At 66.3% G+C, this 55,396-nt stretch carries 54 protein-coding genes and 1 pseudogene (1 of these 55 cut by a window edge); 34 read left to right on the plus strand and 21 right to left on the minus strand.

The annotated features are described in order from the left end of the window. Positions 1–67 precede the first annotated feature (67 nt). The 9 genes from U1H99_RS08120 (at position 68) to U1H99_RS08145 (ending at position 6,220) form a co-directional block, all read left to right on the plus strand. Positions 68–1,228, plus strand: a complete 1,161-nt coding sequence (locus U1H99_RS08120) for an IS30 family transposase (RefSeq protein ID WP_323141227.1) — start codon at positions 68–70, stop codon at positions 1,226–1,228. A gap of 82 nt (positions 1,229–1,310) precedes the next feature. Next, positions 1,311–1,694, plus strand: a complete 384-nt coding sequence (locus U1H99_RS30105) for a pentapeptide repeat-containing protein (protein WP_375341590.1) — start codon at positions 1,311–1,313, stop codon at positions 1,692–1,694. A 96-nt stretch (positions 1,695–1,790) separates the two neighbouring features. Further along, positions 1,791–2,348 carry a T6SS immunity protein Tdi1 domain-containing protein gene (locus U1H99_RS08125; protein ID WP_323141228.1) on the plus strand — a complete coding sequence of 186 codons (558 nt, stop codon included), beginning with the start codon at positions 1,791–1,793 and terminating at the stop codon, positions 2,346–2,348. Between the two features lie 129 nt (positions 2,349–2,477). After that, positions 2,478–2,867, plus strand: coding sequence for a lysozyme inhibitor LprI family protein (locus tag U1H99_RS30110; RefSeq protein ID WP_375341601.1), 390 nt, complete (start codon positions 2,478–2,480; stop codon positions 2,865–2,867). Positions 2,868–3,033: 166 nt separating this feature from the next. Beyond that, positions 3,034–3,495: a hypothetical protein gene (locus tag U1H99_RS08130; protein ID WP_323141229.1), complete on the plus strand. Its 462-nt coding sequence runs from the start codon at positions 3,034–3,036 to the stop codon at positions 3,493–3,495. 292 nt (positions 3,496–3,787) lie between these two features. Beyond that, positions 3,788–4,129, plus strand: coding sequence for a DUF6968 family protein (locus U1H99_RS30115; protein WP_375341591.1), 342 nt, complete (start codon positions 3,788–3,790; stop codon positions 4,127–4,129). A gap of 224 nt (positions 4,130–4,353) precedes the next feature. Then, positions 4,354–4,623: a hypothetical protein gene (locus U1H99_RS08135; protein ID WP_323141230.1), complete on the plus strand. Its 270-nt coding sequence runs from the start codon at positions 4,354–4,356 to the stop codon at positions 4,621–4,623. A 44-nt stretch (positions 4,624–4,667) separates the two neighbouring features. Next, positions 4,668–5,231: a hypothetical protein gene (locus tag U1H99_RS08140; protein WP_323141231.1), complete on the plus strand. Its 564-nt coding sequence runs from the start codon at positions 4,668–4,670 to the stop codon at positions 5,229–5,231. Between the two features lie 191 nt (positions 5,232–5,422). After that, positions 5,423–6,220, plus strand: coding sequence for a regulatory protein RecX (locus U1H99_RS08145; RefSeq protein WP_323141232.1), 798 nt, complete (start codon positions 5,423–5,425; stop codon positions 6,218–6,220). Between the two features lie 306 nt (positions 6,221–6,526). On the opposite strand, the gene U1H99_RS08150 is transcribed toward U1H99_RS08145, so the two are convergent. The 4 genes and pseudogenes from U1H99_RS08150 to U1H99_RS30125 all read right to left on the minus strand — a co-directional run. Beyond that, positions 6,527–7,486, minus strand: a complete 960-nt coding sequence (locus U1H99_RS08150; RefSeq protein WP_323141233.1) for a D-2-hydroxyacid dehydrogenase — start codon at positions 7,484–7,486, stop codon at positions 6,527–6,529. A 109-nt stretch (positions 7,487–7,595) separates the two neighbouring features. Then, positions 7,596–7,946 carry a hypothetical protein gene (locus tag U1H99_RS08155; protein WP_323141234.1) on the minus strand — a complete coding sequence of 117 codons (351 nt, stop codon included), beginning with the start codon at positions 7,944–7,946 and terminating at the stop codon, positions 7,596–7,598. 123 nt (positions 7,947–8,069) lie between these two features. Then, positions 8,070–8,876 carry a M28 family metallopeptidase gene (locus tag U1H99_RS30120; RefSeq protein WP_375341602.1) on the minus strand — a complete coding sequence of 269 codons (807 nt, stop codon included), beginning with the start codon at positions 8,874–8,876 and terminating at the stop codon, positions 8,070–8,072. Positions 8,877–8,930: 54 nt separating this feature from the next. Beyond that, positions 8,931–9,062, minus strand: a pseudogene (locus tag U1H99_RS30125) (peptidase M28); the annotation flags it as partial. Positions 9,063–9,472: 410 nt separating this feature from the next. Between U1H99_RS30125 and U1H99_RS08165 the strand changes: the two are divergent. Together U1H99_RS08165 and ligD are read left to right on the plus strand one after the other, a co-directional pair. Continuing rightward, the gene (locus U1H99_RS08165) at positions 9,473–11,146 is read left to right on the plus strand and encodes a M28 family metallopeptidase (protein ID WP_323141236.1); all 1,674 of its coding nucleotides are present in this window, start codon (positions 9,473–9,475) and stop codon (positions 11,144–11,146) included. 145 nt (positions 11,147–11,291) lie between these two features. Then, on the plus strand, positions 11,292–13,976 hold the full coding sequence (gene ligD / locus U1H99_RS08170; RefSeq protein WP_323141237.1) for a DNA ligase D: 2,685 nt from the start codon (positions 11,292–11,294) through the stop codon (positions 13,974–13,976). A 181-nt stretch (positions 13,977–14,157) separates the two neighbouring features. Here the strand turns inward: ligD and U1H99_RS08175 are convergent, their stop codons facing one another. The 3 genes from U1H99_RS08175 to U1H99_RS08185 form a co-directional block, all read right to left on the minus strand. Continuing rightward, on the minus strand, positions 14,158–14,403 hold the full coding sequence (locus U1H99_RS08175; RefSeq protein WP_323141238.1) for a hypothetical protein: 246 nt from the start codon (positions 14,401–14,403) through the stop codon (positions 14,158–14,160). Then, positions 14,404–15,501, minus strand: a complete 1,098-nt coding sequence (gene ku / locus U1H99_RS08180; protein ID WP_323141239.1) for a non-homologous end joining protein Ku — start codon at positions 15,499–15,501, stop codon at positions 14,404–14,406. It abuts the gene before it with no gap. Between the two features lie 150 nt (positions 15,502–15,651). Then, complete coding sequence (locus tag U1H99_RS08185; protein ID WP_323141240.1) at positions 15,652–16,629, minus strand: SDR family oxidoreductase; 978 nt, start codon at positions 16,627–16,629, stop codon at positions 15,652–15,654. Positions 16,630–16,788: 159 nt separating this feature from the next. Between U1H99_RS08185 and U1H99_RS08190 the strand changes: the two genes are divergently transcribed. The 12 genes from U1H99_RS08190 (at position 16,789) to U1H99_RS08245 (ending at position 26,744) form a co-directional block, all read left to right on the plus strand. Beyond that, positions 16,789–18,273, plus strand: a complete 1,485-nt coding sequence (locus U1H99_RS08190) for a GGDEF domain-containing response regulator (RefSeq protein ID WP_323141241.1) — start codon at positions 16,789–16,791, stop codon at positions 18,271–18,273. Between the two features lie 3 nt (positions 18,274–18,276). Then, positions 18,277–19,929 (plus strand): SulP family inorganic anion transporter, encoded by a 1,653-nt coding sequence (locus U1H99_RS08195; RefSeq protein WP_323141242.1) that lies wholly within the window; start codon positions 18,277–18,279, stop codon positions 19,927–19,929. A 59-nt stretch (positions 19,930–19,988) separates the two neighbouring features. Continuing rightward, positions 19,989–20,192, plus strand: a complete 204-nt coding sequence (locus tag U1H99_RS08200; protein WP_323141243.1) for a hypothetical protein — start codon at positions 19,989–19,991, stop codon at positions 20,190–20,192. 311 nt (positions 20,193–20,503) lie between these two features. Continuing rightward, positions 20,504–21,370: an urease accessory protein UreD gene (locus U1H99_RS08205; RefSeq protein ID WP_323141244.1), complete on the plus strand. Its 867-nt coding sequence runs from the start codon at positions 20,504–20,506 to the stop codon at positions 21,368–21,370. 13 nt (positions 21,371–21,383) lie between these two features. After that, positions 21,384–21,686: an urease subunit gamma gene (locus tag U1H99_RS08210; protein ID WP_141829232.1), complete on the plus strand. Its 303-nt coding sequence runs from the start codon at positions 21,384–21,386 to the stop codon at positions 21,684–21,686. A gap of 36 nt (positions 21,687–21,722) precedes the next feature. Beyond that, on the plus strand, positions 21,723–22,232 hold the full coding sequence (locus U1H99_RS08215) for a GNAT family N-acetyltransferase (protein WP_323141245.1): 510 nt from the start codon (positions 21,723–21,725) through the stop codon (positions 22,230–22,232). Then, entirely contained in the window at positions 22,229–22,561 is a 333-nt protein-coding gene (locus U1H99_RS08220; RefSeq protein WP_323141246.1) for an urease subunit beta, read from the plus strand. The genes U1H99_RS08215 and U1H99_RS08220 overlap by 4 nt, the downstream gene beginning before the upstream one ends. Continuing rightward, complete coding sequence (gene ureC / locus U1H99_RS08225) at positions 22,562–24,262, plus strand: urease subunit alpha (protein WP_323141247.1); 1,701 nt, start codon at positions 22,562–22,564, stop codon at positions 24,260–24,262. A 25-nt stretch (positions 24,263–24,287) separates the two neighbouring features. Further along, on the plus strand, positions 24,288–24,860 hold the full coding sequence (gene ureE / locus U1H99_RS08230) for an urease accessory protein UreE (RefSeq protein ID WP_323141248.1): 573 nt from the start codon (positions 24,288–24,290) through the stop codon (positions 24,858–24,860). Then, a complete protein-coding gene (locus U1H99_RS08235; protein ID WP_323141249.1) occupies positions 24,857–25,537 on the plus strand; it encodes an urease accessory protein UreF in 681 nt (226 codons plus the stop codon). The genes ureE and U1H99_RS08235 overlap by 4 nt, the downstream gene beginning before the upstream one ends. Positions 25,538–25,555: 18 nt before the next feature. Then, the gene (gene ureG / locus U1H99_RS08240) at positions 25,556–26,179 is read left to right on the plus strand and encodes an urease accessory protein UreG (protein WP_323141250.1); all 624 of its coding nucleotides are present in this window, start codon (positions 25,556–25,558) and stop codon (positions 26,177–26,179) included. Positions 26,180–26,195: 16 nt separating this feature from the next. Continuing rightward, positions 26,196–26,744, plus strand: a complete 549-nt coding sequence (locus U1H99_RS08245; RefSeq protein WP_323141251.1) for a HupE/UreJ family protein — start codon at positions 26,196–26,198, stop codon at positions 26,742–26,744. A gap of 29 nt (positions 26,745–26,773) precedes the next feature. Here U1H99_RS08245 and U1H99_RS08250 read toward each other — a convergent pair whose 3' ends face one another. Next, positions 26,774–27,403 (minus strand): 1-acyl-sn-glycerol-3-phosphate acyltransferase, encoded by a 630-nt coding sequence (locus tag U1H99_RS08250; protein WP_323141252.1) that lies wholly within the window; start codon positions 27,401–27,403, stop codon positions 26,774–26,776. A gap of 179 nt (positions 27,404–27,582) precedes the next feature. Between U1H99_RS08250 and arsC the strand changes: the two genes are divergently transcribed. After that, positions 27,583–27,933: an arsenate reductase (glutaredoxin) gene (arsC, locus tag U1H99_RS08255; protein ID WP_323141253.1), complete on the plus strand. Its 351-nt coding sequence runs from the start codon at positions 27,583–27,585 to the stop codon at positions 27,931–27,933. A 19-nt stretch (positions 27,934–27,952) separates the two neighbouring features. Here the strand turns inward: arsC and U1H99_RS08260 are convergent, their stop codons facing one another. Continuing rightward, a complete protein-coding gene (locus U1H99_RS08260) occupies positions 27,953–29,146 on the minus strand; it encodes a DUF1565 domain-containing protein (protein WP_323141254.1) in 1,194 nt (397 codons plus the stop codon). Between the two features lie 352 nt (positions 29,147–29,498). Between U1H99_RS08260 and U1H99_RS08265 the strand changes: the two genes are divergently transcribed. Beyond that, the gene (locus U1H99_RS08265; protein ID WP_323141255.1) at positions 29,499–30,353 is read left to right on the plus strand and encodes an aldo/keto reductase; all 855 of its coding nucleotides are present in this window, start codon (positions 29,499–29,501) and stop codon (positions 30,351–30,353) included. A 3-nt stretch (positions 30,354–30,356) separates the two neighbouring features. Here U1H99_RS08265 and U1H99_RS08270 read toward each other — a convergent pair whose 3' ends face one another. From U1H99_RS08270 to U1H99_RS08280, 3 genes are read right to left on the minus strand one after another with little or no spacing between them, the layout of a single operon-like run. Beyond that, complete coding sequence (locus U1H99_RS08270) at positions 30,357–32,135, minus strand: putative bifunctional diguanylate cyclase/phosphodiesterase (protein WP_323141256.1); 1,779 nt, start codon at positions 32,133–32,135, stop codon at positions 30,357–30,359. Next, positions 32,132–33,511, minus strand: coding sequence for a sensor domain-containing diguanylate cyclase (locus U1H99_RS08275; protein ID WP_323141257.1), 1,380 nt, complete (start codon positions 33,509–33,511; stop codon positions 32,132–32,134). Before U1H99_RS08275 ends, U1H99_RS08270 begins: the two co-directional genes overlap by 4 nt. Next, positions 33,508–33,900 (minus strand): PAS domain-containing protein, encoded by a 393-nt coding sequence (locus tag U1H99_RS08280; protein WP_323141258.1) that lies wholly within the window; start codon positions 33,898–33,900, stop codon positions 33,508–33,510. Before U1H99_RS08280 ends, U1H99_RS08275 begins: the two co-directional genes overlap by 4 nt. Positions 33,901–34,090: 190 nt before the next feature. Between U1H99_RS08280 and U1H99_RS08285 the strand changes: the two genes are divergently transcribed. Both U1H99_RS08285 and U1H99_RS08290 read left to right on the plus strand, forming a co-directional pair. Next, entirely contained in the window at positions 34,091–35,317 is a 1,227-nt protein-coding gene (locus U1H99_RS08285) for an AMP-binding enzyme (protein ID WP_323141259.1), read from the plus strand. Between the two features lie 86 nt (positions 35,318–35,403). Beyond that, complete coding sequence (locus U1H99_RS08290) at positions 35,404–40,899, plus strand: chemotaxis protein CheB (protein ID WP_323141260.1); 5,496 nt, start codon at positions 35,404–35,406, stop codon at positions 40,897–40,899. A 22-nt stretch (positions 40,900–40,921) separates the two neighbouring features. Here U1H99_RS08290 and U1H99_RS08295 read toward each other — a convergent pair whose 3' ends face one another. Both U1H99_RS08295 and U1H99_RS08300 read right to left on the minus strand, forming a co-directional pair. Continuing rightward, positions 40,922–41,371 (minus strand): acyl-CoA thioesterase, encoded by a 450-nt coding sequence (locus U1H99_RS08295; protein WP_323141261.1) that lies wholly within the window; start codon positions 41,369–41,371, stop codon positions 40,922–40,924. 60 nt (positions 41,372–41,431) lie between these two features. Next, positions 41,432–42,271 carry an endonuclease/exonuclease/phosphatase family protein gene (locus U1H99_RS08300; RefSeq protein ID WP_323141262.1) on the minus strand — a complete coding sequence of 280 codons (840 nt, stop codon included), beginning with the start codon at positions 42,269–42,271 and terminating at the stop codon, positions 41,432–41,434. Between the two features lie 126 nt (positions 42,272–42,397). On the opposite strand from U1H99_RS08300, the gene U1H99_RS08305 reads away from it, so the two are divergent. Next, the gene (locus U1H99_RS08305; protein ID WP_323141263.1) at positions 42,398–42,757 is read left to right on the plus strand and encodes a hypothetical protein; all 360 of its coding nucleotides are present in this window, start codon (positions 42,398–42,400) and stop codon (positions 42,755–42,757) included. 21 nt (positions 42,758–42,778) lie between these two features. Here the strand turns inward: U1H99_RS08305 and pepN are convergent, their stop codons facing one another. Together pepN and U1H99_RS08315 are read right to left on the minus strand one after the other, a co-directional pair. Continuing rightward, positions 42,779–45,460: an aminopeptidase N gene (pepN, locus tag U1H99_RS08310; protein ID WP_323141264.1), complete on the minus strand. Its 2,682-nt coding sequence runs from the start codon at positions 45,458–45,460 to the stop codon at positions 42,779–42,781. Between the two features lie 210 nt (positions 45,461–45,670). After that, positions 45,671–46,735 carry an alkene reductase gene (locus tag U1H99_RS08315; RefSeq protein WP_323141265.1) on the minus strand — a complete coding sequence of 355 codons (1,065 nt, stop codon included), beginning with the start codon at positions 46,733–46,735 and terminating at the stop codon, positions 45,671–45,673. A 135-nt stretch (positions 46,736–46,870) separates the two neighbouring features. Here U1H99_RS08315 and sugE point away from each other — a divergent pair, with 135 nt between their 5' ends. From sugE to U1H99_RS08345, 6 genes are all read left to right on the plus strand, one after another. Continuing rightward, positions 46,871–47,191, plus strand: coding sequence for a quaternary ammonium compound efflux SMR transporter SugE (gene sugE / locus U1H99_RS08320; protein ID WP_323141266.1), 321 nt, complete (start codon positions 46,871–46,873; stop codon positions 47,189–47,191). Between the two features lie 132 nt (positions 47,192–47,323). Beyond that, positions 47,324–48,424, plus strand: a complete 1,101-nt coding sequence (locus tag U1H99_RS08325) for a glycosyltransferase family 2 protein (protein ID WP_323141267.1) — start codon at positions 47,324–47,326, stop codon at positions 48,422–48,424. Continuing rightward, entirely contained in the window at positions 48,421–50,094 is a 1,674-nt protein-coding gene (locus U1H99_RS08330) for a glycosyltransferase family 39 protein (protein WP_323141268.1), read from the plus strand. The genes U1H99_RS08325 and U1H99_RS08330 overlap by 4 nt, the downstream gene beginning before the upstream one ends. A 7-nt stretch (positions 50,095–50,101) precedes the next feature. Then, positions 50,102–51,043, plus strand: coding sequence for a phosphatase PAP2 family protein (locus U1H99_RS08335; RefSeq protein ID WP_323141269.1), 942 nt, complete (start codon positions 50,102–50,104; stop codon positions 51,041–51,043). Beyond that, entirely contained in the window at positions 51,036–51,323 is a 288-nt protein-coding gene (locus tag U1H99_RS08340; protein WP_323141270.1) for a lipid-A-disaccharide synthase N-terminal domain-containing protein, read from the plus strand. The genes U1H99_RS08335 and U1H99_RS08340 overlap by 8 nt, the downstream gene beginning before the upstream one ends. 198 nt (positions 51,324–51,521) lie before the next feature. Next, on the plus strand, positions 51,522–51,722 hold the full coding sequence (locus U1H99_RS08345; protein ID WP_323141271.1) for a hypothetical protein: 201 nt from the start codon (positions 51,522–51,524) through the stop codon (positions 51,720–51,722). On the opposite strand, the gene U1H99_RS08350 is transcribed toward U1H99_RS08345, so the two are convergent. From U1H99_RS08350 to U1H99_RS08370, 5 genes are all read right to left on the minus strand, one after another. After that, on the minus strand, positions 51,643–52,722 hold the full coding sequence (locus U1H99_RS08350) for an acyltransferase family protein (protein WP_323141272.1): 1,080 nt from the start codon (positions 52,720–52,722) through the stop codon (positions 51,643–51,645). The genes U1H99_RS08345 and U1H99_RS08350 overlap by 80 nt on opposite strands. 205 nt (positions 52,723–52,927) lie before the next feature. Next, positions 52,928–53,437, minus strand: a complete 510-nt coding sequence (locus U1H99_RS08355) for a hypothetical protein (RefSeq protein ID WP_323141273.1) — start codon at positions 53,435–53,437, stop codon at positions 52,928–52,930. After that, complete coding sequence (locus U1H99_RS08360; protein ID WP_323141274.1) at positions 53,434–53,889, minus strand: glycoside hydrolase family 73 protein; 456 nt, start codon at positions 53,887–53,889, stop codon at positions 53,434–53,436. The genes U1H99_RS08355 and U1H99_RS08360 overlap by 4 nt, the downstream gene beginning before the upstream one ends. Continuing rightward, on the minus strand, positions 53,889–54,251 hold the full coding sequence (locus U1H99_RS08365) for a phage holin family protein (protein ID WP_323141275.1): 363 nt from the start codon (positions 54,249–54,251) through the stop codon (positions 53,889–53,891). The genes U1H99_RS08360 and U1H99_RS08365 overlap by 1 nt, the downstream gene beginning before the upstream one ends. Before the next feature lie 23 nt (positions 54,252–54,274). Further along, on the minus strand, positions 54,275–55,396 hold the 3' portion of the coding sequence (locus tag U1H99_RS08370) for a pectate lyase family protein (protein ID WP_323141276.1). 597 nt of this gene lie beyond the right edge of the window; only the last 1,122 of its 1,719 coding nucleotides appear in the window; its start codon lies beyond the right edge, outside the window; the stop codon is at positions 54,275–54,277.

The following is a 55,396-nucleotide window of genomic DNA, read 5'->3' on the forward strand; positions in this document are numbered from 1 at the left end:
ATCGGCCTTGGATTCAACTGGTCAATGCAACACACTAAACTCTGCATGAGCAGAAGGAGTGTTGCGGATGAAGCAGAGACCTAGGATCTACTATACAGAAACGCAGAAGGCGCTCATGTGGGAGCGTTGGAAGAAGGGCGAATCGCTTCATCAAATTGCCGCGCTGTTCGATCGAAATCACTCATCGATACAGCGAATTCTTGCCGAGTCTGTAGGCATTCGCCCTGCGCAAAGGCAGCGGTCAAGGTTAGCCTTGTCACTGGCAGAGCGGGAAGAGATATCGCGCTCGTTAGCTGCTGGTCATCCGGTCCGGCAAATCGCCCAACTTCTTGGACGAGCACCTTCTACAATTAGCCGCGAGATCTGCCGAAATGGCGGCCAGGTGAGCTATCGAGCAAACTGTGCCGACGATGCTGCCTGGAGGCGTGCCCAACGTCCCAAGACATGTAAGCTGGTGGGCAATCCTATGCTGGCAGAAATAGTGGCCACCAAACTTCAATTACAGTGGGCGCCAGAGCAAATTGCCGGTTGGCTCAAGCATACGTTTCCAGGGGATGAGGACTTTCAGGTGTCGCATGAGACGATTTATCGTAGCCTCTTCATTCAGGCACGTGGTGCGCTGAAAAAAGAGCTGTTAGCGCATCTTCGGCGGCCCCGGATCATGCGCCGATCGCGTCATCACACACAAAAAACCGACAACCACGGCAGGATCAAAGATACGGTATCGATCAGCGAACGGCCTGCCATAGTCGAAGATCGAGCGGTACCTGGCCATTGGGAGGGCGACTTGTTGTTCGGGGACCGTAACAGCCAGATCGCCACTTTGGTTGAGCGTCAGACCCGTTATGTCATGTTGGTAAAAGTCGCCAGCAAAGACACCGAAACAGTTATCGATGCATTGATCGATAACGCACGCGAATTACCCCAGGAACTCTATCAATCGCTCACTTGGGACAGGGGTAAAGAGCTGGCTGACCATAAGCGCTTTACGCTTGCTACCGACATTGATGTCTACTTCTGTGATCCGCACAGCCCGTGGCAACGCGGCAGTAACGAAAACACCAATGGGCTATTGCGCCAGTACTTCCCCAAAGGCGTCGATGTCTCGTCATACTCGCAGGCTCAACTCAATGAAGTTGCCCGCAAACTGAATGAGCGACCAAGGAAGACTTTAGAATATCAAACACCCGCTGAACGATTCAGCCAACTTGTTGCGTCGACCGGTTGAATCCAAGGCCAGAAGCAGACATTGAAACCGCAGTGTGTAGAAACGTCGCCACCCCCAATACGTCGCCATAAAGACTCGATCTATGTTATTTGAATCTGAGCAATTTCAAGGACGCCTTAACAAACCTGTCGGTTGGTCGGATCATGTCTTCCGATACACCGAATTCACTGGGATTAACACAGAAGGCGGCGATGTTGACTCAGTCTTCGTATCCTGCAAAATTGAAAACTGCGAATGGTATTGGGGGCTGTTCAATCTTGCGCTCTTCGTTGAAGTCAACTTCCACAATTGCACGTTTAGAGGCACCGCTTTTTCGGGCTCGAAGTTCGTAGACTGCAACTTCACTAATTGCAATTTCCTTAAAGACAACCTCGGCGCGAATTGCTCATTCGACGATGTCGTTTGGTACGGGTGTACACAAAAAAACTGTAAGGAACTCGAGCAAGAATTTCGCAATAAACGCTAACACTCAATAGGGACGCAACTCAGATCGCAGCATCCGCAATGGGTCGGAAGCGGACATGGTCGCAGGTTCGTCCCACGAGGGATAACAATGGTCGCTATGAAAAAATTTGCAACGTTTTTACTAACAATCGTCTCTAGCTTAGCTTTGGCTGGCGAGTCTCTGCCTGCTACTGGTGCCTGGTCTACTGGCGACCTCACGCGGACGCTGGGTAAAGAAGAAGCGCCACACCTGCTTGACGACTGGAGATGGCTTATCGGGGCGGAAAATAGGCCTGTCGTGATCACGACAATGGGTGATGCTTTTGTCCTGAACAAGAAGACCGGTGTTGTTAGCTTTGTTGACACGCTGGAAGGAAAGCTGAAACCAATTGCGGAGAGTCTTGATGCTTTCCATTGGCGCCTGCGCGCAGATCAGGAATTTGTCGATGAGTACTTCGCGACCCAACGGCTTCAGGAGGCCCATACTCGCGGCCTGAAGGTTGGTGAGCATGAGGTCTACTCGTTCGTTCACCCGCCAGTACTGGGTGGCTCCCGAAAGACCGAAAATCTCGAGGCAAGCGATCTGGCTGTACACTTCTCCCTCCTCGGTCAAATCTTCCAGCAACTTCAAACGTTTCCGCCGGGTAAAAAAATTAAGAAAATTAATATGAACTAATTGGCATTGCAGGGTAGCTGGCGATCGACCAGATTAGTATGATCAAGAGGCTGAGCTCAATGACTGAGATCGGCCAGAATCAGACGTCGAAATCATCACGTCAGGATAGAAATGAGTAGATACGTCGCGATGGTGTTTGCCCTGACTGTGCTCTCACCCGGCCTTTCGTGGGCTGATATTGGCCCCGGGTGTAACCCGCGCAGCAGTCAAGTAGAGCTAAACGCATGTGCGAGTGCAGAACTGCTCAAAGCAGACAAAGCGCTAAACGATGTTTACCGCCTACTCGCGACGAGAATGGCAGATGATCCGCTGTTCGTGAAAAATCTTCGATCGGCGCAGCGTGCGTGGGTAGCGTTTCGGGATGCAGAGTTACAAGCTCGTTTCTCATGCTCGGAAGAGGATATTCAGAAATGCTGGGGGAGTATGTATCCCATGCTGTGGAGCTCTCGTCAGTTAGAGCTAACAAAAGAAAGAACTAGGCAGCTCCGGCAGATCCTAAAAGATGGTCCCGGGCAGTAGCGGAATGCTAGAGCTGCCCTAATCCGACTTTTCACCGCGAGCGTCTGCCTTGGGTCGGTTCAGGCCGGTCGTGACAGTCTGATAGTTTTCCACTTCGGCAACATGCTATGCTGGCTCGACCGGCCGCTATCGGCCAAGAGCGGACACAAGAGAGAGAGATACAATTATGAAATCACTTGAGAAATTACTTGCTTTTGCTTTTATCGCAATGATATTCACTGGAGCGTTAGCCCAAGAGACACGGCCCTCTGGCCCTTCAAAACCAACTCAGTCTGAATTTTTTACGTCGCAGGTTGCGATGGTTTTAATCGCACAGCAGGAGCCGACTGCGATCTTCGCATTGACCCTTGGAGCTAAAAAGCCTTTGCCCACTGGCTCAACAATTCAAGTTGAATTCGAGAATCCGAATCGGCCTGACACACCATTCATCGTAGCTGGGGGTGTGCAGAACGGTAAAGTGGTTGCACAATCGCCGCCGTTTGAGGGAATTCATAATAGAACTTCATACCTGACGAGAACAAAAGTGTTTGGAGCTGATCAACAGCTTCTCTCCGTTCACGACCAATGGATTTGGTTCGAGATTCCTCAAGTCATGAGACAGGCCTACGCAACCAAAATAATTGACTGAATTTTCACCGCGCTGAGCGGCAATATTCCTCCTCCCTAAGGTCTGCTTCGGGTCGGAAGCGGTTTGTCGTGACAGTCTGAGAGTTTGTCAGCTCGGCAACCTGCTATGCTGACTCGACCGTCTGCAACCGGCCAAGAGCAGACGTACCAACGCTCAACAAGGAACAAGCAGGACCATGGAAGGCGATAACTTAATGTCGTCCAGGTAGACCAGCACTCGTTCAAAAGCGCATTAGTCATCTGGGCAGAGGCTGTCCGGGATCAGGTAGCAGAGGACACAAGGAGGGGGAGAAATGCGGGTTGAGCCACCAAAATGGATCGCATTAGAACGTATTCTATGGCTGCGCGAAGATGGGACCGAAGTAGAGATATCTGCGAATGTTGGCGAGCCGTACCAGGTTGATAAGGACCTGTGGGCCTGCCCTGTCTCACTCGACGGCTTATTTGGTCGTTTTGCTGACATCTATGGCTTTAGCTCGCTACAGTCACTCTGCCTAGCAATAAGACTGCTGGCGAGTCAACTCCGCCCTCTCGTGGAAACCAACTCGAATCTGGTTTACCTCAGCGACCGTACTTGCAAATGGAATTTAGAATCCCTTAATGCAATCTTTGGGTCCTCTGGTTCAAGCATCTAAGGGGCCGCTCTGGGTCGGTTGCAGCCTGTCGTGATCATTAGTGAAGTTTTTCACTTCAGCAACCTGCTATGCTGTGTCGAACGGCCGGGTTCGGCCAAAAGCGGCCGGTCGCACTAGTTATCGGTGGCTTGTGGACCGGTCAGGTTCTGGCTCCTGTAGCTTTGTGTGAGCTTTTTGTCGCTATACCGCGCTAGACTGCGCAACTACCGAAAATTGGATATCGCATGCACCTGACGGCTTATTTCTCCTTGATCTGCTCAACTATCGCCATGGCAGGCTTCATGCAAGCACGGAGATGGCTGTTCGCCGCCATCTGGGGGTTTTTAGCGGCATATACGCTGTTCGATAAGTTCTATTCCCATGTATTGCCCCAGCCACTAGTTGAATCGTTTTCCGTCATCTCGTTTTTGTTAGCCATACTTGGGTTGACAAAGGTAATCGTGGCGCGGCGTAAGAGGCACAATCGGCAGATATCCCAAGGAACTGCGGAGTAAGCGACATATTTCTAACGTCTGGAATGGGTCGGAAGCAGACGATCATGACAGTTCGAGAGTTTGTCGATTCGGCAACCTGCTATCCTGGCCCGACCGTCCGCTACCGGACAGAAGCGGTCCTTCGCCATCAACCACCAGGGATTGGAATGCCCCGTTCGATAACGAGATATGACAAGCTGTTGGCGACCTTTGAAGAACTGATTGCAGCGATCTCAGACGTTCAAGAACCGATGATTGCCGCCCTTTGTTCGTCATGGGAATCCACGAAAAACGGATATGAACAAGCTTTTCGCTCAGGTGTGACTAAGTCGCAGATTGCGTCTGGTATGGAGCAAGGTTTGCGTGAGCTACCGATGTTGTTTCACGAGATTGGAGGCGAGCACCGAGCTCGACTCTTAAATGTTTTGCACATTGCTATAGCCAAAAACTTCCCAGATTTCTTCAAGAAGGATGCGGCACTGTTAGCCTCTGTCGTGGAACGAAACAAGATCAGAAACGCTCGTGAGTACTACTCGGTCCGTCATCGCATAGACGAGCTGGAAGGTGACGAAAGCAACATTGGCGAGCGCGAACGCCTCTATAAGCTTGTCGATCAATTCGAAAGCTAACGTCTGCAATGGGTCGGTGCCGGCCTGTCGCGACCGTCGATGGATTTTCAACCTGGCAACCTGCAATGCTGGCTTGAACAAACGGGTTCGGCCACAAGCCGCCAGTGTACCTGTGCAGGGAATACAATGGTCCGGCGAGGCGATTCGCCTGACGCCGACATCGTTAATCATGCTCCTAGCCTGACCTATTTATGTACCTGATTAACTCGAAGACCGGAAAACCTGTAGAGGTCACCGATGAGGACCTTGAAGAGTATGGGAGTGGCGAAAAGCCAAAGCGATCAAGCTTTGGAGCGAGACCGAAGAGCAAGGATGACCAGACCGACCGGCCCAGCAAGCTTCCGCAACGGACTTTTGAGACTGAGGGGGCGCCGGCGCAGGATGGTGTGCCCAAAATCACACGCAGCTCCGACTACAAGAAGAAGGTTTCCAAGACCAGTTTCGGGACGAAAAAGCCTGCTCCGGGAGAATATGCAAGGACCTCTGACAAAAAGCCCAAGTACAAGGCGCGCGACCCGGCTCAGCCACGGCAAAAACCGAAGCAACCCGCGCACCAGTATGCCGGATGGCTCTTATCCAAACGGGAGTATTCGGCAGCCGTACTGCAACGCAAACTAGTCCTGCGAGGCTACAGCGAACAGGAGGCAGATGACGCACTGAAACTCCTGCAGGGCTTGAATTACCAGTCAGATGAACGGTATGCGGAGATGAAAACCCGGCAGATCGAACCACGGGTCGGCGACGCGCGAGTCGCCCTGACTCTCCGACAGAAGGGTATCGACGAGCAACTTACGAAGGCAACCATCGCGCAAATGGAGCCGGAAGATGAGCGTGTTGTCGTTGTGGTCGAGAAGTTTCGCAAGGACATTGCACAGACGGGGATGACAAAAGAACTGCGGCAGAAGGTTTATCGCTTCCTGGCTTACCGGGGCTTCAGCGGCCATTCAATAAATATCGCCATGGAGCATCTGCAATCTGGGCCTGAATAGGACTAGACGTTGCACTAGTAATGCGATGTGAAGAGATCAAGGCGCCACGGCTGGGTCTCGCGTTCTTGTTCTGGACGCTCGTGGTCGCAATCAGCGTATCAGGATGGCGGCGTTGGACGCGAAGACGGAAAAGCGGTAGCAGCACACCTGCTTAGGGTTGATACTGCTATATGCCGGACGGCCCGACGGAGGGGGGGGGTGAGCCCATCCAGGATGGCTAAATCGCCTTCGCAGAATGCGCATCCGCCACGAGCGACGAGCAGACATCCATCAAGCGTTCCTTGCAGTCGCTTGCTTGCCGGGACATCAAGCAACCACGTTCTTCGGGGCCCCCGCCACCCAGGCTTCGATATTATCGACCAGCATGTCCGCCAGCGTCTGCATCGCCCCGCCCGAGGCCCACGCCACGTGCGGCGTCAGCACGAAGTTCGGCAGGCGCAGCTTCAGCAGCGGATTCTCGGGCACAGGGGGCTCCTTGCTCAGCACGTCGAAGCCGGCACCGGCAATCACGCCGTTCGAGACCGCCTCGGCCAGCGCCGCCTCGTCGACCAGCCCGCCGCGCGCGGTGTTGATCAGGATGCTGCTCTTCTTCATCGACGCCAGCTCGCGTGCGCCGATCATGTTGCGGGTCTGTTCGTTCAGCGGCAGGTGCAGGCTGACCACGTCGGAGGTCGCCAGCAATTCGTCCAATGACAGCGCCATCACGTCGCCATCCGTGACCGGCGAACGCGACGCCACCGCGATCTCCATCCCGAACGCGCGTCCGATCTGCGCCACCCGCCGGCCCAGCGCGCCGTAGCCGACGATGCCGAGGCGGCTGCCGGCCAGGTCGCCGATCGGATGGTCCAGCAGGCAGAAGCGCGTCGAGCGTTCCCATTTGCCGGCTTCGACGTCGGCCGCATAGGCGCGCAGGTTGCGGCGTACCGCCAGCATCAGCGCGAAGCAGTGTTCCGGCACCGAGACCACCGAGTAATCGCGGATGTTCGCCACCACGATGCCGCGCTCGCGGCAGGCAGCCAGGTCGACGTTGTCGGTGCCGGTGGCGGCCACCGCGATCATCTTCAGGTCGGGCAGCTGGGCCAGCTCGGGCGCGCGCAGCGGGACCTTGTTGGTGATGGCGATGGTGGCGCCACGCAGGCGCGCGACGACGTCGTGCGGCGCGGTGGCGGCGTGGTCCTGCCAGTCGTGCTCGAAGGCAGGGCGGCGAACGTTGGCCAGCAGGCTGTCGCGGTCGAGGAAGACGATACGATGAGCAATACGATGCATGGGCGGATCCCGGAACATGGAACCGCCATTGTAAAGTGAAACGGCCGGACGAAAAAAAGACAGGGCGAACCCTGTCTTTTCGAAGATGGAGAGGCTTGAGCCGCTGGGCTTATTTGCTTGCTGCCATGTCGGCTTTCTGGTCTGCGTGCGCTGCGGTCTTGTCGGCAGCAGCATCGGCTTTGGCCTTTTCGGCCTTCTTGTGGGCTTTGGCCTTGGTCTTGGCGGCGTCGGCTTTTTCAGCGGCGACGTCGGCCTTGGCTTCGGCGGCTTTCTTCTCTACCTTGGCATCGGCTTTGGCGGCCTTCTTGGCTTCCTTGGCTTCGGCCTTGGCGACATCCTTGTCGGCCTTGACGTCGGCTTTGGTGGCTTGCGTCGTCGTCGGCGCCGTGGCGGTCGACTGGGCGGCGAAGGCCGAGGTAGCGAACAGGCCTGCGATCAGGGTAGCGACGATCTTGCTCATGGCGATGTATCCTTCAGGTATTGTTGAAGTAGTGGGACGATTCCCGTGCTGCTGGTCAAGAAACGCAGCTGCTGCAAGGCCGGTTGACACGATTACACACACTTACAACTGAGCACCTGAAAATTATTTCGCCGCAGCGCCCACCTTGGCGTCCACCTTCGCACCGGCCAGCTGCGCCAGCGCCGCCAGCGTCGTCTGCGCCGCATTCAGTCCGAGCAGGAAGTCCTCGTCGGTGTAGTTCGCGAACAGGTCGGTGGGCTGGTGCCAGTGCGGATTCCAGCCGGCGCCGATCTGCATGCCGCGCTCGTTCTCGCGCAGCGAAATCGAGGGCACCAGGTCCATGAACGGTGTCGAGTCGGTATTCGTCATGTGCTGGCCGACCGCGGCCGGATAGTGCGATGCGTATTTTTCGTTGGCGGCGCGGAAGTGCCAGGCCAGCTTTTGCGCACCCTCGGCCTGCTTCGCCGTCGCCTGGAACTCGATGTTGACGTCGGCTTCGCGCCGCTGCGTCGCTGCCGGCACCGCCAGCGGCTGGCCCTTGGCGTCGAGCACCGGCTTGCCGGCGGCGTCCAGCTTCGGCAGCGGCATGCCGTGGTCGAACATCATCATGTCGTGCTGGATCATGCCCAGCCAGCGCGGTTCCGGATACCGCCCCGAGCCCTTCGGCGATTCGATGCCCTGCAAGCCCTTGCGCTGCTCGACGTAGGCGCTGGCGCCGTTCAGCCCGGTTTCCTCGTTGTTCCACAGCGCGAAGCGGATCGTGCGTTCGGTACTGACGCCGGGCGCGTTCAGGATGCGCGTCAGCTCCATCACCAGCGCCGTACCGGAACCGTCGTCATTGGCGCCTTCGCCGAAGCCGAGGCCATCCATGTGGGCGGCGACGATGTACATCTCGTCGGGACGGCTGGTGCCGACCTTGGTGCACACCACTTCCTCGCGCGGCCCGCCCTTGGGGTCGGGCTGCTCGGCGTTGAGCGCGCGCAGGCGGGCGTCGGGCTGCAGTTGGGGATCGGTGTTGACGCCGATCGGCCCGCGCGTGCCGAACAGGGTGCTGCCGCCCTGGCCGGACGGGCCGGCGCGGCCGCCGCCGGTGGGCGCGGGACGGGACCGCGGCACCGGTTTGTATTCGTAGTGGATGCGCTCGGTGGCGCAGCCGTAGGATTTCAGCTGGGCTTCGATCCAGTCGATCGCCTTGCGATTGCGCTCGGTACCTTGCTGGCGGTCGCCGAAGCGGGTCAGTTCCTTGATCGTGGCCTTGTAGCGCTGCAGGTCGAGCTGGCCGACCAGGCTGGCGACCGGGTCGCCGGCGGATGCCGCGTCCTGGGCAAACGCAGGGGCCAGTGTGAAGGCGAAGGTGAAGGGAAGCGCGAAGGCGAGGGCGGGGCGGATGGATTTCACAAAACCTCTTGTCGGAGTGATGGACAGGCCCGCTCAATATAGAGGAGTTTTCATGCACGTTGACTATTTGACAGCAGAAATATTTTTAACCATACTCAGGCGAAATATTTTTTACCGAAGAGATCGCCGTGAGAAAAACAAAGCTTGCCTTGCTGGTCCTTGCCGCCTTCGCCGGCGCCGCTACCGCCTCCGCTACAGTCAACGCGGCAGCGCCGGTGGGCATCGAAGCCAGCCACCTGTCGCATGACGTCAAGGTACTGTCCTCGGACGAATACGAGGGCCGCGCACCGAACAGCGCGGGCGAAACCAAGACCGTTGCCTACATCACCGAGCAGTTCATTCAGGCAGGCCTGCAACCCGGGGGTGACCTCAAGGACGGCAAGCGCGGCTGGACCCAGGACGTGCCGCTCGGCCGCTTCGAGATCAAGGGGCCGGTGACGCTCAGTTTCAGCGACGGCAAAGGGGTGCGGAACCTGACCCAGGGCGAGGAAATCGCCGTGCGCGCCGCCATGAACGGCGCCAAGGGCGTCGAATTCAAGGATGCGCCGCTGGTGTTCGTCGGCTACGGCGTGTCCGCGCCGGAGCGCAAGTGGGACGATTTCAAGGGCGTCGACCTGAAGGGCAAGCTGGCGGTGGTGCTGATCAACGACCCCGACTTCGAGACCGGCAAGGGTGAATTCGGCGGCAAGGCCATGACTTATTACGGCCGCTGGACCTACAAGTACGAAGAACTGGCCAAGCGCGGTGCGCTCGGCACGCTGATCGTCCACGAGACCGCGCCGGCGTCCTACGGCTGGAACACGGTCAAGAATTCGAACACCAACGTCATGTACGACATCGTGCGCAAGGATCCGACCCAGGCGCACGCGCCGGTGGAAGCCTGGATCCAGCGCGACCTGGCCAAAACGCTGTTTTCGCGCGCCGGCCTCGATTTCGACAAGCTCAAGAAGCAGGCCCAGGGCCGCGCCTTCAAGCCGGTCGAGCTGAAGGGCGTCACCCTGTCCGGCAAGTACGGCGTCGACGCCCAGGTGATCACCTCGAAGAACGTGGTGGCGCTGCGCGAAGGCAGCGAGCGTCCGGGCGAGTACGTGATCTACAGCGGCCACTGGGACCATCTCGGCATCGGCCTGCCGGATGCGAAGGGCGACAAGATCTACAACGGCGCGGTCGACAACGCCACCGGCATCGCCGCGCTGCTGGAACTGGGGCGCGTCTACGGCAACGCCCCGGCGCCGAAGCGCAGCGTGGTGTTCCTGGCCGTGACCGCGGAAGAGAAGGGCCTGCTCGGTTCCGAATACTATGCCTCGAACCCGGTCTACCCGCTGGCCAAGACCGTGGGCGTGATCAACATGGATGCGCTCAGCCCCTACGGCCCGACGCGCGACTTCACGATCTCGGGCAACGCCAAGGTCGACCTGCTGGACCAGCTGATCGCCAAGGCCAAGACCTATAAAGTGAGCTACGCTCCGGACCCGACACCGGAAGCCGGCCACTTCTTCCGCTCCGACCACTTCCCGTTCGCCAAGCGCGGCGTGCCGGCGATTTCCTTCGGCTCCGGCGAGACCTGGGTCCAGGGAGGGCGTGCTGCCGGCAAGGCGGCCGAAGAGAAGTACGTGGCCAACAATTACCACCAGCCGTCCGACGAGTGGCAGGCCGAATGGACCTTCGACGGCATGCAGCGCGACCTGGAGATGCTGTACTCGCTGGGGCGCGACCTGGCGGAATCGAAGGGCTGGCCGAACTGGGGCAAGGCGTCCGAGTTCAGGGCGGCGCGCGATGCGAGTGCGGGGGAGCGCAAGTAACGGCCTTTCATTGCACCGTTAGCCCGAACCGTCGCCCCTGCCTTCGCTGGGGCGACGTTCATGCGCAGCCACAGTTAACTGACGTACAGTCCCGCCCGCGCCCGCGCCGTACACTCGGTCATCATGAGCCCGACCAGGTGATGCCATGCCCGACGCACTCAAGCTGTACAAATCGAAACGCGATTTCACGATCACCGCCGAACCCGCGGAAGGCGGCGAAGCCAGCACCGGCGCGCTGACCTTCGTGATCCAGAAGCACTGGGCCACGCGCCTGCACTACGACTTCCGCCTCGAACTCGACGGCACCATGAAGAGCTGGGCCGTCCCCAAGGGGCCCAGCTACGACACCCACGACAAGCGCATGGCGGTCCACGTCGAGGATCACCCGATCTCGTATGCCGACTTCGAAGGCACGATCCCGCCGCACCAGTACGGCGCCGGCAAGGTGATCATCTGGGACAAGGGCACCTGGGAGCCGATCGGCGACCCGCGCCAGGGCTTCGCCAAGGGCGAGGTCAAGTTCGAGATCCACGGCCACAAGATGCGCGGGCGCTGGGTACTGGTGCGCATGAAGGGCCGCGGCGACGACAAGCAGGAACCCTGGCTGCTGATCAAGGAAAACGACGAGTATGCGCGCCCGGCCAGCGAATTCTCGGTGATCGACGCGTTCCCGGACAGCGTCAAGGACTTGCCGATGCCGGCCGGTCCCGGCGAAGCCACCGCGGCGCGCGCCAAGGTCGCCGAGCTGAAAGCCGAAGAAGAGGGCGCTCAGCCCGCCAAAGGCGCTAGGCCGAAGAAAAGTGCGAAGACTGCGACATCGAAAAAAGGCGCGCTGCCCGACGGCGCCGTGAAAGCCGACCTGCCTGAAACCCTGAGCCCCGAGCTGGCCACCCTGGTCGACGGTCCGCCCACGCAGCCCGAGGAATGGATCTACGAGATCAAGTTCGACGGCTACCGCATGCTGACCCGTATCGAGGGCAAGGACGTCCGCCTGATCACCCGCAACGGCAACGACTGGACCGACAAGCTGAAGCCGCTGCAGAAGGAAATCGCCCGGATGAAGCTGCCGGACGGCTGGTACGACGGCGAGATCGTTGTCCACGACGAGAACGGCAAGCCGAATTTCAACCTGCTGCAGCTGGCCTTCGACGGCAGCAACAAGGCGCAAATCATTTACTTCGTTTTCGACGCGCCTTACTTCAAGGGTCACGACATCCGCAACGTGCGCCTGGACGAGCGCCGGCCGCTGCTCGAAGAAGCGCTGGCCAGGAAGCCATCCGAGATGGTGCGCTTCTCGGCCGAATTCGGCGACGACCCGGCGCAACTGGTGGTCGCCGCCTGCCAAGTGGGCCTGGAGGGCGTGATCGGCAAGCGCCGCGATTCGCGCTATGTCACGCGCCGCTCGCCGGAATGGATCAAGCTGAAATGCGGGATGCGCCAGGAATTCGTCATCGGCGGCTACACCGACCCGAAAGGCTCGCGCACCGGCATCGGCTCGCTGCTGTTGGGTTACTACGACGAGAGCGGCACGCTGCGCTACGCCGGCCACGTCGGCAGCGGCTTCAATGGCGCCTCGCTGCGCCACTTGCGCGAAGTGCTGGAATCTATCGGCACCGACGAAAATCCGTTCCCGCCACGCGCCGTGCCGGGCCGCAAGAGTCATTGGGTCAAGCCGGAACTGGTGGCCGAAGTGAGCTTTTCGGAGTGGACCCTCGCCGATGCGATCCGCCATCCGGTATTCCAGGGGCTGCGCAAGGACAAGCCGGCGCGCAGTGTGGTGCGCGAGCAGGCCAAGCATGTACAGGAGGCAGAATCCATGAGCGCAACAAAGCAGCCGGCGGACGAGGCGGCACCTGACGCGCAATCCAAGCCGAAGAAGGCCAGCCGCGCCAAGTCATCGAAAGCCGCGCCGGCACCGGCACTGCCCGAGGGATTACCGACGAGCTTCAAGGTCACCCACGGCGAGCGCGTGATGGACGCCGACAGCGGCACCACCAAGCTGGACCTGGTGCGCTATTACGCGCTGGTCGGCCAGCTGATGATGGCGCACCTGGAAGGGCGCCCGGTCTCGCTGGTGCGCGCGCCGGAAGGCGTGGGCGGCGAGCTGTTCTTCCAGAAGCACGTGACCGACACCCGCAAGATGCCGGGCGTGGTCCAGATGGACCAAAAGCTCGACCCCGAACACCCGAGCATGACCCGGATCGCCACGCTCGAAGGCCTGCTCTCGAGCGCACAGTGGAACATGGTCGAGATCCACAGCCAGAACGCCACCGCCGATCATTACGACACGCCGGACCGCATCGTGTTCGACCTCGACCCGGGCGAGGGTGTCGAGTGGGCGCAGGTGCAGGAGGGCACCCAGGTAGTGCGCGCCTTCCTGCAGGAGCTGGGCCTGAACCCCTTCCTCAAGACCAGCGGCGGCAAGGGCCTGCACGTGGTGGTGCCGATCAAGCCCAAGCTGGACTGGGACACAGTCAAGGATTTCGCGCACGCGATCGTCAATCACCTGACCAAGACGCTGCCGGATCGCTTTGCGGGCAAGAGCGGCGCCAAGAACCGCGTCGGCCGCATCTTCATCGACTACCTGCGTAATGGCCGCGGCGCGACCACGGTGTCGGCCTGGTCGGCGCGGGTGCGGCCGGGGCTCGGCATTTCGGTGCCGGTGCGCTGGGACGAGTTGCCCGAGCTGACTTCGGGGGCGCACTGGACGGTGAAGACGGTCGAGTCGCGGCTGGCGGTGGGAAATGCGCCGTGGGTGGATTATGAGAAGAGTGCGACGACCTTAACCAAGGCGATGAAGACGCTGGGGTACACGCCGCCGAAGAAGTAAATGCTGAAAACCCGTCGTTCCGGGCATTGCCCTAAACGACTCCCCGCGAAGGCGGGGACCCGAGTTTACACTGTGTCGTTTCGGCTTCGATAGCACCGCGATGGTTTGGCTGTTGCCGAATTTGGTCAGGAACTTGGGTCCCCGCCTGCGCGGGGGCGACGTCTGGAGGCACGTCGAGCACTCAAGCCGCGTTTTCGTTCCTGAAAATCCCCCGCACATTCATCGCCAGCAGGCCTGCCTGCAGCGCAATCAGCGCCCAGGCCCCGTCGTGCACGCCCCACACGATCCACAAGGCGTTACTGAGGATAAAGGTATAGAACCCGAGGATGCGCCGGTTGGCGCGCCGCGCGCCGACCAGGAAGGCGGCGCACAGCGTGATCACCATCGCCGGCCACTGCAGAAAATTGACTAAGCTGTCCCAATCCACTCAGGCCGCCTTCCTGCGCCGGGCCGGCGCCTTTTCCGCAGCCGGTTTCGCTGCAGCCGACTTGGCGGCGGTAGCGCGCTTTGCGGCAGGCTTTGCAGCCGGCTTGGCCGCAGCCTTGGTCGCGCTTTTAGTTGCGGCCGTGCGCTTGGCCGCGGTGGCGTGCGCCGTGCTGCGCGCGGGTGCCTTGCGTGCCCGCGGCGGCGGTGCATCGCCGGCGTCGTCGTCATCGTCGGACGGCTTGCGCGACTTGCGCGGCGGCGGATCGTCATCATCGTCGTCATCGTCGGCCGCCGCCTTGGCCGGCTTCTTGCCGAGGCTGGCCTGCAGCAGCGCGACCAGATCGATGACGTTGCTCTTGGCCGGCTTGTCTTCTTCCGGTTCCGGCTCGGTGATGGTCTTGGTCTGGTTGGCGGCGATCTTGTTCTTGATCAGCGCCATGATGTCTTCGCGGTAGGTGTCGTGATACTGCTGCGGCTTCCACTTCTCGCTCATGCCTTCGACGAGCGCCTTGGCCATCTGCAGTTCCTTTTCCGTCACCTGGGCCGCCTTGGAATCCGCGTCGGGGATCTTCAGCTCGTCGGTGGGGCGGATCTCGTCCGGATAGCGCAGCGTGTTCAGGACGATGGTGTCGCCCACGCACACCAGCGCCGCCAGGTGCTGCTTGACGCGGATGACGACGTTGGCGATGCCGATCTTGCCGACCTCGCGCAGGGTCTCGCGCAGCAGCGCGTAGACCTTGTCGCCGCCCTTGCCGGGGGCGAGGTAGTAGGGCTGCTCGTAGTACAGCAGCGGCACCTGGTCGGCATTCACGAAGGCGAGGATGTCGATGGTCTGGGTCGCCTCCGGGTTGGCGCGGCGCAGGTCTTCGTCCGACAGCACGACATATTCGCCGTCGCTGTACTCGTAGCCCTTGATGATGTCGTCCCAGGAGACTTCCTTGCCGGTGTTCTTGTTGTAGCGCTTGAAGCCGATCGGCGCGAAGTCGCGCCGGTCGAGCATGTTGAGATCAAGACCATGGTCCGTGACCGCCGGGTACATCTCGACCGGGATGTGAACCAGCCCGAAGCTGATCGCACCTTTCCACATACTCCTCGCCATCGTGCTTCTCCTGTAGTGGGGCCTCGAACGAGCTACTGCGCGGCCGCATGCGCAGCCTGCGATGCTCGCCGTACCGAATGTACGGCTGCGCTTCTCGGCCACGCCTGCGGCCGCTCGCTACGCTCGTTCGAGGCCCCGTTACGTTATTGATTACTCGCCTACCGAACCGGTAATCGGGAGGACGACACCGGTTACATAACCCGAGCACACGCTCGATGCCAGGTAGACGTAGGCCGGCGACAGCTCTTCCGGCTGGGCCGGACGGCCGAAGGTGGTGGCCTGGCCGAACTTGGCGATGTCTTCCGGCGTCTGGTCGACCGGGTTCAGCGGGGTCCAGACCGGGCCCGGGGCGACCGCGTTGACGCGGATGCCCTGTTCCAGCAGGTTGGCCGCCAGCGACATGGTGAAGGCGTGGATCGCGCCCTTGGTGGTCGAGTAGTCCAGCAGTTTCTTCGAGCCTTTCAGGCCGGTGACGGAACCGGTGTTGACGATGGCGGCGCCGCGCTTCAGGTAGGGCAGGCAGGCCTTGGCCATGTGGAAGTAACCGTAGATGTTGGTCTTCATGGTCTCGTCGAAACGGTCTTCGGTCAGGTCGAGCAGCGAGTCGGCGTGCTCCTGGAAGGCCGCGTTGTTGACCAGCACGTCGAGGCGGCCAAAACGGGCCACGATCTGGTCGACCGCCTGCTGGCAGAATTCCATGTCCTTGACGTCGCCGGCGACCGTCACGCACTGCTGGCCTTCGGCCTCGATGTAGCGCTGGGTCTCGGCCGCGTCTTCGTGTTCGTTCAGGTACAGGATGGCGACGTCGGCGCCTTCGCGCGCGAACAGGATCGCCACGGCGCGGCCGATGCCGGAGTCGCCGCCGGTGACGATCGCCACCTGGCCAGCCAGCTTGCCGCTGCCCTTGTAGCCCTCGGCCATGAATTTCGGCTTCAGTTCCATCTGCGCTTCCAGGCCCGGCTTGGCCAGGTGCTGGGCCGGGAAGTCGCCCGCCGGCTGCTGTACGCCGGTCTGGGCCGCTTTCTGCTCGCTGCCGCCGGATTCGCTCTTCTGCTTGCTGCCGTCCGCCTGGTCCTGGCGGTTCTGGATTGCCTTCTGCTTGTTCGCTGCGTCGTCCTGAATGGCCATGTTGCCCTCCTTGTTCGTGATTCATTCAGTATTCACTCGTCGCGCCGCGGCCGACCGTGCGCTTCCACACACATGCGGGGAATCGGCGCCAGCGTGTAATATGGGAGGGTGCCTTATGGCAAACTTGTCACCTTCATGGAATGGGAAGCGGGAGTAAAGATGTCGACGGCAGAGGTGCGGAATACAGGAAAGAGCGGGATCTATCTGAGCCCGGTGGCGCAGCGGCGTGCGGATTTCGGCAACGCCTGTGGCGGGCTGTTCGACGACCTGCAGCTGGCCGACGGCGCCGAGCGCGCATTGGCCCGCATCGCCGCCGGCCAGCCCGACCTGCTGGTGATCGACCTCGATCGCTTCGAACCCGCCATCGACCTGGCCGCGCTCGGTGAGCTGGTGGCGCGCAGGGGCGGGGCGCCGACGCTGCTGCTGTGTCCTTACGCCACGGCGCGCTGGGTGCCGGCGCTGGCCGCGTTCGGCCCGGTCACCTATGCCGTCACTCCGATCGATGCCGATGCGCTGCAGGCTGCCGTGGCGCAGGGGTTGGCCGGTATTGCGCCGCCCTCCGCCGTCACGGCCGACGCGGCACGCCTGCGCGCGCTGCTGGCATTGCACACGCGGGTGCAGGCGGCGCTGCGCACGGCCGACGACATCCAGGGGCTGGCCGAAGGCCTGTGCCGCGCGCTGGCCGGCTGGCCGGGCGTGCGCCACGCGGCACTGTTCCACCGCAAGCCGGACGGCGACCTGCAGCTGGAAGCCCAGGCAGGAAGAGAGAGCGATGAGGGCGCACCGGCGCTGGCGCTGCAGACGCTGCTGGGCCGCCCCGACCGCCTGTTGCAGGCGCCGCTGCGTCACGCCTTCCCGGGCCTGCTGGCCGCCGCCACCGGCGAACTGGTGCTGCTCGACACCCTCGACCAGGCTGGCGAGCCGGACCTGGCCGCGCTGCTGCGCACGCACGGCGTGGCGATGGCGCTCGGCATCGCGATCCCGGCCGACGGCCCGGGAGCGCCGCGCGGCGCCCTGTCGCTGCTGTGGGAGCATTCGCGTGCGCTGGCGCCCGAGGAATTCGCGGCGCTGCAGGACGTCGCCGCCCAGGCCGCGCTCGGCCTGCGCCTGGCCGAGATGGCGCTCGAAAACGAACAGCTGCTGGCGCGCGTGACCTATATCTCGACCATGGATGCGCTGACCGGCGTCGCCAACCGCCGCCATGGCGAAGAACTGCTGGAAAAGGAAATCCGGCGCGCGCGCCGCTACCGCGTGCCGCTGGCGCTGGTCGCCTTCGACATCGACCGCTTCAAGGCCATCAACGAGCGCTACGGCGATCCGGTCGGCGACGTGGTGCTGCGCAGCGTGTGCGAGGCGGCGCAGGCGGTGCTGCGCGGCAGCGACGTGCTGGTGCGCTCGGGCGGCGAAGAGTTCCAGATCCTGGCGCCGCACACCAGCGCCATCGACGCCCTCAAGATGGCCGAGAAGCTGCGGGTGGCGATCGCCCAGGCCGAGATCCCCGGGGCCGACCACGTCACCGTCAGCCTGGGCGTGGCCCAGCTGGGCGAGCAGGAGAGCGCGGACTCCCTGGTGCAGCGCGTCAACGCGGCGCTGGCGCGCGCCAAGCGGGCCGGCAGGAACTGCGTCGAACTGGCGATGCAATAATCCATGCTGGATTGGCTGAGGCATTACCGGCGCGCCGACCTGGCCGGCGACGTCGGCGCCGGCATCATCGTCGCCATGATGATGATCCCGCAGGGCATGGCCTACGCGCTGGTGGCCGGGCTGCCGCCGGTGGCCGGCCTGTACGCCAGCATCGCGCCGCCGCTGCTGTATGCGCTGTTCGGCACCAGCGGCGCGCAGTCGGTCGGGCCGATGGCGATCATCGCGCTGATGACGGCGTCGGCCCTCGGTCCGCTGGCGGTGCCCGGCAGCGCACTGTACGGGATGCTGGCCGGCCAGCTGGCCCTGCTGTCCGGCGCGGTACTGCTGGCCTGCGGCCTGCTGCGCGTCGGCTTCCTGGCGAATTTCTTTTCGCGGCCGGTGATGAGCGGCTTCACGCTCGGCTCCTCGATCGCGATCGCGCTCGGCCAGCTCGATACGCTGCTGGGCGGCGCGCCGCTGGCGCCGCACGGGCCGAGCGTGCTGCTCGGCGCCGGCGCCATCGCCTTCTTGCTGCTGGCGCGCCGTTACGGTGCCGGCCTGCTGCGCCGGCTCGGCTTGACCCCGGGAGCGGCCGACATCGGCGCGCGCCTGGCGCCGATGCTGCTGGTGCTAACCGCGATCGTGCTGGTGACGCTGCTGCACCTCGACCAGCGCGGGGTGCGCGTGATCGGCGCGGTGCCGTCCGGCCTGCCGCAGCCGGCGCTGCCGCTGGCGGACGGCTACTGGCAGGCGCTGGGCAAGCCGGCGCTCCTGATCGGTTTCATGAACTTCCTGATCGGGATGTCCGGCGCCCAGGCGCTGGCGCACAAGCGCGTCAACCAGCCGCACGAAAAGCTGCGCACCAACCGCGAACTGGTCGGCATCGGCCTGGCCAACGTCGGCAGCGCGCTGTCGGGCGGCTTTCCGGTCACCGGCAGCCTGTCGCGTTCGGCTGTGAACTTCGCCGCGGGCGCGCGCACCCAGCTGGCCGGGGTGATCAGCGCGCTGCTGCTGGCCGGCGCGCTGGTGCTGCCGACCGGCTGGCTGGCGCTGCTGCCGCTGCCGGTGCTGGCCGCCACCATCATCGTCGCCGTGCTCGGCATGCTCGACCTGGGCACGCTGCGCACCGCCTGGCATTACGACCGCGCCGATGCGCTGGCGCTGGTGGCGACCGGCGCCGGGGTGCTGCTGCTCGGCGTCGAGTCGGGCGTGGTGCTGGGCCTGGTGCTGTCGTTGGGCGCGATGATCTGGCGCGAAAGCCGGCCGCACATCGCGGTGCTGGGCCGCATCGCCGGCACCGAGCATTTCCGCAACGTCGAGCGTTATCCGGGGCAGACCGAGCCGCGCGTGCTGCTGCTGCGCGTCGACGCCGGCCTGTTCTTCGGCAACCTGGAGGCGGTGGCGACCCGTGTCGAGGACGAACTGGAAGCCCAGCCGCAGGCGCGCCACCTGGTGCTGGTGCTGTCGGCCGTGAACGCGATCGACACCTCGGCCCTGTTCGGCCTGCTGGAATTGAATGGCACACTGGCGAACCGCGGCGTGATGCTGCATTTGGCCGAGGTCAAGGGACCGGTATTGGACCGGCTGCGCGGCTCGGCGCTGCTGCAGGCGCTCAGCGGGCGGGTGTTCCTGAGCACCGCGAATGCCTGGGATGCGCTCGCACGGGACGGCGGCTGATTGCAAGGCCGCGCCGGCTGTGGCAGGATGGTTCCAACGACTTCTTCAAAGGTGGAACCATGCCACGCGCAAGCACGCTCTTCTTTATCGCTGCGGCCATCGGCCTGTATATCATCGGGCTGACCACGCCGGCGCAGTTCGCGCTGTTCCTCGGCATGGGTTGCGAAATCGTGGCCGCCAAGCGCGCCATGGACAAGCTGCGTGCGATGCGCCAGGCCCGCGTGGCCGCCCGTCCGGCGCGTGGCATGCGCGGACGCCGCTGAGCGTCTGCCGCCGGACCCGCTGCGGTCCGGTATCCATATGATCGATCCCGTTGCCGGCACTTCGTGAAGCTGCCGGTGTCCGTGGATTCGCCTCTAAGTCCGTGTCTTAGCCCCGTGCCACCAGGGCAATCGACGCGGCGCCGCATTCACTGCGCCATCTTGATGTTCAGCCAAGTTTGATCTAAATGCACCGTCACGGTGCATATTCTGCGTTGTTGGTGCACAACGCGCGCGCCCTCCATCGCAGCACGCCGATTCCGCACCGATTCCACACTTTATTTGGCTGGCATGCTTCGTGCTGAAGCAGAAGCATGCCTGACTGTACACGTTCTGCACCGTCCACCACCGCGCCACCCTGGCAGGCCAGCCTCGGCCTGCGCTTCGAGGATGATGCCGGCACCACCCGCCTGACCGGGCGCGAGCACCGCGGACCGCTGCGCGTCCAGAAGGCGCTATATCCGGAAGGTGCGCGCACCTGCCACGTGATCGTGGTCCATCCGCCCGGCGGCGTGGTCGGCGGCGACCGTCTCGAACTCGATGTCGACCTCGGCGCCGCGACCCGCGTGCTGGCCACCTCGCCCGGCGCCACCAAGTGGTATCGCGCCAACGGCAAACACGGGGAACAGGCTTCGCGCCAGCGCGTGCGCCTGCGCGTCGGCCCCGGCGCGGCGCTCGAGTGGCTGCCCCAGGAAACCATTTTCTACGACGACGCCGACGTGGTGCTCGAGCACGAGGTCGAGCTGGCCGCGGACGCGCGCTACATCGGCAGCGAGATCCTGTGCTTCGGCCGCCGCGCCGCCGGCGAGACCTTTCGCAGCGGCCAGGTGCGCCAACACACCCGCATCAGGCAGGGCGGGCGCCTGGTCTGGTGGGAGCAGGGAACGGTCGGCCCCGGCCTGGCGGCGGGCGACGTCATGCGCAGCCCGCTCGGCCTGGCCGGCCACAGCGTCTGCGCGACCCTGGTCGCGGTCGGCAAGCCGCTGCCGGCGGCCCTGTTGCACGCCTTGCGCGAGGCCGACCCGACGCTCGGCCTGAGCCAGGTGAAGAACGTGTTCGTGGCGCGCCACCTGGGCGACGACAGCGAAGCGGCGCGCGCCTGCCTGCTGCGCGTCTGGCAGACCCTGCGCCCGCATCTGCTGGATACGCCGGCACGCGTGCCGCGCATCTGGAATACATGAAGAGGAACCCGGCATGGACCTGACCCCACGCGAAAAAGACAAGCTGCTGATCTTCACCGCCGCGCTGCTGGCTGAACGCCGCCGCGCGCGCGGGCTGAAACTGAACTACCCGGAAGCCGTGGCCCTGATCACGGCGGCAATCATGGAAGGCGCGCGCGACGGCCGCAGCGTGGCCGAGCTGATGAGCGACGGCACCCGCGTGCTGGCGCGCGCCGACGTGATGGAAGGGGTACCCGAAATGATCCCCGACATCCAGGTCGAAGCCACTTTCCCGGACGGCAGCAAGCTGGTGACCGTCCACAATCCGATTCCCTGAACGAACCCGCAACCGACGCTGCAAGGAGGTGAGACCATGAAAATCGCGCTACTGACCGCCCCGGCCCTGGACACCGTGCGTCCGCAACTGGTCGACCTGTTGCTGGACGCGCTGGCGCACGGCGCCTCGATGGGTTTTCCGGCCGGCCTGACGGCAGGCGCCGCCGACCATTATTGGCGTGGAGTCCAGGCCGGCCTGCAGGACGGCACGCGCATGCTGCTGGCCGCGCTGCACGAAGGCAAGCTGGCCGGCATCGTCCAGCTCGAGCTGTACCGGCGCCCGCATGGCTGCGACGGCGCCGAGCTGCAGACCATGATGGTGCACAGCCGCGCGCGCCGGCGCGGTATCGGCAGCGTGCTGCTGCGCGCCGCCGAAGCCGAGACGCGCGCCCTGGGCCGCACGCTGTTGTTCCTCGACACCGAGCCCGGCTCCGCCGCCGAAGTGCTGTACCACGGCCTCGGCTACACCCGTGTCGATGCGCTGGCCGACGACGACGGTCCGACCGCGATCTATTACAAATCGCTGCGCATGCCGGAGCTTGCATGATCCCGGGCGAATATCTTTTGGAAGACGGCGAGATCGAGATCAACGGCGGCCGCCGCACCGTCACCATGGTGGTGGCGAATGCCGGCGACCGTCCGGTGCAGGTTGGCTCGCATTACCATTTTCACGAGGTCAACGATGCGCTGCAGTTCGAGCGCGACGCGGCCCTCGGCATGCGCCTGAACATCGCCGCCGGCACCGCGGTGCGCTTCGAGCCGGGCCAGCGCCGCACGGTGGAACTGGTCGACCTGGACGGGGCGCGCACCGTGGTCGGCTTCCAGGGCCGCGTGATGGGCGCACTGGCGCCGGATTCCAGCAAAGGGGGAGACTGAATGGCCACGATCACGCGCCAGGCTTACGCCGACATGTACGGCCCGACCACGGGCGACCGCATCCGCCTCGCCGACACCGGCCTCGTCATCGAGATCGAGCGCGACTACGCGACCTACGGCGAGGAAGTGAAATTTGGCGGCGGCAAAGTCATCCGCGACGGCATGGGCCAGTCGCAACTGACCCGCGACGGCGTCATGGACACCGTCGTCACCAACGCCGTCATCGTCGACCACTGGGGTATCGTCAAGGCCGACATCGGCATCAAGGACGGCCTGATCTTCGGTGTCGGCAAGGCCGGCAACCCCGACATCCAGCCGGGCGTGACGCTGCCGATCGGCGCCGCCACCGAGATCATCGCCGGCGAGGGAATGATCGTCACCGCCGGCGGCATCGACAGCCACATCCACTTCATCTGCCCGCAGCAGATCGAGGAGGCGCTCACCTCCGGCATTACCACCATGCTGGGCGGCGGCACCGGGCCCGCGGTCGGCACCGCGGCCACCACCTGCACGCCGGGCGCCTGGCACATCCACTCGATGCTGATGGCGGCCGACGCTTTCCCGATGAACCTCGGCTTCCTCGGCAAGGGCAACGTCAGCCGCCCGGGGCCGATCGAGGAGCAGATCGAAGCCGGCGCCATCGGCCTGAAGCTGCACGAGGACTGGGGCAGCACCCCGGCCGCGATCGACAACTGCCTGGCGGTGGCCGAGCGCATGGACGTGCAGGTGGCGCTGCACTCGGACACGCTGAACGAGGCCGGCTTCCTGGAATCGACGCTGGCGGCGTTCAAGGACCGCACCATCCACACCTTCCACACCGAAGGCGCGGGGGGCGGCCATGCGCCGGACATCATCGCCGCGGTGGGGCAGGCCAACGTGCTGCCCTCGTCGACCAACCCGACGCGCCCGTTTACGGTGAATACGCTGGACGAGCACCTCGACATGCTGATGGTCTGCCACCACCTCGATCCGGCCATCGCCGAGGACGTGGCGTTCGCCGAGTCGCGCATCCGGCGCGAGACCATCGCCGCCGAGGACATCCTGCACGACCTCGGCGCGATCTCGATGATGTCGTCCGACTCGCAGGCCATGGGCCGGGTCGGCGAGACCATCCTGCGCACCTGGCAGACCGCGCACAAGATGAAGGCGCAGCGCGGTCCGCTGCCCGAGGATTCCAGCCGCAACGACAATTTCCGCGTCAAGCGCTACGTGGCCAAATACACGATCAACCCGGCCCTTACCCACGGCATCGCGCATGCTGTCGGTTCGATCGAGGCCGGCAAGATCGCCGACCTGGTGCTGTGGCGCCCGGCCTTCTTCGGCGCCAAGCCGTCGATGGTGCTGAAGGGCGGCATGATCGCGTCGAGCCTGATGGGCGATCCGAATGCCTCGATCCCGACGCCGCAGCCGGTGCATTACCGGCCGATGTTCGGCAGCTTCGGCGGCGGCTTGAAGAAATCGTTCACCTTCGTGTCGCAGGCGGCCTACTACGCCGGCATCGGGCAGCAGCTCGGCCTGGCCAAGACCCTGATCCCGATCCGCGGCACGCGCGGCCTGCGCAAGGCCGACATGATCCACAACGGCGCCACCCCGCACATGCAGGTGGACCCGGAAACCTACGAAGTGCGTGCCGACGGCCAGCTGCTGGTGTGCGAAGCGGCCAGCGTGCTGCCGCTGGCGCAGCGGTATTTCTTGTTCTAGATGCGTTCATTCTGAAGGATTCGCCATGCTGTCCCTGCATACCAAAATCGCCACCGCCGACACCGTTCACGACGAGCTGGTGCTGCCCTACGACCAGCGCGAACGCTGCCGCCAGCGCGCGTGCCTGGCGTCGGGCGAGGAGGTGGCGCTGTTCCTGGTGCGCGGCACGGTGCTGCGCGACGGCGAGCTGCTGACCGGCGAAGGCGGCCCGGCGGCGCGCGTGGTGCGCGTCGTGGCGGCGCCCGAGCCGACCTACCTGGTGCGTTGCCGCGATGCGACCCAGCTGGCGCGCTGCGCCTTCCACCTCGGGAACCGCCACACCCGGACCGAGGTCGGCCCGGGCTGGCTGCGCATCCGCGTCGATCCGGTGCTGAAGGAAATGCTCGAGGGCCTGGGCGCCGAGGTCGCCGAAGAAGTGGCCAAGTTCGAGCCGGAGGCGGGCGCGTATGGCGGCGGCCACGGCCACCACCACGACGACGACGGCCATCGCGGCGGCCTGCTGGCGCCGGTGCCGGTGCGCCAGCGCATCCACCGGCCGTCCGATCTGACCGCGCCGGCTGCTACTGCGGCTGCCACGACCCCGGCCGAACCGGCATGAACGCGGCCAGCCTGCTGCACCTGCTGCAGTTTGCCAGCCCGGCGCTGCCGATCGGCGGCTACAGCTATTCGCAGGGGCTGGAAGCCGCCCTCGAGGGGGGCCTGGTGCACGACGCCGCGTCGGCACGCGGCTGGATGGTGCGCTACCTGCACGAAGTGATGGCGCAGTGGGACGGCCCGCTGCTGTGGCGCCTGCTGAAAGCCTTCGAGGCGCGCGACGGCGCCGCCGTGGCGCTGTGGAGCGAATGCTTCCTGGCCTCGCGCGACACCGCTGAACTGCGCGCCGAGACGGTCCAGATGGGCTACTCGCTGACGCGGCTGATCGCGGAGCTGGGCGTGGCCGATGCGCAGTTCAAGCTCCATCCCTTGTTGGGCGACGAGGTGTCGCTGCCCACCGCCTTTGCCTGCGCCGTCGACGCGCTCGACATCCCGCACGAGGAAGCTTTGCTGGCCATGCTGTTTTCCTGGCTCGAAAACCAGGTGCTGGTATGCGTGAAGTCGGTGCCGCTGGGGCAGGTGGCGGGGCAGCGCCTGCTGCTGTCGCTGCGTGCCGACCTGGAGCAGGCGGCCGTCACCGCGCGCACGCTGCCGGACGAGGCGCTGTCGAACTGGTCGCCGGGCCTTTCCATGCTGTCGATGCGGCACGAGGTCCAGCATGGCCGACTGTATCGATCCTGATTTTTTATGAAAGCTGATATGACATCGAATCCCGCACTTTCGACCTTACGGGTCGGCATCGGCGGCCCGGTCGGCTCCGGCAAGACCGCGCTCTGCGAACGCCTGTGCCAGGCCATGCGCGACGACTACGACATGGCCGTCATCACCAACGACATCTACACGCGCGAAGACATGGAGATCCTGCTGCGCGCCAACGCGCTGCCGCCCGAGCGCCTGATGGGCGTCGAGACCGGCGGCTGCCCGCACACGGCGATCCGCGAGGATGCCTCGATCAACCTGGAAGCGATCGCGCGCCTGCAGGCCGATTTCCCCGCGCTCCAGCTGGTGCTGGTGGAATCCGGCGGCGACAACCTGGCCGCCACCTTCAGCCCCGAGCTGTCCGACCTGACGCTGTACGTGATCGACGTCGCCGGCGGCGAGAAGATCCCGCGCAAGGGCGGGCCGGGCATCACCCGCTCCGACCTCCTGATCATCAACAAGACCGACCTGGCGCCGCACGTGGGCGCCGACCTGGACGTGATGGCCAGCGATGCGCGCCGCCAGCGTGGCGCGCGGCCCTTCGTGTTCACCAACCTGCGCACCGGCGAAGGCGTGCAGGCGGTGGTCGACTTCATCCGCGAGCAGGGACTGCTCGATCACTAATCAACAGGGAGAAAACATGCGCAAGATGGTTCGATATGGAGTGGCCGCGCTGGCGGGACTGGCACTGGCGCTGCCGGCAATGGCGCACCCGGGACATGCCGTGGAAAGCGGCTTCACGGCCGGCCTGCTGCACCCGTTGACCGGGTTCGATCACCTGCTGGCCTTGCTGGCCGTCGGCCTGTGGAGCCGCCAGCAGCAGCGCGGCTTCGTGCTGCCGCCGGTGCTGCTGGTGCTGATGGCGCTGGGGGCCTCGATGGCGGGCGTACTGCCGGCCGTGTCGGCCCTGGAAACCTCGATCGCCGCCACCGTGCTGCTGTTCGGCGTGCTGGCCGCATTCGCGCTGCGGGTGCCGCCGACGCTGTCGGTGCTGACCGTCGGCTGCTGCGGCTTCCTGCACGGGCTGGCGCACGGACGCGAACTGGCCGGGATGGCGAGCGGCGCCGGCTTCCTGCTGGCCAGCGCGGCGATCATGGCGCTGGGGGCGCTGCCGGGTACGCGCGTGCGCCGGCTGGCCGGTGCCGCCATCGGCGCGGCCGGTGCGGTGCTGCTGGCCCAGGCGGGTTGAGATCGCGCCCGGGCTGGCCCGGGACGCTATCAGGAGGCGCTGTCGGTGCCGCCGGCCGGCGAATTCGGCGCCAGGCGGATCGGCGCCATGTCTTTCGGGAAGCGGCCGCGCACGCCTTCGTAGCGGGCGGCGATGGCCGCCATGTCGGCTGCCTCGTCGCCCGTCAGGGTCATGGTGCGGGTAACGTCGATGATCTTCCTGCCGTAGTCGATCGCGATCAGCGCGACCGGCACGTCGGCTTCCAGGGCAATGCGGTAGAAGCCGCTCTTCCAGTAGGGGCGGTAGCTGCGCGTGCCTTCCGGCGTGACCGCCAGCCAGAACCATGTTGAAGCGTGCATGGTCTGGGCCAGGCGCTTGATCGCCCCCTGTGGCGCGCTGCGGTCGACCGCGACGCCGCCCCAGTAGCGCATCAGGACACCCATCGGGCCGCGGAACAGCGAATCCTTGGCCAGCCAGCGGAATTGCAGGCCGACCGCCCACTTGGCCAGCAAGCCGACGGGGAAGTCGATGTTCGAGGTGTGCGGGTAGACCACGGCGATGCCGTGCGGGCCGGGAAGGGGCTTGAAGTGGAATTGCCAGCCGATCAGGTTCAAGAGGCGCAGGGCGGTGCGCTGGCGCCAGGTTGGCAGGCCCGCCGGGCGCATCAGATAGTCATTCATGTTCTCTCCGTCGGGCCGTGGGCGGCCTCTCAGTTGCACTTGCTGCAAGCCTCGGTATTTATATTGCGGTTCGGCAAGCAAACCGGGCATTCTATAGCGGGACATTTGCGCGGACAAGAAAAAACTGGAAGCCCCCCGGCGCTGCCGGTATCATCCTTGCCTCGTCAACAAGGATGACAATGATGGACGTCAGGATCTACCACAACCCCCGCTGCGGCACCTCGCGCACCACGCTGGCGCTGCTGCGCGATGCCGGCATCGACCCGCAGGTGATTGAATACCTGGCCATGCCGCCGACCCGTGCCGAGCTGGCCGAGCTGGCGGCGCGCAGCGGCGTCGGCGTGCGCGGGCTGGTGCGCAGCAAGGAAGCGCTGTACACCGAACTCGGGCTGGACGATCCCGCGACCGGCGACGACACGCTGCTGGACGCGATGGTGGCCAACCCGATCCTGATCAATCGCCCGATCGTGGTCACCCCGAAAGGCGTGCGCCTGTGCCGCCCGGCCGAGCTGGTGCACGAGATCCTGTAAGCCGCGGCGGCATGGCCGCTCAGTGCTGGGCGGCGCCGATGTCGACCGGCCCCGCGCCGGCGCGCGCCTTGCCGTAGAAATCCGGTCCGCCGGCTTCGTCGCGCAAGCCCTTGCCGATCGCCGGCGAGCTGGCCGCCAGGCGGAAGTCGGGGGCGCCGCCGCGGTCGTAGGCGATGAAGCCCGGCTCGGCCGCCACCGTGTCGCTGTGGCGCATGCCCTGTGCCAGCTGCCAGTCGCCGTCGAGGTTACGGAAGACCAGGTTGTTGCGGTAGCTGTTGTGGGCGCCGGTGGCCCCGAGTTCGGTGATGCCGTGGCGGTTGTCGTAGGCGATGTTGTTGATCACGCGGGTGTGGTCGTTCGGACCCTTGCTGTGGAAAAAGTCGCCGCCGCCGACCAGGATGCCGGTTTCGGACGCCGTCACCGTGTTGTTGGCCACCAGCACATCGTGCGCATCGTGCCACAGCAGGATGCCGCTGCCGGAGATCCGGTAGACGATGTTGTTGCGGATGCCGCCTGGCGCATTCATGTAGATGCCGTGCACGAAGCGGCAGCCAGGCGGGCCGATGTCGTGCACGCTGTTGGCGTTGACTTCCGAATGGCTGCCCTTGTAGAAGCTGTCGACGCCGATGCCGGCACCTTCGGACGTGGTACAGGCGATCGTGTTGGCGACGTGGTGCACGTGGTTGCCGGCGATGCGGTTGTACGATCCCCCGCTGTAGATGCCGACACTCCATTTCTTTCCTGTGCTGGCGGCCACCCCGAGCGCCTGCGCGCCGTCGACCTGGGTGCTGCCGTCGACTTCGAAGCCCTCGATGTCGACGTAACTGGCGCGGTTGTCCCAGGCCACGTCGCTGCCCGACACCGGCGGCGGCACGATGCGCGCGTGCCCCGGCTCGCTCGAGCGGAACACGATGCGCGCATTCGGCAAGCCGTTGACGTCGGTGCGGAAACCGCCGTGGTAGGTGCCGGGCAGTACGTTGACGATGGTGCCGGGCGCCACCAGCCGCGCGGCCCGCGCCAGCGTGCGCAGCGGCGCGCTGCGGGTGCCGGGATTGCTGTCCAGGCCATCGGGCGCGACGTACAGCTCGGTCGGCACGACCTGGGGCGTGACGGTCACGGTGGGGGCCTCCTTGACGCGGCAGCCGGCGCAAGCCAGCAGGCAAACCAGCAGCGCCGGCAAACCCCGGCAAAAAGGCAAAAAGGTCGGATTCATGATCATCGGGTCCCGGTTCAGCCAGCGGCCCCAGTGTGCGGGGCCGATCCGCCGGCAAGTCCGTGTACCTCAAACGCGCGCTTGAGCACCCGCAACGCCTACCCAAGGTGGCAAGACGCGCCACCAAAGGTCCCATCCGGCAGCCCCACCCATGACGGCGCGCAACCCGGGGTCAGAGCCCGATTTTTGGACATGTCTTTTAAAACATTGCTCGGCTTATCGCACCGGCGCCGGTCAGGAGGCACCGGCAGGCGCATGGCCCTGCGTGGCGCAAAAGGCGGCGCCAAACCGCTAGAATTGAACAAGAGAACTTACCAAAAATCGGGCGCTGACCCCGGTTGAGAGAGGACACATGAAACAGTTGAGCTTGGCTTCTGGCCGCACGATCCCGGTGCTGGGCCAGGGCACCTGGTATATGGGCGAGGACCCGGGCGCGCGCGCCGACGAGGTGGCGGCCCTGCGGCTCGGGCTGGAACTCGGGATGACGCTGGTCGATACCGCCGAGATGTATGGCGAGGGCGGCGCCGAGGAAGTGGTGGGCGAGGCGATCGCCGGGCGCCGCGACGAGGTGTTTTTGGTCAGCAAGGTGTATCCGCACAACGCCGACCGCGCCGGCGTGCGCGCCGCCTGCGAGCGCAGCCTACGCCGCCTGCAGACCGATCGCCTCGACCTCTACCTGCTGCACTGGCGCGGCGGCGTGCCGCTGGCGGAAACGCTGGACGCCTTTGCGCGCCTCAGGGACGAGGGCAAGATCCTCGACTTCGGCGTCAGCAATTTCGACCTCGACGACATGCAGGAAGCGGCCGCCCTGCCGCACGGGAAGAATATCGCCGCCAACCAGGTGCTGTACAACCTGGCGCGGCGCGGCATCGAATGGGACTTGCTGCCGTGGTGCCGCCAGCAGGGCATTCCGGTGATGGCGTATTCGCCGCTCGAATCGAATGCGGCGGACCAGGCGCCGCTGCTCGGCCGTCCGCAGCTGCACACGGTGGCCGCGCGGCATGGCGTGACGCCGGCCCAGGTGGCAGTGGCCTGGCTGCTGCGGCAAGAGGGCGTGGTGACGATCCCGAAGGCGGTGCAGCCGGCGCACGTGCGCGCCAACCGCGCGGCGCTCGACCTGGCGCCGCGTCTCACCGACGACGACATGGCGACGCTGGACGCGGGCTTTCCGCCGCCGAAGCGAAGCCGCCCGCTGGAGATGCGCTGAAGCTTAGACCAGCGCCATGAACGGCGCCGCGGCCGGCGCCGGCATCTTGTCGCGCAGCCAGTCCAGCAGCGAGGCCGAAGTCAGGGGCCGGCTGAACAGGTAGCCTTGTCCCTTGGCGCACTGCTGGGCGCGCACGGCCGCCAGCTGGGCCTCGGTCTCGATGCCTTCGGCGACCGTGCTCATGCCCAGGCTCTGCGCCACCTTGACGGTGGCTTCGATCAGCACCTGGTGATGGTGGCTGGTGTCGGCCTGGCACACGAAGGAGCGGTCGATCTTGACCGTATCGACCGGCAGCTGGTGCAGGCTCGACAGCGATGAATAACCGGTACCGAAATCGTCGAGCGCCAAGGTGATGCCGATGGCCTTGAGCTCGTGCAGGCGCTGCTGCACCTGCTGATCCTGGGCGGCCAGGCTCTCGGTCACTTCCAGCTGCAATGCCGCGGCCTGCATCCCATTCTGGTCGAGCACCTCGCGCACGGTCTGCGGCCACCCGGCTTCGCTCAGCTGGGCGCGCGACAGGTTCACCGCCAGCAGGCGCGGCGCGCGGGTGCCCAGTTCGTGCTGCCAGGCGGCGAAGTCGCGGCAGGCACGGCGCAGCACGAAGTCGCCGAGCGCGCCGATCAGGCCCGATTCCTCGGCCACCTGGATGAATTCGAAGGGCGGCACCACGCCGCGCTGCGGATGCTGCCAGCGCACCAAGGCCTCGACCCCGGCGTTGAAGTCGGTGCCGCCGTCGGCGCACAGCCCGACCACCGGCTGGTACACCACGAACAGCTGGTCCTCGACCAGCGCCAGGCGCAGGTCGGCCTCGATGTCGGCGCGGCGCGCGGCGCGTTCGCGCATGGCCGTTTCGAACTGCACGCAGCGCGCACCGCCGGCATGCTTGGCTTCGATCATGGCGATGCTGGCGTCGCGCAGCATCTCGCCGGCGGCGTCGCCGGCATCGTCGCTCCACACCATCCCCAGGCTCAGGGTACAGGTGACTTCCTGGCCGCCCAGCGAATGTGGCTTCGACAGCGAGTCCAGCAGGCGCGCCGCGACCCGCTCGGCATCTTCGCGACAGCGCATGCCGTCCAGCAGCACCGCGAATTCGTCGGAACCGATGCGCGCCGCCATCTGGCCGCCGCCGGCACCCGGATCGATGCGGTCGCTGGGCGGGCGCAGCGCGGCGCGCAAGCGCTCGCTGATCTGCAGCAGCAGGCGGTCGCCGGCCTGCTGGCCGAGCGTATCGTTGATCTGGCGGAAGCGGTCGCAATTCATGAACAGCAGGGCGTAGCCGGCGGTCCCGCGCGGGCGCGCCAGGATCTGCTGCAGCTGCTCGAGCAGCGCCTCGCGGTTCGGCATCCGGGTCAGGGTGTCGATGCGCGCTTCGTTCTTGAGGCGCCGCGCCAGCCGTTCCTGTTCGCGCTGGACCTCGGCGGTGGCGTCGCTGACGGTGGCCATCAGGCGCGTGCCGTCGAGCTTCAGCACGCTCAGCGACAGCACCTGCGGCGCGCCCGGGCCGGCGGCCGCGCCGAGCTGGATGCGCAGGCTCTCGCATACCACGCCGGATGGGGAGTTAAAGGCCGACACCATGCGCGCCAGCTGCGGGACGGCGTCCTGCAGCACGGTGAACAGGTTGTCCATGCTGCCGTCGTGCACCAGCGGCATCAGCAGGTTGGACGACATCGGGTTGAGCATCTCGACGGTGCCGTCCAGGCCCGTCTGCACCATGCCGATCGGGGCGCGGTACAGGAATTGGACCAGCGCCTCGTAGGCGTCGATATTCTCGGGCTGCGTCATTGCCGTTCCCCCGCCGACCGGCCGGCCGGCCCGGACAGGGCCGGGGTCCACGATTCGACGCGATTGCGGCCGCCGGCCTTGGCGGCGTACAGGGCGCGGTCGGCGCGTTTCATCAGGGTCTCGAGGTCGAGGTCGACACCGTCGCTGGCCGCCACGCCGGCGCTGACCGTGACGCCGATGGAGGCGCCCTCGAAGGCCACCACCTGCGCCTGCACCACCTGGCGCAGGCGCTCGGCCACCGCCGCCGCACCCGCCAGCGTCGACGACGGCAGCAGCACCGCGAATTCCTCGCCGCCGATGCGCGCCACCACGTCGACCTGGCGAAAGGTCGCGGTCAGGACCAGGCCGAGCTGGCGCAGCACGGCGTCGCCGCCCGGATGGCCGTGGCGGTCATTGATGCCCTTGAAGTGGTCGGCGTCGACCAGGATCAGCGCGGTCGGGCGCGGTGCGCGCCGGTTGCGCTGCAGTTCCAGTTCGGCCGCCTCGAAGAAGGCGCGGCGGTTGGCGACGCCGGTCAGGTGATCGCAGAAGGCCGACTTGCGGCGCGTCTCGATGGCCTCGCGCTTGTCGCTGATGTCGCGCACGACCATGCAGTAGGCCGGCGCGTCCGGGTCCATGGGCTCGAGGTCGCGGTCCGGAATCGGGGAGATCATGGCGCTGGCCCAGAACCGGCTGCCGTCGGCGCGCACGCGCGCGCCTTCGTCCAGGTTCCAGCCGTTCTGGTCGGCTTCGCGCAGGCGGTCGTGCACCTGTTCGTCGGTGATCGCGTCGGGCGGATAGAACACCGCGTACGAACTGCCGACCAGCGCTTCGGAATGCCCGATGACGCGGCCGATGGTCTCGTTCCATTCGCATACCCGGCCCTCGCGGTCGAGGCCGACCAGCGCATAATCGGTGATGCTGGTGAGGAGGGCGTTCAACCAGGCGTCGTTCTGGCGCAGCTGGCGTTCGCGCCGCACCTGCTCGCTGACGTCGGACAGCACCGCCATCAGGCGCGTGTCGTCCAGTTTCAGCAGGCTGAGCGACAGCACCTGCGGGCTGCGGCGCGGGCGCAGGGCGCCGCCGCCGGCATAATTCGGGTAGTTCAGGTGGATCTGCAGGCCGTCGCAGACCATCCCGTTCGGGCGCGTGAACGCCGCACACAGGTGACGCAGCTCGGGCGCCACGCCTTCGAGCGCCTCGAACAGGTTGACCAGGTTGCCGTCGTGCGCCAGCGGCATCAGCAGCTGGGCCGAAATCGGGTTGATCATCAGGATCTCGCCGCCGATATCGGTCTGCACCAGGCCCACCGGGGACAGGTACAGGAACTGCATCAGCGCCTCGTGCTCGGCGGCCAGACGCGTGTTGGCGTCCTCCGCGAAAGCCTGCAGGCTCACAGCCGGCGCTGTACCAGGACGTAGCGCACCGCGCCACCCGGCTCGGCCAGCAGGCGCAGCTTGACCTTGATCGGGCGCATGCGCAGCGTCAGCACGTAGTCGATGGTGTCGTCCAGCGCGGTGTTGCCGTCTTCCGCGTCCTCGAAACGCTGGCCGACCAGGAAATTGTTCAGGCAGGGTGCGACGTTGGTGAACAAGGGCTGGCCCAGCACGCGCGGCCCGGTCAGGCCGGCGGCTTCCGATTCGGTGCGGTTGTAGCGGCAGACGTTGGTCTCGGCGTCGAAGCCGATCACGCCGAAGTCGAGCTCGTCGAGCTGGTCGGCATTCAGTTGCGCCAGCTGGTCGAGCAGGGCCGGGGTGGTAAAGGACAGGGCGGTCGCGGTAGTCATGAGGGCTCCAGCAAGTTCGGGTCTGGATGTTGCAGTCAAGAAATGCATGGTGACATGGCCCCATGTCGATGTCAAATCAATCGTGCTTGATTGTGTCTTACTTGTGTCTCGCAAGCATTTCGTTGAGTAATTGACAGTGTTGGGGGCCGGCCTCACCATCTACGCTGCCCCCGAACCTCCACATCATCGCATGAATGACGCCCTACCCGCCGCCTGGTGGCGGCACGATCCGACCCTGCTGCGGGTCGTTACCGACATCCTAGCTTTCGAGCTGGCCCAGGCCCGTCCGGGGCGGCCGCCGCCGGCCCCGCCATGGCCGCGCACCTGCCATTTCATCCACGACCTGGGCGCCGATTCGCTCGAACTGCTGGGCATGGGCACGGCCCTGGCCGAAGCGCTGCACCTGCGCGGCGGCGACGTCGACGCACGCCTGCTGGCCGATCCGGTGCTGGAGGCGTGGGTGGCGGCGGCGCGCGCCGGCCTGGAGGCGGATGGCGCGCAGGCCGTCACCTTCCGCACCTCGGGCAGCACCGGCACGCCCAAGCGCTGCAGCCACGCGCTGGCCACGCTGTGGCAGGAAACCGAAGTGCTGGCCAGCCTGCTGCCGGGCCGCGTCCGGATTTTGAGCGCGGTGCCTTCGCACCACATCTACGGCTTCCTGTTCACGGCGCTGCTGCCGCGCGCGCTCGGCGTCGACGCGGTGATCGACCTGCGCGCGGCCGGCCCGGCTGCCTGCCTGGGCCTGCTGCGTCCCGGCGACCTGGTGGTGGCCCATCCGGGCTGGTGGGAAGCGCTGGCGCGCCTGCAGCCGGCGTTCGGGCCGGACATCGCCGGCGTGAGCTCGACCGCACCCTGTCCGGACGCGCTCGCCGGCGACCTTGCCGGCGCCGGGCTGCGCCTGCTGCAGGTGTACGGCAGCTCGGAAACCGGCGGCGTCGGCTGGCGCGAGGCGGCCGCCGCACCGTTCACCTTGTTCCCCTACTGGCAGGGCGCGGACGGCGTGCCCGCACTGGCGCGGCGGCTGCCGGACGGCGCCGTCGCACGCTATCCGCTGCAGGACAAGCTGGAATGGATCGATGCGCGGCGCTTCCGGCCGGCGGGGCGCATCGACGACGCCGTGCAGGTGGGCGGCACCAACGTGTTCCCGGGCTATGTGGCGGAGGTGCTGTGCATGCATCCGGCGGTGGCGCAGGCGTCCGTGCGCCTGATGCGGCCCGACGAGGGCAGTCGCCTGAAGGCCTTCATCGTGCCGCGGGCCGGCCACGACAGCGACCGCGCCGCGCTGGGCGCGGCATTGGCGGCCTGGGCCGGCGAACGCCTGTCGACGCCGGAACGGCCGGCGGCCTGGACCTTCGGCAAACGCCTGCCGCGCCAGGCCAGCGGCAAGCCGGCCGACTGGATCATCGATGCCGAATGAAGCACGCACGGAAACTTTGTCACCGTTGCCACGGTTTTTGATCTACTGATATGCTGCCCTGACAGCATAAGCATGGCCCGACCGTTATGGATGAGCAGCAAGAAGTCGATGCGACTGACGCTTCCTCCAGCGCGACCTTGCCGTTTCCGGTCGTCGCTATCGGCGCGTCCGCCGGTGGCTTGCCGGCCCTGGTCCGGCTGCTGGAGCGCATGCCGCCGGCGCCCGGAATGGCGCTGGTGGTCGTGCTGTACCTCGCGCCGGACGCGCCCGGCCTGGCCGAGCGCCAGCTGCAACGCGCCACCGCGATGCCGGTGCTGGGCGTGAGCGAGCGCATGCGCCTGGTGCCCGACCGGGTGTACCTGATCTCGCCCGGGCGCAGCCTGCGGATCGAGGACGGCCACCTGGTCGCCGACGAGCAGGGATGTGCGCTCGGCATTCCGATGACGGTCAACGTGTTCTTCCGCACCGTGGCCGAAGCCTATGGCGAACTGGCGGTCGGCGTCGTGCTGTCCGGGGCCGGATCCGACGGCGCGGCCGGCCTGGCCCATATCAAGGCGCATGGCGGCGTCACGATCGCGCAGCTGCCGGGCGACGCCGAGGAGCGCGGCATGCCGCAGGCGGCGATCGACTCGGGCATGGTGGATGTGGTCTTGCGCGCGGCCCAGATTCCTGTCCGGCTGGCCGAGGTGCGCGATACCTTGCGCAGCCGCCGCCGCCGGCAGCACGCCCGCAGCGCCGGCCGGGCGCCCGCAAGGCGGTTCTTCCGCAGCCGCGAAGCCCTCGACGCGCTCGAGCAGACCATCCTGCCGCAGGTATTTCACGAGCGCCGTCCGGACCAGCCGCCGCGCGCCTGGGTGGCGGCCTGCGGCACCGGCGAGGATGCCTATTCGCTCGGGATGCTGCTGGCCGAGCGCGCCGGCAGCGACGCCGGTGCGCCGGCGATGCAGATCTTCGCCACTGACGCCGATGAAGACGCGATAGCGGCCGCGCGCGCCGGCCGCTATCCCGCCACCATCGCCACCGACGTGGCGCCAGGGCGGCTGGCGCGCTTTTTCGTCGAGGACGGCGACCAGGTCAAGGTGCGCCGGCTGCTGCGCGACCGCATCCTGTTCGCCCGCCACGACCCGCTGCACGACCCGGCCTTCGCGCACCTGGACCTGATCACCTGCCGCGACATGCTGGCCGGCCTGGACCACGGCACGCGGCGCCACCTGCTGGAGATATTCCATCAGGCGCTCAAGCCGGGCGGCTACCTGTTCCTCGGCGATGCGGACAGTGCGGACGGGGCACCCGACCTGTTCAGCGCGGTGGACGCGCGCCACCGGCTGTACCAGGCCATGCCCTTCGCCAGGCCGGCCGGCCACTTCCCGCCGCGGCTGGTGCGCAGGGAAGCGCCGCCGCGCGCCGGCGCCGCGGCCCGCCACGATGCGCCGCTGCCGTCGGTGGCCGAGCTGCACCAGCGCGCGCTGGCACGCTTCGCGCCGCCCAGCCTGCTGCTGAACGCGCGCGCCGAGGTAGTCCACGTCGCCGAGCACGCGGCCGGCTTCCTCGGCTATGGCGGCGGCGAGCCGAGCACCCAGGTGCTGGCGCTGGTGCTGCCGGCGCTGCGCGAGGATCTGCGCACCCTGCTGTCCGCTGCCGCCGCCAGCGGCAGCCCGGCACGTTCCGGCCCGATCCGCTACGAGCAGGGCGGCCGGGCGCAGCTGGTCAGCCTGTCGGTGTTGCCGCTGCCGGCCCCGTCGGCGGAAGGCGGCGACTGGATGCTGGTGCAGTTCGAAGCGGCGGGGGCGGCGTCCGCGACGGACGCCGGCGCCGCCGAACCGCAGGTGCAGGCGCTGGAAGATGCGCTGCTGCAGGCCCGCAACAACCTGCAGCAGACGATCGAACGTGCCGAAGCCGCGCGCGAAGTGCTGCACCACGCCAACGGGCGCCTGCAGGACACCGTGGACGGCTTGCGCGCGGAAATCGAGGACCTCGAACTCAACCGCGAGGAAATGCAGTCACGCAATGAAGAGCTGCACACGGTGAATGCCGAGCTGCAGATCCGGCTCGACGAGACCTCCAAGGCCAACGACGACCTGAGCAACCTGATCGCCTCGACCGACATCGCCACCCTGTTCCTCGGCCAGCGGATGCAGATCCTGCGCTACACGCCGCACGTCACCCGCATCTTCAACATCATCCCCGCCGACGTCGGCCGGCCGCTGGCCCATATCAGCAACCGGCTCGAAAGCACGCGTTTGCTGGACGACGTCGCCGGCGTGTTCACCAGCCAGCAGCCGATCGAGCGCGAACTGCGCAGCACCGACGGTCATGACTACATCGTGCGCGTGCATCCCTACCACACCGCCTACCAGCGCGTCGAGGGCGTGGTGATGACCTTCTTCGACATCACCCGCCGCCGCACGGCCGAAAAAGCCTTGCAGGAAAGCGCGCAGCGCCAGGCCTTCCTGCTGGCGCTGGCCGACGCCATGCGCGGCGAGCACAGTGCCGAGGCTGTCGCCAGGCGTGCGCTGCACATGCTCGCGGCCGAGCTGCGCCTGGACCGCTGCTGCATCCTTGCCTGGCAGCCCGACGCCGGCCGCGCCGAGGTGACGCAGCAGACCGGCAACGAGCGGGTGCCGCCGCTGCCCGCCACGTTCCGGCTGTCCGATGCGCCGACTGTGCTGCGCGCGCCGCCAGGGCGCATGCTGGCGGCCGACGACCTGCAGGATGGCCCGCCCGGCATGCGCGCGCTCCTGGCCTCCACGCTGCGCAATGCCGAAGGCGAGGGCGAGGGCGACGGCGACGGCGGGCCATGGTCGATGTTCGCCATCAGCGCAACGCCGCGGCGCTGGACGCGCCACGAGATCGCACTGGTCGAGGAAGTGGCCGAACGTACCTGGAACGCAATCGGACGCATCCGCGCCGAGGCGACGGCGGCGCGCGCCGAGCGGCGCGCGGAAAGCATCCTCGAACGCATGGGCGACGCCCATTCGGTGCTCGACCGCGAGTACCGCATCGTTGGCGTCAACGCCGCCGCCGAGCGCCTGCTGGGGCGCTCGCGCGCCACGCTGCTGGGCCGCTCGCACTGGGATGCCTTCCCCGGATCGGTCGACGCGCCGGTCGGGCCGGCATGCCGGCGCGTAGTCGAGGAGGGCGTCGAGCAGCATCTTGCCCACCACTACACCGGCGAAGGCTACGACATGCACATCGAACTCGACGCCTACCCGACCGACGAGGGTGGCGTCGCCATGTTCTGGCGCGACGTGACCGAGCGCGTGCGCGTCGAGCTGGCCCTTCGCGCCAGCGAGGAACAGTACCGCGCCCTGTTCAACGAAATGGACGAGGCCTATGCCGTGGTCGAGGTCATGGCCGATGCCGACGGCCGTTGGCACGACTTCCTGTTCCTCGAAGTGAATCCGGCCTTCATGCGCCATACCGGCATGCCCTACCCGGTGGGCCGCACCGCGATCGGGCTGCTCGGCACCCCGAACCCGCACTGGGCCGAACTCTACGGCCGCGCCGCCGAGACCGGCGTGCCGATCCGTGTCGAAGAGGGCGAGATGACGCTCGGGCGCGTGTTCGACCTGAACATCTTCCGTCTCGGCGAAGAAGGCAGCCGCCGCGTCGCGGTGCTGTTCACCGACATCACCGAGCGCAAGCACGCGGAAGCCGCGCTGCGCGAAAGCGAGCGGCGCGACCGGCTGCTGTTCGAAAACATGGGCGAGGGGTTCGCGCTCGCGGAGCTGATCCGCGACGAGACCGGCCGTCCGGCCGACTGGCGCTACCTCGAGCTGAACCAGGCCTGGGCCCAGACCGGCGTTCCGCCGGCGCAGGCCGTGGTGCGGACCGCGCGCGAGGTCAACCCGGTCATCGAGCCTTACTGGATCGAGACCTACGGCCGGGTGGTCGACGGCGGCCAGCCGGTGGATTTCGAGGCCTGGGCGGCCGGCTTCGGCAAATGGTTCGACACGGTCGCCTTCAAGCATTCGGAAAACCGGTTCGGCCTGCTGTTCCGCGACGTAACCGCACGGCGCGAAGCCGACGCCGCCCGGCGTGCGTCCGAATTGCGCTACCGCGCGCTGTTCGAATCGATCGACGAAGGTTTCGTGGTGGCCGAGGTGCTGTACAACGGCCAGGGAGGCGCCGTCGATGCGCTCTACCTGGAAGGCAACCCGGCCGCCGCGCGCCTGACCGGCGTGCCGGATTTCGTGAATCGCCGCTTCGGCGACTTGATGCTGGGGGTGGAGGCGCACTGGCTGCAGATCTACGACCGCGTTATCCGCAGCGGGACGCCCGAGCGACTGGAACGCTACGTGGCGACACTCGGGCGCTGGTATGACTTCCATGTGTGGCGGGCGGTCGACGCCGACGCGGCCGGGGCATCGGATGCGGTTTCCGGGCCGGCGCCGGCAGGCAGCCACCGCGTCGCCATCGTGTTCCAGGACATCACCGCACGCAAGCTGGCGGAAGAAGCGCTGAAGGCAGCCGACCGGCGCAAGGACGAGTTCCTCGCCACCCTGGCGCATGAACTGCGCAACCCGCTGGCGCCGATCAGCAACGCGCTGCAGTTCCTGCGCTACCCGCAGGGCAAGCGCCGTGCCGACCGGCTGCTGGCGATGGTCGAGCGCCAGGTGCGCCACATGGTGCGCCTGGTCGACGACCTGATGGAAGTCAGCCGCATCAGCCGCGGCAAGGTCGACCTGCGCCGGGCGCCGGTCGCGCTCGCCGATATCCTGAACAGTGCGGTGGAAACCAGCCTGCCGGGCTTCGAGCAGAAGGGGCAGCAGTTGACGGTGGACGCGGTGGACGGATCGCTCCGGCTCGATGCCGACAAGGTCCGCCTGACCCAGGTCTTCGCCAACCTGCTCAACAATGCGGCCAAGTACACGCCGGCCGGCGGCCAGGCCTGGCTCGCGGCGCGCCGCGAGGATCACCAGGCCGTGGTGAGCGTGCGCGATACCGGCATGAGCAGCGAGCAGCTGCCGCTGGTGTTCGAGATGTTTTCGCAACCGCACGGCAGGGATGGCCATACCGACAGCGGCCTCGGGATCGGCCTGGCCATGGTGCGCAGCCTGGTCGAGCTCCACGGTGGCAGCGTGGAAGCGCACAGCGATGGCCCCGGCACCGGCAGCGAATTCGTGGTGCGCCTGCCGCTGGCCGATTGCCCGGATGCCGCCCTGGCCACTGCCGACGGCCCGTTCGCTGACGCTCCGTTCGACCCCGGCGCGGCGCCGCTGACCGGCAAACGGATCCTGGTCGTCGACGACAACCGCGACGCCGCCGACTCGCTGTGCCAGCTGCTGGCGGCGCGCGGCGCCGACGCCAGCGCGGCCTACGACGGGCGCGCCGCGATCGAGGCGCTGGCGGGCACGCCGCCGCATGCGATCGTGCTCGACATCGGCATGCCGGACATGGACGGCTATGAAGTCGCGCGCCGCATCGGCCAGGACGGGCGCGCGGACGGCATCCGGCTGGTGGCGTTGACCGGCTGGGGCCAGCAGGCCGACCGCCAGCGCTCGCGCGCCAGCGGCTTCGACCATCACCTGACCAAGCCGGCCGAAGTCGACAGCCTGATCAGGATCCTGGCAGCGTCCTAGTTGCCTGCCTCAGTTGCCTGGCTCAGTTACCTGCCTTGTTGGCCTGCACCACGGCCGGCATGTAGGCATCGAGAAAGGCCTGCGGCATGCGCCGCGGGCGCCCGCCGCTGATGTCGATGCAGACCAGGTCCCAGTGGCCGCGCAGTACGGTGGCGCCGTCGCTTTCCCTGATCAGCTGGAAGCGGCGCGCCATCGACAGCTTGCCGTCGCCGGCCACCAGCCACGTGCCCAGCAGCAGCGGCTCGTCGAGCACGGTCGGCAGGATGTAGTCGTATTCGCCGCGCCGGATCGCCATCGCGCGGTCGAGCGCGCGGTAGTGGTCGAGGGTCAGGCCGAGCGCTTCGGAATGCGCCCAGCCGACCTGTTCGCACCAGCGCACGTAGACCGCGTTGTTGGTATGGTTCAGCCCATCGATGTCGGCCGCTTGCGGCGCGCGGGGCAGGGTGTAGGGGTTCGGGTAATCCCAGTCCAAAGCATGTCCTTGCTGATTGGTTCGCCCGGTATTCTACCGCCGCTGCCCGCCCTGGCGCGCTCAGCCGAGCGTCAGCAGCAGCGGCTGGTGGTCCGAGCCACCGGGGGCGTCGTCGATGCGCACGCTGCGCACCCGCGGCGCCAGGCCGGCGCCGACGAAAGCGTAGTCGAAGGTGAACGGGTCGGCGCCGCCGATGCCGACCGTGGGCGCATGCGGCTGGCCCGGCCGGGCCAGTTGCCAGGCATCGTGCCAGGCCGGCGTGCCGTCGGCGAACGGTGCCAGCAGGCGCTGCCAGGAAGGCGAGCCGGGCAGCATGTTGAAGTCGCCCGCCAGCACGGCGTCGCGTGCGCGCGGGATGGCGGCGAATGGCCCGCCCGCATCCAGCCCCGGACTGGGCGAACGCGCGTGGGCGCAGGCTTCCTGCTGCAGCCGGCGCAGGCCGTCGACCTGAGCCAAGCGCTGCGCTTCCGAAAAATATTCGAGGTGGGCGTTCAGCACCCGCAGCAGGCCGAGCGGGCTGTCCAGCGTCAGTTCGAGCACGCCGCGTGGCATGCTGGGCACCGTGGCGTCAGGCGGCCACGGCAGCGAATGGCGCAGCACCTGCACGACCGGGAAACGCGAGAAGGTCATGCAGCCCAGCCGGCGCCGCTCGCCATCTGGACCTGCCACATCCAGCGCAACCGCAGTGGCCGCGTGCCAGGCGGGCAGGGCGGCGGCCAGCGCGGCGAAACCGTCGCCGCCCGGGCTGCCGTTGCGTGCCGTAAAGCCGCTGGCCACTTTCTGCAGGCACAGGATGGCGGCATCGGGGAAGCGCCCGAGCGCGGCGGCGACTTGCCGCCAGTCGGCAGTGCCGGCCGCCGTGCGGGCGGACTGGACATTCCAGGTGATGAGCTCGATCATGCGCGTCCTCCCCAAAATACCGAGGCTAGTGCGGCAGCAAAGCCGCAAGCTGATGCAGATCAGGCGTGCGGAACATGGCGGCGCGGCCGGCGTCCTAGGTAGACGTTCGACGGAGTGCGCCATGCCATGTATACGATGATTCTGTTGCTGTACCTGCAGCAGGGACTGGACGTTACCCTCGACCAGGCCAACCTGCGCGGCGAATTCGCCACCCATGCCGCCTGCGAGACGGCGGCGCGCAAGCTGCGCGGTCCGCTTCCGATCCCGCACAACGTGCAGGCCGCCTGGCAGGACGTCATGTGCATCAAGCTCGCCGGCAACGTCCACGTCAACGCGATGAAGCCGGTCGAGCTGGGCAAGCTGCTCGAGCTGCATCCGCCGCTCAACTGCCAGGCCGAGGGCGCCTGGGCGCGGGTAGCGGAGATGTGCGGCGGTCCGGCCGCGCCGGCGGCGCCGGCCGGCGAGGACCGCCGCGAGCGGCGCTGAGCGCCGCATTGACTGCGATACTTACTTTGCCGTCATGGCCCCTTTGATGGCCACGCAGCGCTGGTCTTCCTGCAGCGTGTCGAGCAGGGCGCGGCGGGTGCCGGCCGACAGCGCCGTCATGCCGGTGCTTGCTGCCTGCAGGCGCGCGACACTGGCCGGGGTGCAGGCGGCCGGGATCAGGCTGGGGCCGTAGGAGCGCATGTAGACGGTGCCGGCGGCCTTGTCGAGCTCGGGCAGTTTCGCCAGGCGCTGGGCGGCGCTCTGTTCGGCCAGTGCGCCCTGTTCGGCCGGGTACAGGCTGCCCATCGCCGTGCGCACGCGCGAGAACGGCAGCTTGGTCTGCAGGTCCTGGATCGTGCCCAGCCATTCGCTCTTGACCGCCGGGTCCGGCCGGCTGACAGTGGCGGCGATCGCCGCGGCGGCGCCGGTGTCCGACTTGTCGCGCGCCTGCTCGGCTTCCACCAGCGCCGCGGCGTTCGGGTAGCCGTAGCGGTTCAGGCGGCTGATGATGGCCCAGCGCAGGTCCTGGTTGATGGCCAGGCCGTCGATCGCGGTCTTGCCGTCGAGCAGGGCGGCGAGGCGGTCGAGGCCTTCGCGCGAGCTGACCACGCCGAGGTAGCTGCCGAACCAGCGGCGCTGGAAGTTGTCGTCGCCCTTGGCGGCCACGGCGCCTTTCCAGGTCATGTCTTCGAGCTGGCGCGTGGCTTGCGCGGTGTAGGCGCCGTCGAGGTGCATGCGGTCGAGGTAATGCTTGGACTGCACGACCTTGCCCAGCACGTCGCCCAGTAGCGTGTAGTCCTTCTCGCCCGGCGCATTGGCCAGCGCGGTGGCGATGAAGTCGTTCAGCGGCAGCTTGCCGTCGCGGACGCCATCCCACAGGCTCTGCCACAGCATGGCGCGCAGCAGCGGATCGTCGACGCCCTTGATGTGGGCACGGGCGCTGTCGAACGAGCGCGGGTCCAGCTGCACCTTGACGAAGCCCCAGTCCTCGTAGTTCGGATACACCAGGTCCGGGCAGGCCGCGCCGACCATGCCCGGCACCGCGGTGCTGGCACCCTTGTAGGTGACCGGCACCTTGCGGTCCAGTTTCAGTTGCTCGCCGTCACGGCGGAACGCGGCCACCTGCACGCGCTGCTCGCGCAGGGTCGGGAATTCCTGCGGCGCGCTCTGCTGCAGCGTGAAGCTGCCGATCTTGCCGCCCGTGCAGGTGTAATTCGCGGTAATCGTATTCACGCCCGGCTGGTAAAGCCATTGCTGGGTCCAGCCCTTCATGTCGCGCCCGGCCGCCTGGCCCAGGCTGCCGATGAAGTCGTCCAGCTTCGCGTTCTTGTACTGGTACTTGACCAGGTAGTTGTGCACGCCCTTGCGGAATACATCTTCCCCTAACAGGTGCCGCAGCTGCATCAGCGTCGACGCGCCCTTCGAGTAGGTGATGGCGTCGATGTTGTCGAAGGCATTCTGGGTCGACGGCACCGGCACTTCGATCGGGTGGGTGGTGCTGCGCTGGTCCTGGGCATAGGCTTCCTGCTTGCCGCTGGAGTAAAAGGCGCGCCAGGCATCCTTGAATTCGGTGGCTTCGGCCGTGGCCAGCGTTCCCATGAAGGAAGCGAAGCTTTCGTTCAGCCACAGGCCGTTCCACCATTGCATGGTGACCAGGTCGCCGAACCACTGGTGCGCCATCTCGTGCATGATGACGCCGGCCAGGCGCTGGCGCTGCTCGGCCGTCATCTCGGCCTTGTACATGAAGCCGCGCTCGGCGAAGGTGATGGCACCGGCGTTTTCCATGGCGCCGTACAGGAAGTCCGGCACCAGGATCTGGTCGTACTTCTCGAACTGGTAGGGCACCCCGAAGTACTCGTCGAAGAAGGCCAGGCCGGACTTGGTGTACTTGAACCACTCGGCCGGCTTGATCTGCGATGCGACCGACTGGCGCGCGAACAGGCGCATCGGGTAGGTGCCGCTGCTGTCTTCCCACATCTTGTAGGGACCGGCGTGCATCGAGAAGTTGTACGGGCTGAGCTTCTTGGTTTTGGGGAAGGTCCAGCGCTTGGCGGCGCCGTCGGCCGCGACCTTGGTCTCGCGGGTGGTCGAGATCACGGTCCAGTCGGCCGGGGCCGTCACGTTGATCTGGTAGGTACCTTTCAGGTCGGGCTGGTCGAATGCGGCGAACATCTGGTGCGCCGCGGCCGGCTCGAAGTGCGAATAGGTGTACACGCGGCCGTCGACCGGATCGACCATGCGGTGCAGGCCCTCGCCGTTGGTGCTGTGCGGGCGCTCGTAGGCGACCGTCACCGTGTTGCGGCCCTTTTTCAGGTCTTGCGCAGCCAGCGTGATGAACCAGCCATTGTATTTAGGGGTGACGCTCTTGCCGTTCACGGTCAGCGACTTGACGGTGGCCTTGTCGAGGTCGACGGTGAGGGCCGATGCATTGTCCTTCAGGTCGAACGCCAGGGTCGTGGTGGCGCTGAAGTTTTCCTTGCCGGTCAGCTTGAAGTCCAGCACGTAGTCGACGTTCGAGACGCGTGCCGAACGGGCGGCGGCGTCGAGCTGCGACAGGTAGGCGTTTTCGGCGCGCGGCGCGTTCGCTGCGGCGCTGTCGGCGGCGCCGGCAGGGACGGCGGCGAAGGCCAGCGCAGTGGCGACGGCCAGCGGCAGCAGGCGCAGGCTGAAGGAGGAGCTGAAGGCGGAGGAAGAACGGTTCACGGTGATCCTTGCGGTTCGACGGTTGAAGACCATGGCCGCGGCTTGTGGCCACGGCCAGAACGAATTGCGCAAGAATATCATGACAGCAATATTAAACGTACCGGTTGCGGCGCCGGTACAGGAAATTTTTGCTGAAGGAGGACCCGATGGAGAAGAAAGCGACTCCGGGTTGTATGTATGCCGGAGCCGCTCTCGGGTGCCGCGCTGGACTCAGGCGTTGGCTTGCAGCGCCGGGTAGTCGGTATAGCCTTCGGCGCCCGGGCCGTAGAAGGTTTCCGGACGGGCCGGGTTCAGCGGCGCATCGGCCTGCAGGCGCGCCGGCAGGTCGGGATTGGCGATGAACCACTGGCCGAAGGCCACCGCATCGGCGTCGCCGCTGGCGATCAATTGTTCGGCGCTTTCCTTGCTCAGCTTTTCGTTGGCGATGTAGACGCCGCCGAAGGCTTGCTTGAGTGCCGGGCCGAGGCGGTCGTCGCCGATCGCTTCGCGCGCGCAGATGAAGGCGATGCCGCGCTTGCCGAGTTCGCGCGCCACGTAGCCGAAGGTCTCGAGCGGGGTCGAGTCGCCCATGTCGTGCGCATCGCGGCGCGGCGCCAGGTGCATGCCGACGCGGTCGGCACCCCAGACCTCGATGCAGGCGTCGGTGACTTCGAGCATCAGGCGTGCGCGGTTTTCGATCGAGCCGCCATAGATGTCGTCGCGCTGGTTGGTCTTGTCCTGCAAGAACTGGTCGAGCAGGTAGCCGTTGGCGCCGTGGATTTCGACGCCGTCGAAACCGGCCTTTTTCGCGTTCTCGGCACCCTTGCGGTAGGCGGCGACAACGCCGGCGATTTCCTCCAGCCCCAATGCGCGCGGGGTCTCGTAATCCTTCATCGGACGCACCAGGCTGACGTGGCCGGCCGGCTTGATGGCGGACGGCGCCACCGGCGCCTGACCGTCCAGGAACACCGGGTCCGAGATGCGGCCGACGTGCCACAGCTGCAGCACGATGCGGCCGCCGGCGCGGTGCACGGCCTCGGTGACCAGCTTCCAGCCTTCGACCTGCTCGTCGGACCAGATGCCCGGGGTGTCGGCATAGCCCACGCCCATCGGCGTGACCGAGGTCGCTTCCGACAGGATCAGGCCGGCCGAGGCGCGCTGCTCGTAGTATTGGGCCATCAGGGCATTCGGCACGCGGCCGCCGCCGCCGGCGCGGGCGCGGGTCAGCGGGGCCATGACGATGCGGTTCGGCAGGCGCAGGGCGCCGATCTGGATCGGGTCGAACAATGTGCTCATCGATATTCCTGTATTCGGTATGAATGGCTGGCCATCTTAAGCCAAGCGCGCGATTCCTGCCGGCGGCCGGCCATTTTGCCGGTGCTATACTCGGCGGCCCTCGATGGGACAAAGAAATACAAGCAAGGAAATGGAATGAACTGGATCGTCTTGATCGTCGCCGGCCTGCTGGAAGTGGCCTGGGCCGTGGGCCTGAAGCACACGGCCGGCTTTACCCGGCTGTGGCCCTCGGTGTTCACGCTGGCGACGATGGCCGGCAGCGTCGGCATGCTGGGCCTGGCGCTGCGTACTTTGCCGCTGGGCACGGCCTATGCCGTGTGGACCGGCATCGGCACCGTCGGCACCGCGGTGTTCGGCATGCTGGTGATGGGCGAACCGGCCGGGGCGCTGCGCCTGCTGTCGATCGGCCTGATCGTGGCCGGTATCGTCGGCCTCAAGCTCTTGAGTCCGGCCTGATCCGGCCGGCCTCATTGTCCTCTAGGGCCGCCGAACGCGCGCACATTTGAGCTGTGTCGTTGGTGGCGCTTTCATGCGGGGTGAATATACGGTCTGCTCAGCCGCGCTTGCGGCCCACGACCGGAGATTCGGATGAAGCTGCTCGCTGTGCCGCCCGACGATGTGCCCGCGGAGGATGCTCCCGTCGCACTCTCGGTCGTGGTGCCCCTGCACGACGAGGAAGACAACGTACTGCCGCTGGCAGGCCAGGTGCAGGCGGCGCTGGCTGCGTCGCCGTGGCCATGGCAATTGATCCTGGTCGACGACGGCAGCCGCGACCGCACCGCCGCGCGCATCCGCGAGGCCGTCGCCGCCAGTCCGCAGCAACTGGCAGGCGTGCTCCTGCGGCGCCGCTTCGGCCAGACCGCGGCCATGCAGGCCGGCATCGACGCCGCGCGCGGCAGCGTCGTCGCCACCATGGATGGCGACCTGCAGAACGATCCGCACGACATCCTGCGCATGGTGCGGCGCCTGCTCGACGAAGACCTCGACCTGCTGGTCGGCTGGCGCCGTGCGCGCAAGGACGGCTTCTGGCTGCGCCGGTTGCCGTCGCGGCTGGCCAACGGGCTGATCGGGGCCGTCACCCGGCTGCCGCTGCACGATTACGGCTGTTCCCTCAAGGTGTACCGCGCCGCCGTGCTGCGCGAAGTGCGCCTGTACGGCGAGATGCACCGCTTCATCCCGACCTGGATGGCCACCGTCACCGCGCCCGAGCGCATCCGCGAAGAAGAAGTCAGCCATTTCCCGCGCCTGCACGGCAAATCCAAGTATGGGCTGTCGCGCACCTTCAAGGTGCTGCTCGACCTGCTGGCGGCGGTGTTCTTCGTGCGCTTCCGCGCCAGTCCCGGTCACTTCTTCGGCCGCATCGGCCTGGCCTGCGCCTTTCCCGGCATGCTGGCGCTGACCTGGCTGGCCTGGGCCAAGCTGGTCGAGGGCGAAGCGATCGCGGGGCGCCCGCTGCTGCTATTCGCGCTGCTGCTGGCGGTGATCGGGGTGCAGTTCATCTGCACCGGCATCCTCACCGAAATGCTGGCGCGTACCTATTTCGAAGCCGGCACGGCGCGCACCTACCTGGTGCGCGCTACGCTCGGTACGCCGGGTGCGATCGATGGCGCGGGCGGCCTGGCCCAGCGGGCGGTGCATGGCGGGCAGGATGGACACGGTGGACGGCCGGCAACGGCGGAGGGGACATGAGACCGCCGGCGCAGGACGGTGAGCAGGACCGGTACGCGTCCATGACGGCGGCGCCGGCGCACGATGCCGGCCGCCGGCCTGCCGTGCTGCCGGCCATTTCCGCCGCCCATCTGCTGCCGCTGCTGGCGCTGGCGCTCGCGGTGCTGGCCAGCCTCTTCATCGGGCTGGGCACGGTACCGCTGTTCGACGTCGACGAGGGCGCATTCAGCGAAGCCACGCGCGAGATGCTGGCGCGCGGCGACTACGTGTCGACCTGGCTCAATGGCGCACCACGGTTCGACAAGCCGATCCTGACCTACTGGCTGCAGGCCGCTTCGGTCACGCTGTTCGGCATGGACGAATTCGCGCTGCGCCTGCCGTCCGCGCTGGCGGCGACGGCCTGGATCGCCGCCATCGGCGTCTTCGCGCGCGCCCGTGTCGACGGCGCCGATGGCCCTGGCACCGGCTACGCCGCCGCCTTCATCGCCGCCACCACCGCCGGCGTCAGCGTGATCGGACGCGGTGCCATCGCCGATGCGCTGCTGAACCTGTTCCTGGCGCTGGCCATGTTCGACATCATGCGCTACGCGACGGACGGGCAGGCCGCCCAGCGCCGCCGCGTCTTCCTGTGGATCGGACTGGGACTGCTGACCAAGGGACCGGTGGCGCTGCTGGTGCCGGGCGCCGCCAGCTGCCTCGGCTTTGCGGCGCAGGGGCGCCTTGCCGCATGGTGGCGCGCGCTGCGCGATCCGCTCGGCTGGGCGATCCTGCTGGCGGTGGCGGCACCCTGGTACCTGCTGGAATATGCGCGGCGCGGCGACGCCTTCCTGGCCGGCTTCTTCATGCGCCACAACGTCGAACGCTTCATGGCGCCGCTGCAGGGCCATGGCGGCGGCATCCTGTACTACCTGCCGGCGCTGCTGCTGGTCCTGCTGCCCTGGTGCGGCCTGCTGCTGGCCACCGTGCCCGCCATGTTCCGCGCCACGCTGCCCGCACTGCGCCGGCGGCGCATGGCGTCCGACGATGCCTTCCTGTGGAGCTGGTTCCTGTTCGTGTTCGCGTTCTTTTCGCTGGCCGGCACCAAGCTGCCGCACTACCTGCTGTATGGCGTGACGCCGCTGTTCATCCTGATGGCGCGCGCGCGCCGGGCGCCGCGTCCGGCCTGGCTGGTGCTGACGCCGCCGCTGCTGATGCTGGCCGCGGTGGCGGCACTGCCGTACGCGCTCGAGCGGCTGGTGCCGGGCATCGGCAACGCCTACGTGTGCGAGGCGCTCGGACGGAGCGAGGTGTTCGGCAGCGCCTGGCGCGTTCTTGCCTGGCTGCTGCTGGGCGCCGCATTGGGGCTGGCAGTGTGGCGCGGCGCCGCCTTGTGGCTGCGCCTGGCCGCGACCAGCCTGCTGTGCACAGGCGCGCTCGGGGGCCTGCTGCTGCCCGCGGCCGGCGAACTGCAGCAGGGGCCGGTGAAGGAGGCGGCGCAGCTGGCCCGCCGCGCGGGCTGGGACGTGCAGCGCTGGCGCATCGACGTGCCGAGCTTTTCGGTCTACCGCGCTGCGGTCACGCCGTCGACCTCGGCGCCGCGTGCCGGCCAGGTGATCCTGACCCGCAGCGACGCGCTGCACACGCCCGCGCTGGCGGGTGCGCACATCCTGTACCGCAAGGGCGGCATCGTGCTGCTGCGCGTGCACAACTAGGGCCGGCATGCGCGCACCCCTCCATCCAGCCTGGGTCTGGCTGCCGCCCGCCGCAGCCCTGGCGGCACTGGTCGCGATCGTGGCCAGCGGGAGCAACCGCGCGCTGTTCCTGCTGCTGAACCACGCCGGCAGCATGCTGGGCGAACCGGTCTGGCTGCGGCTGACGATGTTCGGCGACGGCGCCATCGCGCTCGTGCTGGTCTTGCCCAGCATCCGGCGCGCGCCGCACTGTTTCTGGGCGGCGCTGGCGGCGGCGGTCTTCGCCGGACTCTGGACCCAGGTCACCAAGCAGTTCATCGACGTGCCGCGGCCCCTCGCCGTGTTCGGCGCCGGCGAGTTCTTCCACGCCGGCCCGGCTTACCGCCAGGTGTCCTTTCCCTCCGGGCACGCGGCGGCGGCCTTCGCGATTGCCGGTATCGGCATCATGGGCCTGGCCCGGCATACGCTGGTGCGCGCATTGCTGCTGGCGCTGGCGGTGCTGGTGAGCCTGTCGCGCGTCATGATCGGCGTGCACTGGCCGGTCGACATCCTGTGGGGCATGATCGGCGGCTGGGTCGGCGCCTGGTCCGGCCTGGCGCTGCACGGCCGCTGCGGCTGGCGCACGTCCGGCATCGGTGGTCTGCTGGCGGGGCTGCTGTTGCTGGGCATGGCGGGAGGACTGCTGGTCAGCCACCACATGCACATCCCCGCGGTGATGTCGCTGCAGCGGTCGGTTGCCGGGGCCTGCCTGTTGTGGGGGGCTTGGGAAATCGCGGCGATGCTGCCCTGGCGGCGCTGGCGCTGGCCACCGATGCGGCGCGGTCGCGAAGACCCCGCGGAACGCGCCGGTGAGCGCGGCGCCGAGCCTGCCGCCCAAGCGCCGGCCGAGCGCATCGACGAGCACGCGGGCAAGCGCAGCGCCGATGCCGCCAGGCCGGTGGCGATCAACAGGAGTGCCTCGGATGGATAAGGAAGGGTGGTGGCTGGTGGTCGGCTTCGGCGGCCAGGTGTTGTTCATGGCACGTTTCGTGCTGCAGTGGATGATGAGCGAGCGTGAACGGCGCAGCGTGATTCCGGTGTCGTTCTGGTACCTGAGCATCCTGGGGGCGCTGGTGCTGCTGGCCTATGCCTTGCACCGGCACGACCCGGTGTTCGTCGCCGGCCAGGCCCTCGGAGTAGGGATTTACCTGCGCAACCTGCAGCTGATACGGGGTGAGCGGGAACGCTCACGAAATGTCACCTCATCTTGACATTGTTTTACCAAACTCAAGTGCTGGATTGGCGCCTATTTTCATAGACAAATCATAGCTTTAGATGAGTTTTTGGAGTCGTTTTTGACTCACAATAAACCACTGTATAACCCATCGAAAAACAATGACTTACAACTGTATTTCAGTAAGGTTGAGAAGGGTCATTTAACAATTTATGGCAGTCCGTATCATGTTGCCATGACCACGCTTACCGACCGCCCCAACATCGATCTCGCCGCCACCGTCGACCAGGCGCTGGCCATGGCCGACAAGCAGACCGCCGCCCGCTTTCTGGAAGAGAAGGGCGCCGGCCTCGCGCTTATCTGCCGGGTGCTGGCTGAGCCGACACGGCGGCGTCGGGCAGAGCGCGCCGACCTTGCGATGGCGTCGTCGGCCTGATAAATCGCCGCTCCACTAACTCCCACATCAGGAACGCACCAGCCCCGGCAGCAGCCACCGCGCCTACCAGGAAAATCCACGGGCCCCGGTTCAGACCGCCATGCTCGAGCAGCAGCTGGACCACCGGGTAGTGCACGATGTAGATGCCATAGGAGTAGTCGCCCTCGAACAGGCGCACTGGCGGAGTGAACAAGGCAACGGCCAGTACCAGGCAGGCCAGCGCGGCTGGTGCGACGGCGCCGATAGGCAAGACCGTCGCGGCCCCATACGCCGCAATCGCAGCCGGAACGATTTTCTTGATATGTCGCTGGAAGAAGGGAAAGTAGTAGTAGACGGCGGCGCCGGCCATGAAGTAGGACAGCTGCCCCGGCAGCTGGCGGCCCAGTTGCGCATAGACCGGTTGCCCGGTGCGCGCGGCCAGGGCGTTCATCGTGAGCGTGTACCCGATCGACCCCAGGTAGACCAGAGCAAGCATGCGCAGACGGCCCCAGCGCCGGAAGGCATGCGCCAATAGCGGCACCACGGCATAGAACAAGATTTCAATCTTGAGCGTCCACAGCGCGCCGTTCACCGCGGTGCTGTAGCCGTGCTCGAACACGCCTGGCAGGCTCGGCTGGGCCGCATTGAGGAAAAGGAGATTTGCGACGACGTATTCCAGCAAGGCCGGCGAGAAATACTCGGTGGCCGACCTGCTGCTGTCGAAGAAAAGGAGAAGGGCGCAGCCAATCACGACGGCGCAATAGGCGGGGTAGATCCGGCGGCCGCGCCGGAAAAAATAGGTGCGCACGTCCAGCGACTGCTCGTAGCTCATGAAGATGAGGAAGCCGCTGACCACGAAAAAGGCTTTGATGGCCACGGCCGCCGAGAGTACGTGTGCCAGCGGCGCAAATGCCGGTGATTGCGACAGCTCGGCCGCGTGCATGACGCACACGACCAAGGCCAGCCCCAGGCGCAGCAGGTCGAAATTATTGGATTTGATTTGCACTGGCACGACGGTCACTCTCCGGATGAGCGACTGAGGTTATCTTACGGAAAGTGCAATGTCTATATTTCTGCGGTCTGCGTTGCTGATTGATCAGCGTGCTGGCCTGTCGGGGGTGGCGCCGGCAGGGTTTCCGGTGGCGCCGGCCACACATCGACAACCCTGCCGTTCTGGGTGCGCATGATGAGGGCCGAGCCACGCGGCGTCAGGACGTGGATCTCCATCATGGCGCCGCGTTCACGGCGCGGCAGGCTTCGAAGCGCTCGACGACGCGCTCGTATCGCCGCACGAGTCCTGCAACGTCTGCGGCGACGCCGAGAAGATCAGCAGCAGCTTCCGGCATAAGGCCTGGTCCTGCTGGATCAACTTCAATTCCGGCGGGAGCGGGTCGATCACCGGCCGCGGTGCTGGTTGGTACTGGGCTGGCTGCGGGGCAGTGCAGGCTGTCAACGCCAGCGCGCACGCGGCGCTGAGCAGCCTCAAGGTTCGAAGCATATTCCTGTTCCTTTCGTAGAGCGGTGGCGTCCTGCTCGAGCAGGCGAGTGCGGAGTCCCGATTCGATCGCAAGATTGGCGGCGGCCTGGCTGTCGCGCGCTTCCTCGCCGGCCGCAACGGCCGCGGCCTGGCCGGCGGTGTACCGCTCGTCGCCGTAGTGGCGCAGCCCGAACACACCGGCCACCAGCGCAGCCGCGGCCAGGATGCAGGCCAGCAGCAGGCGGTCGAGCGCGCTCACGGCTTCACCTGGTCGTAGAAGGCCAGGTTCCGGACGCGCATGATCGCGATCAGCTTGTTCGCGTACTCGGGGTCCGTCGCATAGCCAGCAGCCTGCAGCGCGCGCGCCCAGCCAGCGCCGTCGATCTGCTTAAAGCAATCCCGGTACCGCGGGTTCTTGAGCAGGAACTGCGCGTGGTCGATCATGCTGGCCAGCCAGCTGTCGTAGCGCCGGAAGGCATCCGGCATCTTGACGATCTGGCCAGCCAGATGCTCGGTAGTCTGGAAGGTGACGGTCGGGCCGGTCCACGACTTGTCCGCCTTGATGCCGAACAGGTTGTTGCCGGGCGCGCGGGCGCCCCAGCTGGATTCGAGCGCGGCTTGGGCCAGGGTGATGGATGCGGGGATACCGGTGCGGCGCTGGCAGTCCTGTGCGAAACCGGCCAGCATGCCGATGAAAGCGCTGGGTGGCATCAGTTTTTCTCCTCGGTTTGCGCCGGCGCCTCGGCCGGCAGGTTCAGTTTCGAATTGACGACGGATTCCAGGCGGAACAGCGCGCGGCTACCCATGTGCGCAGTGATGCCGACGATCGCGTATTTCAGGGATGTGGGGCAGGCAGGGGTAGCGTCACAGATGTTCGCGACGATCACGCCGGTGAAGCCTGAGACGGTCAGCTCGCCGATCAGCTCGGTGATGTTGAAGGGACGGACATGCCCCTCGCGCATCTTGCGCACGAAGCTGGCCAGGCCGCCCCAGAGGGACAGACCAATCAGAAGTGCCCAGCTGACTGCGGCGTCGAGGTCGATCATGCCGGTCGACGGTGGTTTTTCGATCATGGTTTGCTTTCGGTGAAAAATCGTTACAGAACGGTGACCACGCCGTTGATGTCCTTGAACTTCAGCTTGTTGTCCGCCGCGTCGACAAACATGGCCTGCGCCCTGGCGTTGGCGAGCGGTACCGGCTCGAAGAAGCCGATTTGGTTCTTGAACCGGTGCAGGCCGCTTTGGGTCGCATAGTCCAGATGGCCACTGTTCGTATCGGGCGTGAACGTGGCCTTGCCGGCGCCGCGCCCCCAGGAGAGGGTGAGGGGCTTGCCATTGGAAACATTCAGCCCGTTCGAGAAACCGCCTTCGCCGACCGGGTCGGCCGACGTCACCACGTTGACCCACGTGGAGCGGGTAGAGGTGTCGTTGATCGTGCTGATCGTGCTGTTGATGATGGTCGAGTGGCTACCAAAAACGGAAATGGTGTCTGTCGGGCTCACTGCCATGACGCCTTCCAGTAGGCAGCTGCGGGCGGTCAGAATGCGTGCGGCGCGGCCCGCCTCGGTAGCGATAAATTGCGTGTCCTTGACGCTTACGCTGGTGATGCTGTTGGTGTTGATGTCCATCGTCAGCGCCCAGCCGTAGTTCCGTTCGAACCAGCAGCCGTCGATGCTGACGCTGCCGACGCCGGCCTCGATGTTTGTCTGCGAGAAGATGACGGCGCCGGTCGACTGATTGTTCGAAGTGCCGTTGGCCTCGATGTCGCAGTCGCGCAGGCGCATGCCATTGGCGTATTCGGCATAGATGCCGTAGGTCGTGTTGAAGCAGACCGTCGAGTCGCGCAGGGTGATTGCGTTCGGGTAGATGAACTGAGTGTCGTCGTTGCCGTTCGCCGCGCGGGTCGTGTACAGGCCGTAGTTGTTCCCTTGCAGGGACAGGCCTTGGCCGTACCAGACGAGTGAACCCTGGTTGTCGATCGCCCGATCGCAACCGCCGATGTACACGTCGCGCATGTTGAAGCGCGCGCACTTCGTGGCGCGGATGCCGTGGTGCGCCTTTCCGGTGCCGATGATCGTGAAGCTCTCGAAATTGCTGTAGGTTTCCAGGATGTTGTCGTTCGCCGACCAGTCGAACAGCGGATCGGTGCCGGCGCCATACTTCACAAATACGGTGGCGCGCTTGCCGGCGCCCATCACGTTCACGCTGCGCACGGCGTT

The organism is Massilia phyllosphaerae, from assembly GCF_034659755.1.
GTDB lineage: Bacteria > Pseudomonadota > Gammaproteobacteria > Burkholderiales > Burkholderiaceae_D > Telluria > Telluria phyllosphaerae.

What these genes read in the sequence shown, in the direction of transcription:
- U1H99_RS08120 (WP_323141227.1), top strand. Translation starts at nt 68, where the DNA reads ATGAAGCAGAGACCTAGGATCTACTATACAGAAACGCAGAAGGCGCTC.
- U1H99_RS30105 (WP_375341590.1), top strand. Translation starts at nt 1,311, where the DNA reads ATGTTATTTGAATCTGAGCAATTTCAAGGACGCCTTAACAAACCTGTC.
- U1H99_RS08125 (WP_323141228.1), top strand. Translation starts at nt 1,791, where the DNA reads ATGAAAAAATTTGCAACGTTTTTACTAACAATCGTCTCTAGCTTAGCT.
- U1H99_RS30110 (WP_375341601.1), top strand. Translation starts at nt 2,478, where the DNA reads ATGGTGTTTGCCCTGACTGTGCTCTCACCCGGCCTTTCGTGGGCTGAT.
- U1H99_RS08130 (WP_323141229.1), top strand. Translation starts at nt 3,034, where the DNA reads ATGAAATCACTTGAGAAATTACTTGCTTTTGCTTTTATCGCAATGATA.
- U1H99_RS30115 (WP_375341591.1), top strand. Translation starts at nt 3,788, where the DNA reads ATGCGGGTTGAGCCACCAAAATGGATCGCATTAGAACGTATTCTATGG.
- U1H99_RS08135 (WP_323141230.1), top strand. Translation starts at nt 4,354, where the DNA reads ATGCACCTGACGGCTTATTTCTCCTTGATCTGCTCAACTATCGCCATG.
- U1H99_RS08140 (WP_323141231.1), top strand. Translation starts at nt 4,668, where the DNA reads ATGACAGTTCGAGAGTTTGTCGATTCGGCAACCTGCTATCCTGGCCCG.
- U1H99_RS08145 (WP_323141232.1), top strand. Translation starts at nt 5,423, where the DNA reads ATGTACCTGATTAACTCGAAGACCGGAAAACCTGTAGAGGTCACCGAT.
- U1H99_RS08150 (WP_323141233.1), bottom strand. Translation starts at nt 7,486, where the DNA reads ATGCATCGTATTGCTCATCGTATCGTCTTCCTCGACCGCGACAGCCTG.
- U1H99_RS08155 (WP_323141234.1), bottom strand. Translation starts at nt 7,946, where the DNA reads ATGAGCAAGATCGTCGCTACCCTGATCGCAGGCCTGTTCGCTACCTCG.
- ligD (WP_323141237.1), top strand. Translation starts at nt 11,292, where the DNA reads ATGCCCGACGCACTCAAGCTGTACAAATCGAAACGCGATTTCACGATC.
- ku (WP_323141239.1), bottom strand. Translation starts at nt 15,501, where the DNA reads ATGGCGAGGAGTATGTGGAAAGGTGCGATCAGCTTCGGGCTGGTTCAC.
- U1H99_RS08185 (WP_323141240.1), bottom strand. Translation starts at nt 16,629, where the DNA reads ATGGCCATTCAGGACGACGCAGCGAACAAGCAGAAGGCAATCCAGAAC.
- U1H99_RS08190 (WP_323141241.1), top strand. Translation starts at nt 16,789, where the DNA reads ATGTCGACGGCAGAGGTGCGGAATACAGGAAAGAGCGGGATCTATCTG.
- U1H99_RS08195 (WP_323141242.1), top strand. Translation starts at nt 18,277, where the DNA reads ATGCTGGATTGGCTGAGGCATTACCGGCGCGCCGACCTGGCCGGCGAC.
- U1H99_RS08200 (WP_323141243.1), top strand. Translation starts at nt 19,989, where the DNA reads ATGCCACGCGCAAGCACGCTCTTCTTTATCGCTGCGGCCATCGGCCTG.
- U1H99_RS08205 (WP_323141244.1), top strand. Translation starts at nt 20,504, where the DNA reads ATGCCTGACTGTACACGTTCTGCACCGTCCACCACCGCGCCACCCTGG.
- U1H99_RS08210 (WP_141829232.1), top strand. Translation starts at nt 21,384, where the DNA reads ATGGACCTGACCCCACGCGAAAAAGACAAGCTGCTGATCTTCACCGCC.
- U1H99_RS08215 (WP_323141245.1), top strand. Translation starts at nt 21,723, where the DNA reads ATGAAAATCGCGCTACTGACCGCCCCGGCCCTGGACACCGTGCGTCCG.
- U1H99_RS08220 (WP_323141246.1), top strand. Translation starts at nt 22,229, where the DNA reads ATGATCCCGGGCGAATATCTTTTGGAAGACGGCGAGATCGAGATCAAC.
- ureC (WP_323141247.1), top strand. Translation starts at nt 22,562, where the DNA reads ATGGCCACGATCACGCGCCAGGCTTACGCCGACATGTACGGCCCGACC.
- ureE (WP_323141248.1), top strand. Translation starts at nt 24,288, where the DNA reads ATGCTGTCCCTGCATACCAAAATCGCCACCGCCGACACCGTTCACGAC.
- U1H99_RS08235 (WP_323141249.1), top strand. Translation starts at nt 24,857, where the DNA reads ATGAACGCGGCCAGCCTGCTGCACCTGCTGCAGTTTGCCAGCCCGGCG.
- ureG (WP_323141250.1), top strand. Translation starts at nt 25,556, where the DNA reads ATGACATCGAATCCCGCACTTTCGACCTTACGGGTCGGCATCGGCGGC.
- U1H99_RS08245 (WP_323141251.1), top strand. Translation starts at nt 26,196, where the DNA reads ATGCGCAAGATGGTTCGATATGGAGTGGCCGCGCTGGCGGGACTGGCA.
- U1H99_RS08250 (WP_323141252.1), bottom strand. Translation starts at nt 27,403, where the DNA reads ATGAATGACTATCTGATGCGCCCGGCGGGCCTGCCAACCTGGCGCCAG.
- arsC (WP_323141253.1), top strand. Translation starts at nt 27,583, where the DNA reads ATGATGGACGTCAGGATCTACCACAACCCCCGCTGCGGCACCTCGCGC.
- U1H99_RS08260 (WP_323141254.1), bottom strand. Translation starts at nt 29,146, where the DNA reads ATGAATCCGACCTTTTTGCCTTTTTGCCGGGGTTTGCCGGCGCTGCTG.
- U1H99_RS08265 (WP_323141255.1), top strand. Translation starts at nt 29,499, where the DNA reads ATGAAACAGTTGAGCTTGGCTTCTGGCCGCACGATCCCGGTGCTGGGC.
- U1H99_RS08270 (WP_323141256.1), bottom strand. Translation starts at nt 32,135, where the DNA reads ATGACGCAGCCCGAGAATATCGACGCCTACGAGGCGCTGGTCCAATTC.
- U1H99_RS08280 (WP_323141258.1), bottom strand. Translation starts at nt 33,900, where the DNA reads ATGACTACCGCGACCGCCCTGTCCTTTACCACCCCGGCCCTGCTCGAC.
- U1H99_RS08285 (WP_323141259.1), top strand. Translation starts at nt 34,091, where the DNA reads ATGAATGACGCCCTACCCGCCGCCTGGTGGCGGCACGATCCGACCCTG.
- U1H99_RS08290 (WP_323141260.1), top strand. Translation starts at nt 35,404, where the DNA reads ATGGATGAGCAGCAAGAAGTCGATGCGACTGACGCTTCCTCCAGCGCG.
- U1H99_RS08300 (WP_323141262.1), bottom strand. Translation starts at nt 42,271, where the DNA reads ATGATCGAGCTCATCACCTGGAATGTCCAGTCCGCCCGCACGGCGGCC.
- U1H99_RS08305 (WP_323141263.1), top strand. Translation starts at nt 42,398, where the DNA reads ATGTATACGATGATTCTGTTGCTGTACCTGCAGCAGGGACTGGACGTT.
- U1H99_RS08315 (WP_323141265.1), bottom strand. Translation starts at nt 46,735, where the DNA reads ATGAGCACATTGTTCGACCCGATCCAGATCGGCGCCCTGCGCCTGCCG.
- sugE (WP_323141266.1), top strand. Translation starts at nt 46,871, where the DNA reads ATGAACTGGATCGTCTTGATCGTCGCCGGCCTGCTGGAAGTGGCCTGG.
- U1H99_RS08325 (WP_323141267.1), top strand. Translation starts at nt 47,324, where the DNA reads ATGAAGCTGCTCGCTGTGCCGCCCGACGATGTGCCCGCGGAGGATGCT.
- U1H99_RS08330 (WP_323141268.1), top strand. Translation starts at nt 48,421, where the DNA reads ATGAGACCGCCGGCGCAGGACGGTGAGCAGGACCGGTACGCGTCCATG.
- U1H99_RS08335 (WP_323141269.1), top strand. Translation starts at nt 50,102, where the DNA reads ATGCGCGCACCCCTCCATCCAGCCTGGGTCTGGCTGCCGCCCGCCGCA.
- U1H99_RS08340 (WP_323141270.1), top strand. Translation starts at nt 51,036, where the DNA reads ATGGATAAGGAAGGGTGGTGGCTGGTGGTCGGCTTCGGCGGCCAGGTG.
- U1H99_RS08345 (WP_323141271.1), top strand. Translation starts at nt 51,522, where the DNA reads ATGACCACGCTTACCGACCGCCCCAACATCGATCTCGCCGCCACCGTC.
- U1H99_RS08360 (WP_323141274.1), bottom strand. Translation starts at nt 53,889, where the DNA reads ATGCCACCCAGCGCTTTCATCGGCATGCTGGCCGGTTTCGCACAGGAC.
- U1H99_RS08365 (WP_323141275.1), bottom strand. Translation starts at nt 54,251, where the DNA reads ATGATCGAAAAACCACCGTCGACCGGCATGATCGACCTCGACGCCGCA.